Origin of the sequence: Roseateles oligotrophus (assembly GCF_014204525.1) — a bacterium.
Classification (GTDB): domain Bacteria; phylum Pseudomonadota; class Gammaproteobacteria; order Burkholderiales; family Burkholderiaceae_C; genus Paucibacter_A; species Paucibacter_A oligotrophus_A.
The window spans coordinates 94,326-151,996 of the sequence record NZ_JACHLP010000005.1 but is presented as its reverse complement, the minus strand read 5'-3'; the positions used below and the strand labels follow the sequence as shown (position 1 = coordinate 151,996).

Genomic DNA, 57,671 nt, shown 5'->3' with positions numbered 1-57,671 from the left:
CAGATAGGTGGAATGGGGATCCTCGGCGATGCGGTTGCGGATCAAGGCATCGTCATCGTCCAGCGAGAAGAACACGATGCGCTCCCGCGTGGTCATCGCGCTCTCCACCCGGCGGGTGTCCAGTTCGAACACGTTTTCAATCATCTGCTGCTCGGCATCGGCCACCACACCAGCCAGATTGCCGGCCTCGGCCAGGGCCAGGATGTCGGCATGGGTGATGCTGTTGTCGCGCGTGGCGGGCAGGCCCAGCAGACGGATCAAGGCCTCGCTGATCTTGCTGAACGTCCAGGACAGGGGTTTGAGCAAGGCACACAGCAAAAGCATGGGGCCGATCAAGGCCAGGGCCACCCGCTCGGGCTCGTTCATAGACAGGCGCTTGGGCACCAGGTCGGCCAGCACGATGAAGAGCGCCGTGATGCTGACGAAGGACAGGGCAAAACCCAGGCTCTGTGACTGCTCGGGGCCCAGGAAATAGGACAGAGCCGCCGAGAAATGGGGCGTCAAAGCGCCCTCACCCACAATGCCGCCCAGGATGGCCACGGTGTTGACACCGATCTGCACCACGGTGAAGTAATGGCCGGGCTGTTCCTGGACCTCCAGCACGCGCTCGGCTCGGCCATCGCCTTCATCGGCCATCTGCCTGAGCTTGAGGCGGCGCGAAGCCGCCACCGACAGCTCGGCCATGGAGAAAAACGCGCTGCCCGCAATCAGCAGGGCAATCAGAACAAGGCTGGAAGTCATGCCCCCAAGTGTAGGGGCGGGCCCGCTCAGCTGAACAAGCGCCGCGCCGCCAGCGACCCCGCCGCCAGATCCCGCGAGGCCAGGGCCCGGTACAAGGTGCCCAGCTCCTGCCCGATCGAAGCAAAGGCCTGCAAGGGCAAGACCTGACCCCGGTCGTCGCAGACGTCGGCGTCGATATCGCGCGCCAGGCCGCGCGCGGCCTCCTGCCAGGAGGCAAAGGGCTCCAGCGCCTCGGGCGTTTGCGGCACATCCAGCGACAAGGCCAGTTCACGCAGAGACGATTGCTGCGGGTTCTCGGCCAGGGCGGCCTGGGCCTCGAAGCCCAGCGTCAGGATGGGCGGCGCGCCCTCCTCGGCCGAGGCCATCACCAGCCGACCCGGCATGGCTCCCGGCACAAAGCCGTGGCGCAAGGCCATCTGCTGCACATAACCCAGGGTCCAGGCCGCATTGCGCGCACGCAGCACCACGGCCAGTTGGGCATCGTGGTCGCCGGCGAAATGGTCCAGCTCACGGGCCCGCGCCACCACGTCCAGCATGTCGGGGAACTGCACAAAGGCGCCTATGCCCTCGGCAAAGGCCTGCAGCTTCTGCACAAATTCCGAGTACTCGATCTCGTTCATCGCGCCGCTGCGGTTGGCCATCTGCACGCCCGACTGGAACTCGCCGTAGCGCTGGCCGGCCATGGGCAGCTCCCACTCGCCGGTGCTGGCATTCAGGCCTTCGATATGGAAGGGCTTGGTACCGGCGCGGCGGCTGCCCGGCAGGTGAGAGAGCGCCATCTCGCCGCTGATCGGCGCCTCCAGCGTCAGCGTGGCGATGGCGTCGATCAAGGCGTCGATGCGGGCCGAGGGCTTGCGCATGGGCCGCGCGATCACCGGCACCGTCTCGTCGTGGCCGGCGGCCGGGTCGCCCAGGCCGCTGTCCAGGCCGGCGCGCTCGGCGGCCGGATGCAGGCCGGGCTCCTGCCTTGGCTGCCCGTCCATCAAGGGTTCCAGCTGCTCGGCCCGGCGCGGGCCGGCCTTGCGGGCGGTCCAGGCGCCATGGGCCACGACGGCCACCAGCACCAGGCCGCCGAGTATGGCCAGCAAGGTGGTCAGATTCATCGTCATACCGCCTCCGCCATCGCCAAGGCCTTTTCCATGTCCACCGCCACGATGCGCGACACGCCCTGCTCCTGCATGGTCACCCCAATCAGTTGTTCAGCCATTTCCATTGCGATCTTGTTGTGCGAGATGAAGAGGAATTGCGTGCCACTGCTCATCTCGGCCACCAGCTTGGCATAACGCTCGGTATTGGCGTCATCCAAGGGCGCGTCCACCTCGTCCAGCAGGCAGAAAGGCGCGGGGTTGAGCTGGAAGATGGCAAACACCAGCGCAATCGCGGTCAGCGCCTTTTCACCGCCCGAGAGCAGGTGGATGGTGCTGTTCTTCTTGCCCGGCGGCTGGGCCATCACCTGCACCCCGGCGTCCAGGATCTCGTCCCCCGTCATCACCAGCCGGGCCTGGCCGCCGCCGAACAGGGTCGGGAACATGCGGCCGAAGTGGTGGTTGACCTGATCAAAAGTGGCGCTGAGCAGATCGCGGGTTTCCAGGTCGATCTTGTGGATCGCATCCTCCAGCGTCTTCATCGCGCTCATCAGGTCGGCGCACTGCGAGTCCAGAAAGGTCTTGCGCTCACGCGCCGCCGTCAGCTCGTCCAGGGCGGCCAGATTGACGGCGCCCAGGGCCGCGATCTCGCGGTTGATGCGGTCGATCTCGCCCTGCAGGCCGTAGAGCTTGACCTGGCCCGCTTCCACCGTCTGGGCCAAATGCTCCAGATCGACGGCGGCCGCCACCAGCTGCTCCATATACTGCGCGCCGCCCAGCTGAGCCGCCTGCTCCTCCAGCTGCAGCTTGGTGATGCGCTCGCGCAGCGGGTCCAGGCTGCGCTCGAAGCTCAGGCGCTGCTCATCATGCTGGCGCAGGCGCAGGCTCAGATCGTCATAGCCGCTGCGCACGGCCGCCAAGGCCTGCTCGCGCTCCATCTTCAGGGCCAGCGCGTCCTGCAGGCCGGCCTGGGCGGCCGCATCGTTGAGCGTGCCCAGCTCGCGCTGCAGACTCTCGGCCGAGGCCGCATTGGTCTTTTGCTGCTCCACCGCGGTTTCGATCGAGCGCTGCAACTCGCCGCGCCGCGAGGCCAGGGAGCGGGCGCTGAACTGCGCCTCCTGGGCCCGGCGCTCCAGCGCGCGCAGCTGCTCGCGGGCCTCGGCCAGCTTGCGCTCGGCGGTGATCACGCCGTCGTCCAGCTCGGCATGGCGCTCCTGCGTCGTGGCCAATTGCATGTCCAGCTCTTCGAAGCGGGCCTCGCCGGTGACGCGCCGCTCCTGCAGCTCCTCCATCTGGGCGTCGATCTCGAACAGCTCGTCCTCCAGCTGCATGCGCCGCGAACTGGCGGCCTCGGCCTGTTGCGAGAGGCGCAGCAGCTCCACATGCAGCTGATGGGCACGGTTCTGCGCCTCACCCGCCTCGCGGCGCAGGATCAGCAAGCGTTGCGAACCTTCGGTGTAAGCGGCTTCGGCCCGCACCAGGGCGCTCTTGGCCTCTTCGGCGATCAGCACCTGGGCACGCAGCTCCAGCACCAGGTGCTCGATCTCCTGCGCCCGCGCCAGCATGCCGGCCTGCTCGGAGTCCGGCGCATAAAAGCTGACGGCGAACTGGCCGACCGCATGGCCGGCCGCCGTCATGATCAGCTCGCCATGCGCCAGTTTGTCGCGCTGGGCCAAGGCCTCGTCCAGGCTGGCCGCGGTGTAAATGCCTTCCAGCCAGTCATTCAACAAGGCCTTCAGACCGGCATCGTCCAGGCGCAGCAGCTCGCTCAGCCTGGGCAGGGTCTGGTGGGTGTTGCTGATGGCGGCCGTGGGTGGCGAGTAAAACGCCAGGCGGGCCGGCGGCGCGTCCTGCGCGAAGGCGCGCACCGTCTCCAGCCGCCCCACTTGCAACGCGCCCATGCGCTCGCGCAGGGCCGCTTCCAGGGCGTTTTCCCAGCCCGCTTGGATATGCAGTTGGGTCCACAGGCCGGCCAGCCCGTCCAGGCCATGCTTGGCCAGCCAGGGCTTGAGCTTGCCCTCGGTCTGCACCTTTTCCTGCAGGGCGCGCAAGGCGTCCAGCCGGGCCACCAATTCGCTCTGCCGGCCTTGCTGCTGATTGGCGTCTTGCTGGGCGCTGCGGCGCGTCTCGTCCAGGGCCGGCACCAGTTCCTGCAGCTCATGCAGGCGGGCATCGGCCGTATCGCGGGCCTCGTCCGCCGCCTCGCTCTGGCGCCTGAGTTCGGCCAGACGCTCCGCATCGGGCGCGGCCAGGCCCTGCCTCTCGGTCGCCAGGCGTTCGCGCCGGCCGCGCAGCTGGCGCGACTGTTCCTCGATATTGCGGCTCTCAGCCGCCAGCACCTGGATCTGCTGCTGCACCTGCACCACGGCCGTGCGCTGCTCATTGGCCTTGGCCTGGGCGGCGCGCAGCGCGTCTTCGCTATTGGGCAGATTGGCCTGCTGCTCCTCGGCCTGGGCGGCCAGGATCTCGCTTTGCTCCTCGGCCGTGGCGATCTGTTCGGCAATGGTCTCCAGCTCGTCCTGGGCCTGCTGGGAGCGCTCCAGCCATTGATTCGTCTGCAACTGCAGCTCGATCAGGCGGGCTTCCACCCGCTGGCGGCCTTCGACCACATAGCGGATGCGCTCCTCCAGCCGGCTGACCTCCAGCTGGGCCTCGGCATAACGGCCTTGTGAAGCGTGCAGCTCGTCGCCGGCCGCGTAATGGGCCTGGCGCACCGTTTCCAGCTCGGCCTCGACATGGCGCAGCTCGGCCACCCGCGCCTCCAGAGCGTTGACGGCTTCCAGATGCTCGCTCTTGACCCGGCCCTGCTCCGAGGTGGCGTCGCGGTGCTTGAGGAACCAGAGCTGATGCAGCTTGAGCGTGCCGCTGTCCTGCAGGCCCCGGTAGCTGGCCGCGACCTCGGCCTGCTTTTCCAGCTTGTCGAGGTTGTTGTTCAGCTCGCGCAGGATGTCGTCGACCCGGGTCAGGTTCTCGCGCGTGTCCTTGAGCCGGTTCTCGGTCTCGCGGCGGCGTTCCTTGTATTTGGAGACGCCGGCTGCCTCCTCCAGAAACATGCGCATCTCCTCCGGCTTGGACTCGATGATGCGGCTGATGGTGCCCTGGCCAATGATGGCGTAGGCGCGCGGCCCCAGACCGGTGCCCAGAAACACGTCCTGCACATCGCGGCGGCGCACCGGCTGGTTGTTGATGAAGTAGCTGCTGGTGCCGTCGCGGGTCAGCACCCGCTTGACGGCGATCTCGGTGAACTGGTTCCACTGGCCGCCGGCGCGGCCGTCCTCATTGGCAAACACCAGCTCCACGCTGGAGCGGCTGGCCGGCTTGCGATTGCCCGAGCCGTTGAAGATCACGTCCTGCATGGACTCGCCGCGCAGCTCCGAGGCCTTGCTCTCCCCCAGCACCCAACGCACGGCGTCCATGATGTTGGATTTGCCGCAGCCGTTCGGCCCGACCACGCCGACCAACTGGCCCGGGAGCTGAAACACCGTCGGATCGGCAAAGGACTTGAAGCCCGAGAGCTTGATCGAGTTCAGACGCATGGGCGCGGGTTCTTGGTGATCCTGCTGACGACAAAAAGAGGTGGCTAGCGCATGCTAAGCCCTTGATTTACCGAAACAAATACGCCTTTTCGGGGCATTTTGTCGGGGCTGGATGATACCATCGGGGCCTCTCTCTTCATTTTTTGCAGCGGCTCTTGCGGGCCGCTGCGCGACGCAGCGACTCATGGCCACGAAAAACAGCAGCGGCAGCAAGCCGGCAAACTCCTTCTCAGCCCCCCAAACCGGCAAGACCACGGCCAAGGCAGCGGCGAGCAAGCCCAGCAAGAAGACCGCCGCCACGCCCAAGATGCGCGAGATGCCGCCCAACCCGCCCTCGCGCCCCAGCAAGGAGCTGCACGTCTTCCCTAACCCCGCACCCGAGCGCGACTACGTGATCCAGTTCCAGGTGCCCGAGTTCACCTGCCACTGCCCGCTGACCGGCCAGCCCGACTTCGCCCACTTCACCATCGACATGATTGCCGACAAGCATTGCGTCGAGCTGAAGAGCCTGAAGATGTATTTCTGGAGCTACCGCGACGAAGGCGCCTTCCACGAGAAGGTCACCAACACGATTCTGGAGGACATCGTCAAGGTCACCCAACCACGCTTCATCCGCATCACTGCCAAGTGGTATGTGCGCGGCGGCATCTACACCAATGTGGTGGTCGAGCACCAGAAAAAGGGCTGGAAGCCGGCGCCCCGCGTGGACCTGCCCAGCCACAGCTTCGAGTCTGGCCTGCTGCGCTGATTTGATTCGACCTCGCCCCTGCGGCCCCTGAATCGGGGCCGCTTGTTCCTATCCCAGCTCCATCCATGACCACGGTGTCCACCCCCAGCAACCCCCTGCTTGCCCGGCTCCAGCCCTACCCTTTTGAGCGCCTGCGCGCACTCAACAAAGGCATCGTGCCCAATCCGGCCTTGCGCCCCATCAGCCTGGGGATAGGCGAGCCCAAGCATCCGGCGCCGAAGTTGATCGAAGACGCGCTGCTGGCCAATTTGCGCGGCCTGTCGGCCTACCCGGCCACCGCCGGTGAGCCCGCGCTGCGCGAAGCCATCTGCGCCTGGATTGCCCGCCGCTACGGCTTGCAACTGGACGCCGCCACCCAGGTGCTGCCGGTCAATGGCTCGCGCGAGGCCTTGTTTGCCCTGGCGCAGACGCTGATCGACCCGACGCGGCCGGGTGCCACCGTGGTCTGCCCCAATCCCTTCTACCAAATCTACGAAGGTGCGGCCCTGCTGGCCGGCGCCGAGACGGCTTTTGCCAATAGCGATCCGGCCCGCAACTTTGCGGCCGACTGGTCGCAGATAGCCGCCGCCACCTGGGCCCGCACCCAGTTGCTCTACGTCTGCTCGCCCGGCAATCCCACCGGCGCGGTGATGCCGCTGGAGGAATGGCAAACCTTGTTCGCGCTGAGCGACAAATACGGCTTTGTGATCGCCTCGGACGAGTGCTATTCGGAAATCTATTTCCGCGAGCAGGCACCGCTGGGCGGGCTGGAGGCCGCCGCGCGCCTGGGCCGCAGCGACTTCCGCAATCTGATCGCCTTCACCAGCCTGTCCAAGCGCAGCAATGTGCCGGGCCTGCGCTCGGGCTTTGTGGCCGGCGATGCGGCCATCCTGAAGAACTTCCTGCTCTATCGCACCTACCACGGCAGCGCCATGAACCCGATGGTGCAGGCGGCCAGCATCGCGGCCTGGAACGACGAGGCCCATGTGATCGCCAACCGCGAGCAGTACCGCACCAAGTTTGCCCAGGTCACGCCACTGCTGAGCCCGCACTTGGGCCTGGCCCTGCCGGACGCCGGCTTCTACCTCTGGGCCGCCGTGCCCGGAGGCGAGGACATCGCCTTCGCCCAGGGCCTGCTGGCTCAATACAATGTCGCCGTCCTGCCCGGTAGCCTGCTGGCGCGCGAGGCCCATGGAGTCAACCCGGGCGCCGGCCGCATCCGCCTGGCCCTGGTGGCCGAAACGGCCGAATGCCTGGAGGCGGCCGAACGCATCGCCGCCTACACCCAATCCCTCTGACCCTGAATCCCACACCATGACCCAACAACTGCAATCCATCATCGACCTGGCTTGGGAGAACCGCGCCGCCATCAACGCCGGCAATTCGCCCGAAGTGCGCGAGGCCGTGGAGCATGTGATCAATGAGCTGGACGCCGGCCGCCTGCGCGTCGCCGAGCGCCAGGCCGTGGGCCAGTGGACCGTGCACCAGTGGGTCAAGAAGGCCGTGCTGCTGTCCTTCCGCCTGAATGACAACAAGCTGATGGGCGAAGGCGATCTGAGCTTCTTCGACAAGGTGCCGACCAAGTACGGCAACTTGAGCGAAGAGGCCATCCGCGCCATGGGCGTGCGCGTGGTGCCGCCGGCCGTGGCGCGCCGCGGCAGCTTCCAGGCCAAGAACGTGATCCTGATGCCCTCCTACGTGAACATCGGCGCCTATGTGGACGAAGGCGCGATGGTGGACACCTGGGCCACCGTCGGCTCCTGCGCCCAGATCGGCAAGAACGTGCACCTGAGCGGCGGCGTCGGCATTGGCGGCGTGCTGGAGCCGCTGCAGGCCAACCCCACCATCATCGAGGACAACTGCTTCATCGGCGCCCGCTCTGAGGTGGTGGAGGGCGTGATCGTGGAGGAGAACTCGGTCATCTCCATGGGCGTCTACATCGGCCAGAGCACCAAGATCTACGACCGCGCCACCGGCGAGGTGACGTATGGCCGCATCCCCTCGGGCTCGGTGGTGGTGAGCGGCAATCTGCCCAGCGCCGACGGCAAGTACAGCCTGTACTGCGCGGTCATCGTCAAGCGCGTGGACGCACAAACCCGCGCCAAGACCAGCATCAACGAGCTGCTGCGCGCCTGAGGCGGTTTTCAGCGGCAGCGGCGGGCAAATAAAAATATGCGCGAGGAGCAAGCATGAGCGGAAACATGGAGCGCATCCTGCGCCTGATGGCGGACAAGGGCGCGTCCGACGTTTATCTGTCGGCCAATATGCCGGTGCTGATCCGCCTGAACGGGCAGATCGTGCAGCTGTCCGACCAGCTCTTGCAGCCCTCGCAACCTCGTCAGTTGATTGCCGAGGTGTTGTCCGCCGAGCATATGGCCGAGCTGGAACAGACCGGCGAACTGAATATGGCCGTGTCCATCAGCAAGGTGGGCAGCTTCCGGCTCTCGGGCTTTCGCCAGCGCGGCACGATTGCCGGCGTGTTCCGCCACATCCCGCATGTGATCCCCTCGCTGGAGCAGCTCAATCTGCCGCCGGTGCTGGGCCGGCTGGTGAAGGAAAAGCGCGGCCTGGTCCTGATGGTGGGCGCCACCGGCACCGGCAAGAGCACTACTCTGGCCGCCATGCTGGAGGAGCGCAATCTGAATATGGCGGGCCATATCCTGACCATCGAAGACCCGCTGGAATACCTGTTCTCCAACAAGCGCTCGGTGGTCAACCAACGCGAGGTCGGGCGCGACACCGCCTCGCTGCAGGTGGCGCTGAAGAACGCGCTGCGTCAGTCGCCCGACTGCATCCTGATCGGCGAGATCCGCGACCGCGAAACCATGACGGCGGCGATTTCCTACGCGCTGTCCGGCCATCTGGTGCTAGCCACCTTGCATGGCAATAACAGTTATCACGCGCTGAACCGCATCCTGTCCTTCTACACGCCGGAGTCCCGCCCGGCGCTGCTGAACGACCTGGCCGCCGGGCTCAAGTCCATCGTCTCGCAACGCCTGGTCAAGGCGACGGCGGGCGGCCGCATCCCGGTGATCGAGATCCTGCTCAACACCAAGCTGATTGCCGAGTTCATCGAGCAAGGCGATTTCGCCTCGGTCAAGGAGGCGATGGAGAAGTCCATCGCCGAAGGCTCGCAGACCTATGAAGAACATTTCGCCCGCCTGATCAAGGACGGCACCATCACCCGCGAAGAAGGCCTGGCCTTCGCCGATTCGCCCACCAATCTCCTGTGGCGCTTGCAGAACGACGGCCCCGCCCAAGGCCGCAGCGGCGCCAGCCCAAGCAGCAAGAAAGAAGAAGCGGCCAGCGACGAGGCCAGCTTCACCGAGATCACGCTGGACGTGCGCCACGACTGAGCGAGCCATGAGCCAAACCCTTGCCCTGCTGGAAGCGCTGATCGCGCGCCCCTCCGTCACCCCGCTGGACGCCGGCTGCCAGGCCCTGATCGGCGAGCGCCTGGCCGCCCTCGGCTTTGAGCTGCGCGCCATGGACAGCGGCCCCGACTCTTTTCGGGTGCAGAACCTCTGGGCCATCAAGCCCGGCAGCCTGGGCACCGACAGCCCCGTGTTGCTGTTCGCCGGCCACACCGATGTGGTGCCGCCCGGCCGCCTGGACGCCTGGACCTCCGACCCCTTTGTGCCCAGCTACCGCGAGGGCCGCATCTACGGCCGCGGTGCCGCCGATATGAAGGGTTCGCTGGCCGCCATGGTGGTGGCGGTGGAGGAGTTTGTGCAGGCCCACCCGGACCATGCCGGCAGCATCGCCTTCCTGCTGACCAGCGACGAGGAAGGCCCCTCGGTCGACGGCAGCAAGGTCTGCTGCGAGATCCTCAAGGCCGAGGGCCAGCGCCTGGACTTCTGCATCGTCGGCGAGCCCACCTCGGTGGAGAAGGTCGGCGATATGGTCAAGAACGGCCGCCGTGGCACGCTCAGCGGCAAGCTGCGCGTCAAGGGCGTGCAAGGCCATGTGGCCTACCCGCAGCTGGCCCGCAACCCGGTGCACCAGGCGGCCGCCGCCATCGCCGAGTTGGTGGCCACGCACTGGGACGATGGCAACGCCTATTTCCCGGCCACCACCTTCCAGATCTCCAATATCAACGCCGGCACCGGCGCCACCAACGTCATCCCCGGCGAGATGCTGCTGGACTTCAATTTCCGCTTCTGCACCGAGTCCACGCCCGAGGGCCTGAAGGCCAAGGTACAGGCCTTGCTGGCCCGCCATGGCCTGGAATACGCGCTGGACTGGACCCTGGGCGGCGAGCCCTTTCTGACCCCGATCGGCAGCTTGAGCGAGGCGGTTGGCGCCGCCATCCTGGCCGAGACCGGCCTGCAGACCCAGCTCTCGACCACGGGCGGTACCTCGGACGGCCGCTTCATCGCCAAGATCTGCCCCCAGGTCGTGGAGCTGGGCCCCATCAATGCCAGCATCCACAAGATCGACGAGTACCTGCCCGTGGACAGCCTCGAACCCCTGAAGAATATCTACCGACGCACGCTGGAGAACCTGCTGAAGTGAAACTGCCCCTCGCCCAATCTCGCCCCGCTGAACGCAGGCGAGCCTGGTCGGTCCCCCGTGGGGACGAGGCCACATGCGGCATTGAGCCGCAAGCGGCCTCCGACGGGCCGGCTTGGGAACGGCCCGGCGCTCGGCCCGAACACTGCCGTTTCATGCCTCGTGAGTGACGAGTTAGCACCATGGACATTTGATATGAAACTGATCTCCTGCATCGAGATGCACGCCGCCCGCCTGACCGAGGCGGGCGTTTCTTTTGGGCATGGCACGACCAATGCCTTCGACGAAGCCGCCTGGCTGGTGTTGTGGCGCTGTGAGCTGCCGCTGGACAGCCTGGACGAGAACGCCGAGGAGGAGCTGGACGCCGAGACCCTGGCCGACGTCGCCGCCCTGATCGAAGAGCGCATCGCCACCCGCAAGCCCGCCGCCTATCTGACCCAGGAGGCCTGGCTGCAAGGCGTGCCCTTCTACGTGGACGAGCGCGTCATCGTGCCGCGCAGCTTCATCGCCGAGCTGATCGCCGATGCCAGCATCGACGCCTGGCTCAGCGACGAGACGCAAGACGTGCTGGACCTGTGCACCGGCAACGGCAGCCTGGCCGTGCTGGCCGCCCTGGCCTGGCCCGAGGTGACGGTGGACGCCATCGACCTCAGCGCCGACGCCCTGGCCGTCGCCCGCATCAATGTGGACACCCATGGCCTGCCCGACCGCATCACCCTGCTGCAGGGTGACGGCCTGGCGCCCGCCGTGGGCCGGGTCTACGACCTGATTCTGTGCAACCCGCCTTACGTCAACAGCCAGTCCATGGCCGCCCTGCCGGCCGAGTACCGGGCCGAGCCCGCGCTGGCCCTGGCCGGTGGCCACGACGGCATGGACTTCGTCCGCCATCTGCTCGAACAAGCGCCCGAGCACCTGACGGAGCATGGCGTGCTGGTGCTGGAAATCGGCAACGAACGCGAATTTTTTGAAGCGGCATTCCCGCAGCTGGAAGTGGCCTGGATGGAGACCTCGGCCGGCGAGGATGTCGTATTGCTTGTCACCCGTGAAGCCTTGTTGAAAGACGCTTTGAAGAACACCACGAAGGCGCAGGATCAATGATCACGCTGCGCAATATCACGCTGCGCCGCGGCGCCAAGATCGTTCTGGACGATGCCTCCGTCACCCTGCAGCCGGGCGAGAAAATCGGCCTGGTGGGACGCAACGGCGCCGGCAAGTCCAGCCTCTTCGCCCTGCTGACCGACAGGCTGCAGAGCGATAAGGGCGAGGTCGACATCCCGCGCCAATGGGCGGTGGGCGAGGTCGCGCAGAACATGCCCGAGACTGCAGAATCCGCCACCGACTTCGTGCTGGCGGGCGATGTGCGCCTGATGGCCGCGCGCAAGGCCTTGGAAGACGCCGAGGTCCTTGAGGACGGCCACGCCATGGCCGATGCCCACGCGCTGCTGATGGACGCCGGCGCCTTCGACGCCAAGCCGCGCGCCCAAGCCCTGCTGATGGGCCTGGGCTTCAAGGGCGAGCAGGTCGAGGCGCCGGTCAACAGCTTCTCCGGCGGCTGGCGCATGCGCTTGCAACTGGCCCGCGCGCTGATGTGCCCGGCCGAGCTGATGCTGCTGGACGAGCCCACCAACCACCTGGACCTGGACGCCCTGGTCTGGCTGGAGGCCTGGCTGCAGCGCTACGACGGCACGCTGATCATCATCAGCCACGACCGCGAATTCCTCGACGCCATCACCAAGGTAACGCTACACCTGGACGAAGCCAAGCTGCATCGCTACGGCGGCAACTACACGGCGTTTGAAGCCATGCGCGCCGAGCGCATGGAGCAGCAGCAGGCGGCCTTTGGCAAGCAGCAGGAACGCATCGCCCATCTGCAGAAATTCATCGACCGCTTCAAGGCCAAGGCCAGCAAGGCCAAGCAGGCACAAAGCCGGGTCAAGGCGCTGGAGCGCATGGAAAAGCTGGCGCCCGTGCTGGCCAGCGCGGATTTCAATTTCGAGTTCCGCGAGCCGCTCAATCTGCCCAACCCCATGCTGATGTTCGACGAGGTGGCCTGCGGCTACGAAGTCGATGGGGTGGAGAACATCATCGTGCGCGGCATCAACCGCTCGGTGCTGGCGGGCCAGCGCATCGGCATCCTGGGCGCCAACGGCCAGGGCAAGTCCACCGTGGTCAAGACGGTGGCACGCATGCACCGCGCCCTGGGCGGCAAGATCACCGAGGGCAAGGGCCTGACCATCGGCTATTTCGCCCAGCAGGAAATGGATGTCTTGCGGCCCGACGAAGGCCCGCTCTCGCATATGGTGCGCCTGGCCAAGGAATGCAGCCCGAATGCGCGCGAGCAGGAGTTGCGCGACTTCCTGGGCCAGTTCCGCTTTGTCGGCGATATGGTCAACCAGCAGGTCGGCAGTCTCTCGGGCGGAGAAAAGGCTCGCCTGGTGCTGGCCATGCTGGTCTGGCAGCGCCCCAACCTCTTGCTGCTGGACGAACCCACCAACCACCTGGACCTGAACACCCGCGAGGCGCTGTCGATGGCGCTGAACGAGTTTGAAGGCACGGTGATGCTGGTCAGCCATGACCGGGCGTTATTGCGCGAGGTCTGCGACGAGTTCTGGCTGGTCAGCAAGGGTGAGGTCGCACCCTTCGACGGCGACCTGGACGACTACCAGCGCTGGTTGCTGGATCAGTCCAAAGAGGCGGCCAAGGCGGCCAAAGACGCCGCCAAGCAAGCGGCCAAGAATGGCGGCAAGGCCGGCGCGGCCATGGCCAGCACAACGCCAGCCCCTGTTGCCGCCGCGGCCCCGGCCGCCAAGCCCGCCGTGCGCGAGGACCGCAAGCTCAGCGGCCAGGCACGCCAGAAGCTGGCGGAGCAGACCAAGCCGCTGCGCCGCGAGATGGAGGGCATTGACGCCAAGCTGAACAAGCTGGCCGATGAGCGCAGCAACATCGAGGCCGAGCTGGCTTCGGGCAAGGCCTCGCCGACCCAGATCGCCGATCTGGGCAAGCGCCTGAAAGGCATTCACGATGAGCTGGAGGCCGCCGAACTGCGCTGGCTGGAACTGAGCGCCGAGGTGGACGCGATCTACGCGGCCGGCTGAACCGAACCCGCAAGGGGCCGCCACTCGGCCGCCAAGACGAAAAAGAGGCCTGCTCCATGCAGGCCTCTTTTTCTTTGCCGGCAGGTGGCGCCAGCGCGTATCGAGCAATACCCATTTAAATTGTGCGCAATTGAATTGCGATCTATATTTATGTCCATGCCAAGCCGCCAAACCAGATCGAAAGACCAAGCCCGGCCCAGCCCTGAGCAGGACTGGCTTCTGCTGGACCAGCAGCTGTGTTTTGCACTCTACGCCAGCTCACTGGCCATGACCAAGCGCTACAAACCGCTGCTGGCGCCCCTGGGCCTGACCTATCCCCAGTATCTGGTGATGCTGGCGCTGTGGGAGTGCGATGGCGCCAGCGTCTCGACCCTGGGCCAGCGCTTGCAACTGGACTCCGGCACCTTGACGCCCTTGCTCAAACGGCTGGAGAGCAACGGCCTGATCCAGCGCCGCCGCTCCAGCGAAGACGAGCGCCGCGTCGAAATTTTTCTACAGCCCGAGGGCCGCAGCCTGAAACGCCGCGCCAAACCCATTCCCGCTCAGCTGGCCTGTGCCAGCGCCTGCTCGCTGCAGGAATTGAGCGAGCTGACCCAGCGCCTGCACCGTCTGCGGAGCGAGTTGCAGGCCAGCGATACCGGCCGCTGATTTCCCTTCCCTCCCCCGCAATCCCAGATTGCATACACGCCAGCCGAAAGGACGATCCACCATGGCACTCGACAAAGTTCTCTACACCGCCACCGCAACCGCCACCGGCGGCCGCCAAGGCACGGCCTCATCCAGCGACGGCGCCCTCAAGATCGAGCTGAGCACCCCGCGCGAGCTGGGCGGCGCGGGCGGCCCCGGCACCAACCCGGAACAGCTGTTCGCGGCCGGCTACTCCGCCTGTTTCATTGGCGCCATGAAGGCCGTGGCCGCCGGCCAGAAGCTGAGCCTGCCGGCCGATGTATCCATCAGCTCGGACGTGGGCATTGGCCCCATCACCGGCGGCTTCGGCATCCAGGTGGCCATGCGCATCAGCCTGCCCGGCATGGAGCGCGCCGCCGCCGAGGCCTTGATCGCCGCAGCCCATCAGGTCTGCCCCTACTCGAATGCCACGCGCGGCAATATCGATGTCAGCCTGACGCTGGTCTGATCGAAGAGAACGCTCACCCCTTGAATATGGGGGAGGCCGCGCCATGTCACGGCGCGGTCATGCGGAAAAAGGAAGCTCCGGTTTTTGCCCTGCCTTCATCCCGAAGCATGGCCGAACCTGGAGCTTTTTTCCCATGCTGCGTCCCCGTCTCCTGCCGACTCTGATCGCCACCGTTTTCGCTTCCGCAATGCCCCAGGCTTTTGCGGCCGTGGAGTTGATTGCCATGGGTTCGCTGTCCGGCGCTGCCACCGATAAATCCGGCCTCGGCTATCAGCTTGAAAACGGCACGGCCGCCAATCTGCTGGGCGGCATGGGTTCGGGCCTGGCCTGGGCCGGCGGCAACACCTTTCTGGCCTTGCCCGACCGCGGCCCCAATGCCCTCGCCTTCAATCCCCTGGTCGACGACACCAGCTCCTATATTCCCCGCTTTCACACGGTGACGATGGAGCTGAAGGCCAATAGCGCCGGCGCCGGCCTGCCCTTTGTGCTGACGCCCACCTTGCAGTCCAGCACCCTGCTCTACAACAGCACGGCGCTGAACTACGGCAGCGGCGCCCTGGGCACCGGCACCGTGGCCGGCAAGAGCTACAGCCTGGGCAATGGCGCACCCATCGTCAACACCGCGGACAAGTTCTACTTCAGCGGCCGTTCGGACAACTTTGCACCGGGCAGCTCCAGCAACGCACTCAACGCACGCCTGGACCCGGAGGCCATCCGCGTCTCCAACGACGGCAAAAGCGTCTTCATCAGCGATGAATACGGCCCCTACATCTATCAATTCGACCGCGCCAGCGGCCAGCGTACAAGGGTATTCGAGCTGCCCGCCAGCTTCGCCATCAATCATCTGAGCGCACAAGGCACCGTTGAAATTGCCAGTAATGCAGGCAGCGGCCGCATCACCAACAAGGGCATGGAAGGCCTGGCCATCACGCCCGACGGCAAGACCCTGGTCGGCTTTATGCAAAGCCCCCTGGCCCAGGACGGCGGCGACGGCGGCCGCTACAACCGCATCGTCAAGATCGATATCGCCAGCGGCGCCACCAGCCAGTACGCCTACGACAACCAGATCGGCGGCAAGAACTTCAATAGCAGCGAAATCCTCGCCCTGAACGAGCACCAGTTCCTGGTTCTGGAACGTGATGGCAAGGGCTTGGGTGCCGACAACAGCGCCGCCACCAAGCAGCTGCGCCTGGTCGACCTGAACGGCGCCACCGAGGTGTCGGGCATTGCCGATCTGCGCAAGCAAAGCGGCGTGGCGCTGAAGACCACGCAGTTTCTGGACATCCGCGCCATGCTCAATGCGGCCGGAATCAGCGATGCCAACATCCCCGCCAAGCTCGAAGGCATCGCTTTCGGCGCCGATGTGATGGTGAACGGCGTGCTCAAGCACACCTTGTACCTGGCCAATGACAACGACTTCCTGGGCGCCATTACGCCCGCCGGTGGCGGCACCGCCAGCCAGTACAACAACCAGTTCTACGTCTTCAGCTACGAGGGCAGCGATTTTGTGCCGCAAGCCATCGCCGCCAGCGTGCCGGAACCCAGCAGCCATGCCCTGATGCTGGCCGGTCTCGCCCTATTGATCGGCCTGGGCGCACACGGCCGCCAACAGCCAGGCCGCTGATCGGAACAAGCCCGGGCCTCAGGCCCTGGCCTCGCTCAAGAGCTGCAAGATCAGTTCAACGCGCGCCTTCACTGGGCTCAGCGCGCCGGCGCTGGGCAAGGCCTCGCCCGAAGCCGTGACCGGGCCGGCATCGCAGCGGGTGCTGCGCAAGACGCGCACCCCCTGAGCCTGCGCCTCCCGCAAGGCCGCTTCCAGCTTCTGCGAGAGGCTGCCATTGCCGGTGCCCGCCACGACCAAGCCGGCCGGCCTATCGCCGCCCGCCTGGGCCAGCAGGGCCCGCACCAGGCGGCCATCAGCGGCCACATGGTTGAACAAAATCTCGACGCGCGGCCAATCCTCCACCGCCTGCGCCAGAATCTCCAAACCCAGGCCGGGCCGAGCCGGACCCAAGCCCGCCACCCAGCGCAGCAAGCCCTCCTCGACCAGACCCAATCGAGCGCCGTCGCTGGAGACAAAAGCATCCACCCGGTAGCTATGCGCCTTGCGTACCTGCTCGGCCGCATGAATCACGCCGGCAAACACCAGCAAGACACCCGTGGCCTGGGCGTCTTGCGCGACCGCCACCGCGTCCAGCAAATTCTGCGGTCCATCGGTCTGCAAGGCGGTTGCCGGGCGCATCGCGGCGGTCAAGACCACGGGCTTTTTGGGCGCGAGCACACGCTGCAAAAAATAGGCCGTCTCTTCCAAAGTATCCGTGCCATGCGTGATCACGAGGCCGGCCACGTCCTCACGCGCCAACTGAGCCGCCACACGCTGCGCCAACAGCTTCCAGGTGGCGAAATCCATGTCCTTGCTGTCCAACTGGGCGACCTGCTCGCACTCGAGGGCAACGGCCGCCAATGCCGGCACCGCAGCCACCAGCTGCGCCACCCCAAGCTGGGCGGCTTGGTAGCCGACGTTATCGCCCGGGTCGGCCGCGGTGCCTGCAATCGTGCCACCCGTGCCCAAAATCACCACCCGCTTGGCTTTCGCATCATGTATGTCCACAGAACTTCTTTCTAATTTCATAAGAGTTTTGCAATTTTTGTTCAGCTGGATGAAAATACAGCTACTGGATATATATTCAGGCAACCCTGCAGAGGAAGCCCGTGGACGACAGCCCCAAACTCACCCCCCGCCAGCAACAGATTCTCGATCTGGTGCGCAAGGCCATCGAGCGCACCGGCGCTCCACCCACCCGGGCAGAAATCGCCGCCGAACTTGGTTTCCGCTCCGCCAATGCCGCCGAGGAACATCTTCAGGCCCTGGCCCGCAAGGGCGCCATCGAATTGGTGGGAGGCACTTCGCGCGGCATCCGCCTGAAGTCTGGCACATTGCGTGCGCTCCACGAAGCGCGCGAGGCCCGTGATGCGCAAGAGATGCAAAATTCAGCCCGCGGACGCAAGACGCAAAGCAGCGCCGAGCAATTTTCCCTGCCCCTGGCCAGTTTGGCGCAGCTAAGCCTGCCCCTGGTGGGACGTGTAGCCGCGGGCCACCCGATTCTGGCTCAAGAGCATATCGAGCAAAGTTATACGGTGGACCCCAGCTTTTTTGCTCGCAAGCCCGACTTCCTTTTGAAAGTCAGCGGCATGAGCATGAAAGATGTGGGCATCATGGACGGCGACCTTTTGGCCGTGCAAAAAACCACCGAGGCCAAGAACGGGCAGATCGTGGTGGCCCGCCTGGGCGATGAAGTGACGGTCAAGCGCTTTAAACGAGGGCGACTGGGCATCGAACTGATCCCGGAAAACTCGGATTTCGAGGTCATTCAGGTCCGCAATGGCGACGAGAGCTTTGCGATTGAAGGTCTGGCGGTCGGCTTGATCCGCAAACAAATGTTCAGCTGAGCCTGGAAAAATTGAAAAAGCCCCCGTACCAGCAATGGCCGGGGGCTTTCTTTCGGCTCAAGCCGGTCAATGCCGAGGCACGGTAGCGGGCGCAATCCGAACACAGGCCAATACCCATAAATATTGTTCGGGATCGCAGGCTAAACAACTCCGAGATACTCGCCGAAACCGATGGCGCGCGGCGCATTCACTTGCAACCCGAGAATCCAGCTGGTGCGATAACCAGGTATCGGAGCGCCCCAGTCAATGCTGAATTGAGTATGCCCAAGACAAAGAGCTCGCGCCAGAATGGGTTAATTCAAGCAGCAGACTCCAGAATAGATTCTGAACATAGATTCAAACAAGCAAAGAAAAAGCCTCGACAACTTTCGCTATCGAGGCTTTCAAATGCTGGCGGAGTGGACGGGACTCGAACCCGCGACCCCCGGCGTGACAGGCCGGTATTCTAACCAACTGAACTACCACTCCAGATGCGCAAGCCTAAGCTCACAACATCGATAAGTTATTGCAGCTACTCGCGCAGCTGCCAAGCCTTATCAAACTTGGCGTCCCCTAGGGGATTCGAACCCCTGTAGTCACCGTGAAAGGGTGGTGTCCTAGGCCTCTAGACGAAGGGGACTAAACCTTCTTATTCCCTGAACCGCGCGCCACACTCAATTTCAACCAGCCCGGCCGGCTGAAATCTTGGTGGAGGTAAGCGGGATCGAACCGCTGACCTCTTGCATGCCATGCAAGCGCTCTCCCAGCTGAGCTATACCCCCGAATCATTGCTGACCGCGGAACCGCGCCGTTCAAGTCAAATTTCATTAATTCAAACCGAAGTTATTAAGCTTCAATTTAAACTATCTTTGTATTATACAGCATTTTATTGCTGCACAAAACTATTTGTTGGCGGAGTGGACGGGACTCGAACCCGCGACCCCCGGCGTGACAGGCCGGTATTCTAACCAACTGAACTACCACTCCAGATAACAAGATGTCATTATAACATCAAATTATCGATAAGTTTGCAATTATCTTTAGATAATTACCAAGCCTTATCAAACTTGGCGTCCCCTAGGGGATTCGAACCCCTGTAGTCACCGTGAAAGGGTGGTGTCCTAGGCCTCTAGACGAAGGGGACTAAACCTTCTTTTCTTATTCTACAGCAATTATACACAAGTATTTTCGCTATATCCTGAACAGTGCGCCATTCAGAGTTTTAATTATATACCACTAAAACTCTTGGTGGAGGTAAGCGGGATCGAACCGCTGACCTCTTGCATGCCATGCAAGCGCTCTCCCAGCTGAGCTATACCCCCGAACCTTGTGCACCAGCTTTGCCTTGGTATCCGGGCCCTGCATTGCTGCCTGGCCTTTCTACCTCGCTTTGCTGCTGCGATTCAAACGTCGCGCTGTTCAAGCAAGACATAGAGTGTACAACGTTTTTTAGATACTGCGCAAGCGTTTGATGACAATTTCTTTATCAAACAGTTCCAGCACCGCATCCACGCTGGGCGTTTGTACCCGGCCACACACCAAAGCGCGCACGGGCATGGCCAGCTGAGGCATCTTCAGGCCATGCGCAGCGATGGTTTCCTTGATGGCGGCGGAGATGGCGGCCTTGTTCCATTCGATCGCGCTCAGCTTGTCGGCCAGGGTCGCCAGAGCCGGCTTGACGCTGTCCGTGACATGGGCAGCCAGATCGTCGGCGCTGGGCTGCACCTCCGCAAAATACATCAGCAGCCAATCGGCCAGGGCCTGGGTGGTCGAGCAACGGTCCTTGAACAAGGCGGCCATGGGCTTGAGCCGGGCGCTATCCGCTTGAATATCGCGCTTGGCCAGCTGCACCTTGACCAGTTCGGCCAGGCGGCCGTCGTCGGCCAGCTTCATATAGTGGCTATTGACCCACTCCAGCTTGGCGGGATCCCACTGGGCCGGGCTCTTATTGCAATGCGTGCCGTCGAACCAGGCAATCAGTTGCTCGCGCGAGTAAAGCTCCTCGTCCCCATGGCTCCAGCCCAGACGGGAGAGGTAGTTCAGCATGGCCTCGGGCAGATAGCCCTTGTCTTCATAATTGGTCACGCTGACGGCACCGCGGCGCTTGGACAGCTTCAGGCCATCGTCGCCCAGGATGACGGGGAAGTGGCCGAACTGCGGCAGGGGCGCGCCCAGGGCATTGAAGATATTGATCTGCCAGGGCGTGTTGTTGACATGCTCGTCGCCGCGGAAGACGTGGCTGATCTTCATATCCCAGTCGTCCACCACCACGCAGAAGTTGTAGGTAGGCACGCCATCGGGGCGGACGATGATGAGGTCATCGATCTCACGGTTATTGATGGTGATGGGGCCCTTGACCAGATCGTTCCAGGTGACATCGCCCTCGGGCGGGTTCTTGAAGCGAATCACCGGGTTCACACCGGCAGGCACGGGCGGCAAGACCTTGCCCGGCTCGGGGCGCCAACGACCGTCGTAACCGGTCTTCTCACCACGGGCACGTTGGCCCTCGCGCATGGCGTCCAGCTCCTCGGGCGAGCAGTAGCAACGGTAGGCCGTGCCTTCGGCCAGCATCTGATCGACCACCTGCTGATAGCGATCCAGGCGCTGCATCTGGTAGATCGGGCCCTCGTCATAGTCCAGGCCCAGCCACTTCATCGAGGCGATGATCTGGTCCACCGAGTCCTGGGTGGAGCGGGCCACATCGGTGTCCTCGATGCGCAGTACGAACTGGCCGCCGTAGTGGCGGGCATAGGCCCAGGAGAACAGCGCCGTGCGCGCCGTACCCAGATGCAAAAAGCCGGTGGGCGAAGGTGCGATGCGTGTGCGAATAGGGTTAGTCTGGCTCATTTCGAATGCTTCAAGGTAGAGAGGCCGCGCAGCAGGTCATCGCTGATGTCGTCCACATGTTCCAGGCCCACGGCCAGGCGGATCAGGCCCTGGCCGATGCCGGCGGCCTGGCGCTGGGCTTCGCTCAGGCGGCCATGCGAGGTGGTGGCAGGATGGGTGATGATGGACTTGGTGTCGCCCAGATTGGTGGCCACGCTCAGGACACGGGTGCTGTCGATCAGATGGAAGGCGGCGGCACGCGCCGCTTCGGGCGTGTCGCCGCGCAGCTCAAAGGCCACCACGGCACCGCCCTGCCCGCCTTGCTGGCGCATCGCCAATTCATGCTGGGGGTGGGAGGCCAGCGCGGGGTAGAAAACTCGCGCCACCGCCGGCTGGCGCTCCAGCCACTGCGCCACCGCTAAGGCGTTCTCGCTATGGGCTTTCATGCGCAGGGCGAGTGTCTCCAGGCCTTTCAACACCACCCAGGCGTTGAAGGGTGCCAAGGTCATGCCAGCCGTCCGTATCACCGGGCCGAACACGTCCTTGATCAGGCGCTCGGGCCCGCACAGCGCGCCGGCCATCACGCGGCCCTGGCCGTCCAGGTACTTGGTGCCGGAATGCATCACCAGATCGGCGCCCAGCTCGGCCGGCCGCTGCAGGGCGGGCGAGCAAAAGCTGTTGTCCACCACCAGCAGGGCACCGGCGCCATGGGCCAAGTCGGCCAGGGCGCGGATGTCGCAGATCTCGGTCAGCGGATTGGTCGGCGTCTCGGCGAAGAAGAGCCGGGTGTTGGGCTTGATGGCGGCGCGCCACTCGGCCAGATCGGTCTGCGAGACAAAGCTGGTCTCGACGCCAAACTTGCCGAACTCCTTGGCGAACAGATTGAGGGTGGAGCCAAACACCGAGCGCGAGCAGACCACATGGTCGCCCGCCTTCAGCAAGCCCATGATCAGCAGCAGGATGGCGCTCATGCCGGTGGCCGTGGCAACGGCCGCCTCCGTGCCCTCCATGGCCGCCAGCCGCGCCTCGAAGCTGCGCACCGTGGGGTTGCTGGTGCGGGCGTAGGTGAAGTCTTCCGAGCTGGCGAAGCGCTCGGCCGAGGTCTGCGCATCGGGCTGCACAAAGCCGCTGGTCAGGAACAAGGCCTCGGAATTCTCGCCATGCTGGCTGGGTGCCAGGGCCGTGCGCACGGCCAGGGTCTCGGGGCGCAGGCCGGCGGGCAACTGGGCGCGCGCGAGGCGGCGCTGCTCATCCGTCATCTCGCTCATGCTCAGGGCTCCTGGCGGCTTTGCAAGGCCAGGCGGCTGCGTGCCGGGCCATCTTCCTCGTCGCCCTGGCTCAGGCGCTGAGCCTCCATCTTGGCAAAGTCCTCGGCCGTCACATCGCCGGTGATGTAGTCGCCGTCGAAGCAGGAGGCCTCAAAGCCTTTCAGCGCCGGCTGCAGGGCGGCGACCACGCGCTTCATCGCATCCACATCCTGGTAGATCAAGGCGTCGGCGCCGATGAACTGGCGAATTTCTTCAATGCTGCGGTTATGCGCCACCAGCTCCTCGCTGGTCGGCATGTCGATGCCGTAGACATTGCGGAAGCGCACCGGCGGCGCGGCCGAGGCCAGATAGACCTTGCGGGCGCCGGCCTCACGCGCCATCTGCACGATCTCCTTGGAGGTGGTGCCGCGCACGATGGAGTCGTCCACCAGCAGCACATTGCGGCCCTTGAATTCCAGGCCGATGGCATTGAGCTTCTGGCGTACCGACTTCTTGCGCGCGCCCTGGCCCGGCATGATGAAGGTGCGGCCGACGTAGCGGTTCTTCACAAAGCCCTCGCGATAGGGCTTGCCGATGCGGTGCGCCAGCTGCATGGCCGAGGGGCGGCTGGATTCGGGGATGGGGATGACCACATCGATATCGCTGGGCGGCATGGTGGAGACCAGGCGCTGGGCCAGGGTCTCGCCCATATTCAGGCGCGCCTGGTAGACCGAGATGCCGTCCATCACCGAGTCCGGCCGGGCTAGGTAGACGAACTCGAACATGCAGGGGTTGAGCGTCGGGTTCTCGGCGCATTGCTGGCTGTGCATCTGGCCGTTCATATCGATGAACAAGGCCTCGCCGGGCGCCACATCGCGAATCAGCTGATGGCCCGTGCCCTCCAGGGCCACGCTCTCGCTGGCCACCATGATCTCGCCATCGGCCGCCTGGCCAAAGCACAAGGGGCGGATGCCATAGGGGTCGCGGAAGGCCAGCAGACCATGGCCGGCGATCAGGCAGATCACGGCATACGAGCCCTTGATGCGCTTGTGCACGGCGCGCACGGCCTTGAACACCTCGTCCGGCGTCAGGGGCAGATCGCGCGCGGCCAGCTCCAGCTCATGAGCCAGCACATTGAGCAGCACTTCCGAATCGCTCTCGGTATTGATGTGGCGGCGGTCGACGTTGAACAGCTCGCTCTTCAGGCCCTGGGCATTGGTCAGATTGCCGTTGTGCACCAGCACCATGCCGAAGGGGGCGTTGACGTAGAAGGGCTGGGCCTCTTCCTCGTTATAGGCATTGCCGGCCGTCGGGTAGCGCACCTGGCCCAGGCCTATGCTGCCCGGCAGCGCGCGCATATTGCGGGTGCGGAACACGTCCCGCACCATGCCGCGCGCCTTGTGCATAAAGCACTTATTGCCTTGCATGGTGACGATGCCGGCCGCGTCCTGGCCGCGATGTTGCAAGAGCAGGAGCGCGTCATAGATCAGCTGATTGACGGGGGAGCGGGAGATCACGCCGACGATGCCACACATGGCTATTCCTTCATTTCAACAGACACCCCAAGCTGCCAGGCAGCCGCCCTTGTGGGGCGCAGACACGCGATGCCGGGGACGTCCGGCACCACGCCTGTGAGGTTAAAAAAACACAGAAGACACGAGAAGGGCTTGAGCCTGGGCTCAAGCCGGAATCAGTTTCATGACCGGCTCCGGCAAAGCCGGGCGCAGCCATTGCAAAACCGTCTGGCCATGCGGGACCAGCTGCGACTGACGCCAGGCAGGTGACTGCACAAAAGGCGTCATGCCCAGCACGGTCACCACCGCCACGCAAATCAGCAAGCCGCGCAAAAGCCCAAAGCCCGCACCGCCCAGACGATCGACAAAACTCAGCGGCGTGGCATGAATCAGTGCGCGCAGCAGCTTGGCACTCAATCCCCACACCAGCAAAACCAGCAAGAAGGCCAGACCCAGGCTCAGCATATGAGCCAGGCTCTCGCCCAAACGTTCCAACGGCAGCCAAGGCTGAATCAGCGGCGCCACATAAGGCATGGCGAAATAAGCCACCAGCCAGCCCAGCACCGACAAGACCTCAAACACCAGGCCGCGCCACAAGCCGACCAGCACCGACAAGGCCAGCACGCCCAGCATGACCAGATCCAGCCAAACCATCTCAGACCCCCGCCCTCTGGCGCCGCGGGCCGCGCGTCCGGTTTGCAAAAATCACAGCGTCAGCACCGCCGTCGACAAACCCGTGGCCCGCACCTTGGCGGCCGCCTTGTCGGCCTCCTCGCGGCTGGCGAAGGGGCCGACGCGGACGCGGATACGCGGGCCGCCCGCTGTATTGACTTCCTGGGTATAGGTTTTGAGGCCCAATTTTTCCACCTTGAGGCGAGCCTCGTGAGCGGCCTTGCTGTCGGCATAGGCGCCCACCTGCAAGATCACCCGGCCGCCTGCCGCCGGCTCGGCCGGCTTGGCCGCGGCCTTGCCTTCCAGCAAGGCCTGCACACGGGCAGCCTCTTGGGCATGGGCCTTGGCGGCAGCGGCTTTTTCGGCGGCCTTTTCTGCCGCCCTCTCGGCCGACTTGTCCGCAGGCTTCTCGACATGCTTCTCGGCCACCTTTTCCACCGTCTTCTCGGCGGGCTTGGCCTGGGGCTTGTCGGCCGGTTTCTCGACCGCCTTTTCGACGGCTTTCTCGACAATTCTTTCAGCCGGCTTTTCGCTGGGCTTGGGCGTCAAGGCCTGGGCGGCGGCAAGCGCCGTGGTGGCCGCCGCGGCGGCGACCACGCTGCTTGAACCGCTGGCCACTCTCGCAGCTGCCTCGGCCACGATGGGCTCGGACGCAGGCTCGTTCACCACCGCCGTGGGCGCCGGGAAGCTGAGCTGCCCTGAAACGGGGGCACGCAAGGCCGGGCTACCCTCTTTATTGGGAATCGCGATGGGCAGATCGATGGGGATGGGACGAGGCTGGGTCTCAAACACCAGCGGGAAGCCGATCACGCCCAGGCCCACCAGCACGGCCGCACCGATCAAGCGGCGGCGGGCCCGCACGCGCAGCTGCTGCACCGCATCGGCCGAGTCCGCAACCGGCTTGGCGGCGGGTGCCGCGGAGCGCTGGGACAGGCGTTTGAAAAATGACAGCAAACCCATGGCAGTTGTTAGGCGTGATCGCCGCGTTGTTCGGCCTCGTCAGCCGGGTAGAAAGCAGGCCAGCTCCGGCCCGCTGTTCGCTCAAAAAACAAAGCCAGGCCGGGGCGGGAAAAGGTCTTGCGATTGATGCTTTCGGGCCCTGCTCGGGAACTCAATGCGCCTGCAAACGGGGCACACCGTTCTTGAGCACTCCACCCACGGTGAAGAAGGATCCGAAGACCAGAATTCTATCAGCGGGGTCTGCCGCGGCCGCCGCTGCGGCCAGGGCCGCCTGCGGGTCCGCGTGGGTCTGCAGGAGCAAAGGCGCGGGCGTCTTCAACTGGCCCTGCTCACGCAGCGATTCAAACTGCTGACGCAAAGCCTCGGCGGACGCGGCACGCGGGATGGGCAGATCGCAGAAATGCCAGGCATCGACCAAGGGCGCCATGCGCTGGAAGATGGCGGCCAGGTCCTTGTCGGCCATGGCGCCGAACACCACATGGGTGCGCGGGAAGAAACCCATCTGGTCCAGATTCTGCGCCAGCGCGGCCACCGCATGCGGGTTGTGCGCCACATCCAGCACCAGGGCCGGCTGGCCCGCCAGCACCTGGAAGCGACCCGGCAACTCCACCAGGGCCAGGCCGCTGCGTACGGCCTGGGCGCTGATGGGCAGGCGCTCGTACAAGGCCTCGAACACGGCCAGCACACCGGCCGCATTGAGCAACTGGTTCACGCCGCGCAGGGCCGGATAGGCCAGGCCGCTGAAACGCTTGCTGCGACCCGTCCACTGCCATTGCTGGCGATCGCCGCTGTAGCTGAAATCGCGACCCAGCTGGCGCAGATCGGCGCCCAACTCGGCCGCACGCGCGGCCAGGCTGTCCGGCGGCACGGGGTCGCTGACGACCACGGTCCGCCCTGCCCGCATGATGCCGGCCTTTTCACGCCCCACGGACTCGCGGTCCGGGCCCAGATACTCGGTGTGATCAAGATCGATGCTGGTGATGACGGCGCAGTCCGCATCGATAGCGTTGACCGCATCCAGGCGGCCGCCCAGGCCCACTTCGAGGATCACCAGATCCAGCGGCTCGGCCGCCAGACGCAGCATGATGGCCAGGGTGGTGAACTCGAAATAAGACAGGGTCAGCTCGCCGCGCGCAGCCTCGACGGCCTCGAAGAAAGGCAGCAGGGATTCGGCCGCCACCGGCGCGCCGCCAACCCGGCAGCGCTCCTGGAAATGCACCAGATGCGGCTTGATATAAAGCCCGACCCGGTAGCCGGCCTGCAGAGCGATGGACTCCAGCATGGCGCAGGTCGAGCCCTTGCCATTGGTGCCCGCCACCATCACCACCGGCGTCTCGAACTTCAGACCCAGACGGTCGCGCAGTTCAACAACCCGGGCCAAGGTCATGTCTATGGTCTTGGGGTGCAGGCGCTCGCAGTGGGCAAGCCAATCATCAAGTGTGCGCGACATGGGTCAAAAAGTTGTGCAGAAACAAGGACGGCCAGACCTTGTGGGCCTGGCCGTGGGACTGATAAGTTAGCAGCGGACTCAGGCCACCGCGTCCGAGCTTTGGCGCTGCAGCATGGCCAGTTGGCGGGCGATGGTCTCGCGCAGTTGGCGGCGATCCACAATCATGTCGACGGCGCCCTTCTCCATCAGGAACTCGGCGCGCTGGAAGCCGGCGGGCAGCTTCTCACGCACGGTGTTCTCGATCACGCGCGGGCCGGCAAAGCCGATCAAGGCCTTGGGCTCGGCAATCACCACATCGCCAACAAAGGCAAAGCTGGCCGACACGCCACCCATGGTGGGGTCGGTCAGCACGCTGATATAAGGCAGTTTGGCCTTGGCCAGGCGGGTCAGGGCCGCATTGGTCTTGGCCATCTGCATCAGGCTCAGCAAGCCCTCCTGCATGCGGGCGCCGCCGGTGGCGGTGAAGCAGATGAAGGGCGTCTTCTGCTCGATGGCGGTTTCCACGCCGCGCACAAAACGCTCACCCACGACGGAGCCCATGGAGCCGCCCATAAAGCTGAACTCGAAGCAGGCCGCCACCACGGGCACGGTCATCACCGCGCCGCCGAAGACCACCAGGGCATCGGTCTCGCCGGTGTGCTCCAGGGCTTCCTTCAGACGGTCGGGGTACTTCTTGCTGTCCTTGAACTTCAAGGCGTCCACCGGCAAGACTTCCTGGCCGATCTCGTAGCGGCCTTCGCCGTCCAGGAAGGCGTTCAGGCGCTCGCGCGCACCGATGCGGTGGTGGTGGCTGCACTTGGGGCAGACATTGACGTTCTGCTCCAGATCGGTCTTGTAAAGAACGGTCTCGCAAGACGGGCATTTGATCCACAAACCCTCGGGCACCATGCGGCGCTCGTTGGGATCGGTTTGCTGCATCTTGGGCGGCAGTAGTTTTTCAAGCCAACTCACAAGCAGACTCCTCTCAATATGTCTCTGACTGAATGCTCACACGGAGGCTCAGGCATCCAGCGCGGCACGAATCTCACGGATGAATTGCGCAGCCGTGTTGGCGACATTATCGCGCGGCTGGGTCTCCAGCAGCTCAACAAGACGTGAACCGATCACCACGGCGTCCGAATGGTCGGCCACGGCGCGTGCGGTGGCCGCGTCGCGGATGCCAAAGCCCACACCCACCGGCACGGCAACATGGCGGCGGATGCGCGGAATCATCTCGGCCACGGCCGCGGTATTCAAATGCCCGGCCCCGGTCACACCCTTGAGCGAGACGTAGTAGACATAGCCGCGCGCCACCTTGCCGACCCGCGCCATGCGCTCATCGGTCGACGTAGGGGCCAGCAGGAAGATCGGATCCATGTCCTGGGCATGCAGCAGGCCGGCGAAGGCCTCACATTCCTCGGGCGGGTAGTCCACCACCAGCACACCGTCCACACCGGCGGCCTTGGCATCGGCGACAAAACGGGCCTGGCCGTAACGCTCGATCGGATTGGCATAACCCATCAAGACCACGGGCGTGGTGTTGTCGCTGTCACGGAAGCGCCGCACATCGGCCAAGACCTGGCGCATGCCGATGCCGGCCTTGAGGGCACGCTCGGCGGCGCGCTGTATCACCGGGCCGTCGGCCATGGGGTCGGAGAAAGGCACGCCCAACTCGATCACATCGGCGCCGGCCCGGGCCATGGCCAGCATCAGCTCGACCGTGACATCGGGATAGGGATCGCCGGTGTGGACGAAGGGGATCAAGGCCTTGCGGCCTTGGGCGGCCAGGCGTTCAAACGTGGCTTGGATGCGGCTCATGCTGCGGCTCCCGGAATGGCCAGGTCGGCAACCGTGCCGATGTCTTTGTCCCCTCGCCCCGAGAGATTGACCAGCAGATGCTGATCGGGTCGCAGCGTAGGCGCCAGCTTGATCGCATAGGCCAGGGCATGGCTGGATTCCAGGGCGGGAATGATGCCCTCGGTGCGGCACAGGCGGTGGAAGGCGCTCAAGGCCTCGTCGTCCGTCACCGACACATACTCGGCCCGGCCGCTGTCCTTCAGATAGGCATGCTCGGGGCCGACGCCGGGGTAGTCCAGGCCGGCGGAGATGGAATGGGTCTCGATGATCTGACCGTTTTCGTCCTGCAGCAGATAGGTGCGGTTGCCGTGCAAAACACCGGGGCTGCCCTGGGTCAGGGTGGCGGAATGCTTGTCGGTGTCCAGGCCCAGGCCAGCCGCCTCCACGCCGATCAGGCGCACATCGGCATGGTCGATATAGGGGTAGAAGATGCCGATGGCATTGCTGCCGCCGCCCACGCAGGCGATCACGGCATCGGGCTGGCGGCCCGTCATCTCGGGCATCTGCAGCAGGCATTCATCGCCGATGACGCGCTGGAAGTCGCGCACCATCATCGGGTAGGGATGCGGGCCGGCCACGGTGCCGATGATGTAAAAGGTGGATTCCACATGCGTCACCCAGTCGCGCATGGCTTCGTTGAGCGCATCCTTCAAGGTCTTGGAGCCCGACTCCACCGGCACCACGCGGGCGCCCAGCAGATTCATGCGATAGACATTGGGCGCCTGGCGCTTGACGTCCTCGCTGCCCATATAGACCACGCACTCCATGCCGTAGCGGGCGCAGATGGTGGCCGTGGCCACGCCATGCTGGCCGGCGCCGGTCTCGGCAATCACCCGCTTCTTGCCCATGCGCTTGGCCAGCAAGGCCTGACCAATGGTGTTGTTGACCTTGTGGGCGCCGGTGTGATTCAGGTCCTCGCGCTTCAAGAAGATTTGCGCACCGCCCAGCTCGCGGCTCAGGCGGTCGGCGTGGTAGATGGGGCTGGGGCGGCCGACGAAATGGGCCAGTTCTTTTTTGTATTCGGCGATGAAGTCCGGGTCCTGGCTGTAGTGGGCATAAGCCTCTTTGAGCTCGTCCAAGGCGTGGACCAGGGTCTCCGCGACAAAGCTGCCGCCATAGGTCTGGCCCTTGATGGGGCCGAAATGCCCGCGGGCATCGGGTTGATCGTAGCGATTCATGGGATCTCTTCTTTCTCTTCAGGCTGGCAGTTCTGGCTGGGCATCGGCTTGGCGCACGGCCGCACAGAACTGGCGAATCAGAACGGCGCTCTTCAGGCCCTTGGCCTCTTCCACGCCGGAACTCACGTCAACGGCCGTCGGCCGTACCTGAAGAATCCCGGTCAGCACATTTCCGGCATGCAACCCACCAGACAAAACGACTGGAGAGGGCACGTTTTTTGGAATGAGTGACCAATCGAAGACCTTTCCGCCGCCACCATAACCCTCGACATGGGCGTCGAGCAGAATGGCTTGGGCACTTGAATACTGTGCGGCGAAGTTTAGCAAATCAAAACCCTCACCCATGCGAGCCGCACGCAGATAGGGCCGCCCTGCCCGCTCGCATTCGGCCGGCGTCTCGTCGCCATGGAATTGCAAAAGCATATTCGGCAGGGCCTGCAAGGCGGCGTCCAGTTCCGCCGCGCTGGCATTGACGAACAAACCCACCGGCGTGACGAAGGGCGGCAGCAAACGCGCCAACTCGGCGGCACGCGCCGGGCTTACGTAGCGCGGGCTCTTGGGGTAGAAGACAAAACCGATCGCGTCGGCGCCGGCCTGCACGGCGGCCAGCACATCGGCCTCGCGGGTCAGGCCACAAATCTTGATGCGGGTACGACTCATGGTTTCAGGGCAGCCAGTCCATGGCTGCGGTATGTTCGGGAATGGCGAACTTGGGCTCGTAATACGGGCCTTTGAAATAAAGCCCGTCCGCCGGGAAGGTGGGCGCGGCCTGGGCGCGATTGCGCGCGGCCAGCACCTCGGCCAGCCAATCCAGCGTTTGCGTGCCGTTGCCCACGGCGATCAGGCAGCCCATGATGTTGCGCACCATATGGTGCAGAAAAGCCGAGGCGTCAAAGTCGAAACGCCAGTAGGCGCCGCGGCGCGTGATCGCTATGGCACGCAAGGTCTTGATCGGCGATTTGGCCTGGCACTGGGCGGCCCGGAAGGCGCTGAAATCATGCTCGCCGATCAGCAGACTGGCGGCGGCCCGCATGGCCTCCAGGTCCAGGGGGCGGAACACCCAGCCCACGCCGCCGGCCTCGATGGCCGGGCGCACGACCGACTCCAGCACCAGAAAGGTGTAACGCCGCCCCTGAGCGGAAAAGCGGGCATGGAACTCATCGCCGGGAAAGGCGCACCACTGGATCGCCACATCGGGCGGCAGATAGCGATTGGTTCCGCGCACCCAGGAGGCGGCCTCGCGCTGGATCTCGGTATCGAAATGCACCACCTGGTTGAGCCCGTGCACGCCGGTGTCGGTGCGGCCGGCGCATACCGTGCGCAGCGGCTGGGCGGCGAACTGGCTCAGGGCCAGCTCCAGCACGTCCTGCACGGTCCGGCCATCCGTTTGGCTCTGCCAGCCGTGATAGCCCTGGCCGCGGTAGCTCACTCCCAGCGCGATGCGCATGCGCTGCCCTCCTCTTTGCGATTGCCGTCACTCATCGTCGCCTGGTCCCAAATGAAAAAAGGCGCTCGTGCATCGAGCGCCTTTTGCAGTGCTGATCGCCGCGATTATCGCAACTCGTCCAGCATGGCTTGCGCCTTGTCACGCAGGGCGCCACCGGACTTGGCGATCAACTCCTGCAGCACCTCGCGAGCCCCTTCGGTGTCGCCGATCTGGCGGAATTCGTCGGCCAGCTCCAGCTGACGCATCAGCGGGTCGCCCTCGTCATCGGCCAGAGCATCCTGGGCCTGGGCCAGATGATCGACCGGCGCCTGCAGCTCGGCCGCGGCCTGCTGGTTCAGCATGCCCTCGAACTCCAGCGGCAAATCGCCATCAAAGGCCGAGGACTCGGCGGCAGGGATGGGCTCCGGCGCATGCGCCAGCGTTTCGGGGCCGTGGCTGTCGGGCAGGGAGAGGTCGATGGAGGACAGATCAAAGTCCAGGGCGCCACCCTGCTCCGGCGCCGGCTTGTCAGCCGCGTCCAGGGGCAGATCCAGGTCGAATTCCAGATCGCCCGAGCTGTCGGGCGTCACCCGGGCCGCGGGAGCTTCGGGTTCGGACAGATCAAAGTCCATGGACAGCGGCGCTTGCTCCACACTGGTGGCCATGGCTTGGGTGGCCTGCATGGCAAGGGGCGAGGCCGGGGCCGGTGTGGGCGCACCCAGATCCAGATCGAGGTCCAGATCGAAGCCACTGGCCGGGCCGGTGTCAGCCACCGGACGGCTCAAGGCCTCGGTGGGATGGGTGCCGGTGCTCGCCGTGTAGGGCAAGGTGCTGGCATTCATGGGCTCGGGCCGCTCTTCATGGCTGCCATCCAGCTGCGTAGGCGCACCGCCCGGCTGGTAGAGCGGATTGTCCGGATCGATCTGGCGGCCCAGCTCCTGAGCCTTGGCCCAGTCCTCGCCCGCGCCCTGGGTTTCGGCAAACAGCTGGATGGCCAACTGCTCAAAGCCCTTGGTGTCGCGGCGCTTGGCGTAGACCTCCAGCAACTTGAGGCGGATGGCCAGGCGCTCGGGGTTGGCACGCAGCGCTTCCTTGAGGATTTCCTCGGCCTGCAGATCGCGGCCATAGGCCAGATAGACATCAGCCTCGGCCACCGGATCCACATCGCCGATGGCGTCCAGCTGACTCAGGGAGTAATTCATCGATGAGCCGACACCGGCCGACTCCCGCGTGTCCACTCTTGCGCCGCCGGTAGCACCGAAGAAGGAGTCGGGCTGCACACGGCTTTCATGGAAGCCGGTGTCGGGCTTGCTGGCGTCCTTGCGACCGCGCAAGCGATAAAGACCCAGAGCGCCCAGGGCGGCAATCAAGGCACCACCCAGGGGCAGCAGCAAGGAGTTGTCCAGCAACTGGTCGATCAGGCCGGGCTCGGCCACCGGTGTTTCAGGCGGGGGGGCGAGCGCAGCGCTGGCGGCCGAAGCGGCCGGTTTGGCCGCGCTGGCCGCCGCGACACGGCTTGCGGCCGATGCTGGGGCCGAAGGCGCTTGGGCCGCCGGCAAAGCCAGGGCGGGCGCTGTCGTGGGCGAGGCGTCCACGGCGGGTTTGGCGGCCGCTGTTGCCGTGGCAGGGACTGCCGATGCGGCAGGCTTGGCCGCGCTGGAAAGCTTCTTCAACTCCTCCACATTGCGGCTCAACTCGGCCACCCGGGCGGCCGCGTCCTTCTGCTCGGTTTCCTTGGAGGCCTTGGCCACCTTGGCCGCCGCGGCATCGGCCGCGCTGGCGGCCTTGCTGAGCGTCAACTTGTCGGGCGCGGTATTGGCGGCGGGCTTTTTATCCTCCACCGCGGTCTGCACCTGGCCCTTGGCCTGGCGTTCATTGTGTTCTTGCTTGAGCGTGGGTGCGGCCGCACCCAGGCGCTGGCGGTAGGCGCTGAAATCCGTGCTCTGCGCGCGTATCACCTGGCGCGCCTCGGCGGGCGTCAGGCCGGCCAGGCTGTCGCCAGCCGGCACCTGCAAAACGGCACCGGACTTCAGGCGATTCATATTGCCGTCGACAAAGGCGTCCGGATTATTGCGATAGAGGCCGACCAGCATCTGGTCCAGGGAGACACCGGCGGGCTGAGTCTTGACCGCGATGCGGTAAAGCACATCTCCGGGCTTGACCTTGTATTCGCTGGCGGCCGGTGCTTTTTCGGCCGCGGCCGGAGCCGGACGGGCAGGCTTCGGCGCGGTTTCAACGCGCGGCTTGGGCTCGGCCTTGCTGCGGGACGCAGCCTCGCTGGACGCGGCCACCGGCGCCAGCGGCGCGGGCGCGGGCGCCTGGGCGAACACGGGCGAGGCAATCGTAGCGGGCGCCGGGCTGGCCGGGCGGCTGGCGGCCGGCGGATCGAACAACAAGGTGTACTCACGCACCAGACGACCGCTGGCCCAGGTCAGCTCCAGAATCACATCGACAAAAGGCTCTTGCACCGCACGGTCGCTGCTGACGCGCAGATAAGACTTGCCATCGCGCCGGGTGACCTGCACCTGGGTGCCGGCCAAGACGCTGTTGTATTCCACACCGGTGGCCCGATAAGCATCGGGCGGTGCCACGCGAACCTTGAGGCTGCCGGCTTCTTCGGCCGTGAGGCTGGTGATATCGATCTCGGCCTTGAGCGTTTCACCCAGGGCCGACTGAACCGTCAAACGCCCCAGACCCAGGGCGGCAGCACCGGTGCTGGCCAGCAGCAGCGCGGCAGCGGCGATATGAGAAAGGGCGAAACGCCCGAAACATGGCCCCAAGGGCGCGGCCAATGAGCCAATTGAGCGGCCCGGGCCCGAATTCCCTAACACCTCAGGCATTGCGCTGGTACTTTTTTTCAAGGCGTCCCCCAAAGCAACAAAGCGGAACCCCAAGGGTTACCGCCCGTTTCATTGATCAATTCTCGGTTATCAACAGCGCTCACAAGCCCCTCCCGGTGCGCATACTGCATTCGTCGTGCAGCTGAAATTCTCAACTGCGGCAAGCATATACGCAACGAAGCTCAGGTAAAGCCGCATAAGCACTCTTGACGCCAAGCAGATTGAACACCGCCCACCCGGATGTCGCAATTGGACAACGGCCACCCAAACGCACATGGCGCAAGGCCGAGTCAGGACCCGGTCTTGCGCCACCCAGGCTTTCGGCCGATCAGTTCGCCAACAGAACGCGCAACATGCGGCGCAGCGGTTCGGCCGCGCCCCACAGCAACTGGTCACCGATGGTGAAGGCGCCCACATACTCGGGGCCCATGGCCAGCTTGCGGATGCGACCCACCGGGATGCCCATGGTGCCGGTGACGGCCACCGGGGTCAGATCCTTGATGGTGGCTTCGCGGGTATTGGGCACGACGCGCACCCACTCGTTGTCGGCCGCGATCATGGCCTCGATATCGGCCAGGGGCACGTCCGTCTTCAGCTTGAATGTCAGCGCCTGGCTGTGGCAGCGCATGGCGCCCACGCGCACGCAGAAACCGTCCACCGGAATAGCGCTGGAGCCAAAGCCCTCGCCCAGACCGAGGATCTTGTTGGTCTCGGCCATGCCTTTCCACTCTTCCTTGGACTGACCATTGCCCAGGTCCTTGTCGATCCAGGGGATCAGCGAGCCGCCCAGGGGCACGCCGAAATTGGCCGTTTCGGCCGCGCTCAGGCCACGCTGGGTGGCGGCGATCTGGCGGTCGATCTCGAGGATGGCGCTCTTGGGGTCGTCCAGCAGGCCGCGCACCGAGGCGTTCAGCGTGCCGTACTGGGTCAGCAGCTCACGCATATGCTGGGCGCCGCCGCCGCTGGCGGCCTGGTAGGTCTGGGTGCTCATCCACTCGACCAGGCCGGCCTTGTAGAGCGCGCCCACGCCCATCAGCATGCAGGAGACGGTGCAGTTGCCGCCCACCCAGTTCTTGCCGCCCTTGGCCAAGGCATCCTTGATCACGGGCATATTGACCGGATCCAGGATGATGACGGCGTCGGATTCCATACGCAGCGTGGAGGCGGCGTCGATCCAGTGGCCCTTCCAGCCGGCGGCGCGCAGCTTGGGGAAGACCTCGCTGGTGTAGTCGCCGCCCTGGGCGGTGATGATGATCTCGCAGCGCTTGAGCTGCTCGATGTCATACGCGCTTTGCAGCTTGCTTTCGTTCTTGGCCTGGGCCGGGGCGGCGCCGCCGGCGTTCGAGGTGCTGAAGAACAGCGGCTCGATCAAGTCAAAGTCTTTTTCCGCCGTCATGCGGTCCATCAGGACCGAACCGACCATGCCGCGCCAGCCCACCAATCCAACAAGTGTCGTCATCGCTTTTTACCTCTATCGCCCTAAAAAAGAAAAGTCTGCGGACTTCTTTCTTCCCCGGCCTGTGTCGCCGGGGGTGTAGGGGCGAGACAAACCGGAGCTGAACTAGCCCTTAATGGTTTTGGTCATGGTGGTGGTGGCCTTCAAAACCGAAACCACCGCATCACCCATCTCGCGCGTGCCCACCTTCTGGGTGCCCTCGCTCCAAATGTCTGGCGTGCGCAGACCTTGGGCCAATACAGCGGCAACAGCCGACTCGATACGAGCGGCAGCTTGGGGCTGGTTGAGGGAGAATTTGAGCATCATGGCAGCGGAGAGGATTGTAGCCAAAGGATTGGCGATCCCCTTGCCCGCGATATCGGGTGCGCTGCCATGGCTGGGCTCGTACAGGCCTTTGTTGTGCTTGTCCAACGAGGCCGAGGGCAGCATGCCGATGGAGCCGGTCAGCATGGCCGCCGCATCCGAAAGAATGTCGCCGAACATATTGCCCGTCACCATCACGTCAAAGCGCTTGGGCGCCTTGACCAGTTGCATGGCGGCGTTGTCCACATACATATGGTCCAGCTCCACGTCCGGGTATTCGGCGTGAACCTCGATCATCACGTCCTTCCAGAACTGGAAGGTCTCCAGCACATTGGCCTTGTCCACGCTGGTGACGCGGCCGCCGCGCTTGCGGGCGGCCTGGAAGGCGACATGCGCGATGCGCTCTATCTCCGGGCGCGAGTAGCGCATGGTGTCGAAAGCCTCTTCGCTTCCGGGGAAATGCCCGTCCACCGCCGTGCGGCGGCCGCGCGGCTGGCCGAAGTAGATGTCGCCGGTGAGCTCGCGGATGATGAGAATGTCCAGGCCCGCCACCAACTCGGGCTTGAGGCTGGAGGCGTGCGTCAGCTCCGGGTAGCAGATGGCGGGGCGGAAGTTGGCGAACAGGCCCAGCTCCTTGCGCAAGCCCAGAATGGCTTGCTCGGGGCGCAGGGGGCGATCCAGCTTGTCATACTTCCAGTCGCCCACGGCGCCGAACAAAATGGCGTCGGCGTCCTTGGCCAGCTGCAGCGTCGAGTCGGGCAAGGGGTGGCCCGAAGCCTCGTAGGCCGCGCCGCCCACCGGCGCCTGCTCCAGCTCCAGCGGCAGGTCCAGCACCTGCAAAACCTTGACCGCCTCGGCGACGATCTCGGTGCCAATGCCGTCACCCGGCAGAACTGCGATTTTCATGGCTTGATTTCCTTGTTTTAGCCGGCGAGGCGATGGTTCAACCAGGGCTTGGCGGCGATGCGCTCGGCCTCGTAACTGCGGATCTTGTCGGCATAGCGCAGGGTCAGGCCGATATCGTCATAGCCGCCCAGCAAGCAGTATTTGCGAAAGGCCTGCACCTCAAAAGGCAGCTCGGTGCCATCCGGCTTGACAACCACCTGACGCTCCAGATCCACGGTCAATTGATAAGCCGGGAAGGCATGCACCTCGTCGAACAGACGCGCCACCTGGGCCTCCGGCAGGACGATGGGCAGGATGCCGTTCTTGAAGCAGTTGTTGAAAAAGATGTCGGCAAAGCTGGGCGCGATCAGGGCACGGAAGCCGTACTGCGCCAGCGCCCAAGGCGCGTGCTCGCGGCTGGAGCCGCAGCCGAAATTGCTGCGCGCCAACAGCACCGAGGCGCCCTGGTAGCGCGGCTGGTTCAGCACAAAATCCGGGTTAGGCCGGCGGCTGGCCGGATCCTGGCCGGGCTCGCCGGCGTCCAGATAGCGCCATTCATCGAAGAGATTGGGGCCGAAGCCCGAGCGCTTGATCGACTTCAGGAATTGTTTGGGAATGATCGCGTCGGTGTCGACGTTCTCGCGGTCCATGGGCGCGACAAGGCCCTTGAGCACGGTAAATTTTTCCATCGCATTCTCCTTGGGGGGCGGGGCCGCCCCCGGTCATTTCTTCTTCGTGCTGTCTTCGATCTTCTCGCCCACTTTTTGCAAGTCGCGACCAAAACCGTTGACGGTATTGCAACCCACCAAGGGCGCCAGCAAGGCCAGGCCCAGCACGCACAGCAGCAGCTTTTTCTTCATGCTTTGACTCCTCAGACGAGACGGCGCACGTCGACGAAATGCCCTTGCATGGCCGCCGCCGCCGCCATCGCGGGGCTGACCAGATGGGTGCGGCCGCCGGCGCCCTGACGGCCTTCGAAATTGCGGTTGCTGGTGGAGGCGCAGCGCTCGCCCGGCTCCAGGCGGTCGGCATTCATGGCCAGGCACATGGAGCAACCCGGCTCGCGCCACTCGAAGCCCGCGCCCTTGAAGATCAGATCCAGGCCTTCGGCTTCTGCTTGCGCCTTGACCAGACCTGAGCCCGGCACCACCAGGGCCAGCTTGACATTGGCGGCCAGGCGGCCGCCGATGCGGCGCACCACGCTTGCGGCCTCGCGCATGTCCTCGATGCGGCTATTGGTGCAGGACCCGATGAAGACCTTGTCGATGTGGATATCGGCCAGCGCCTTATTGGGCTCCAGGGCCATGTATTGCAGGGCACGCTCGATGGCGCCGCGCTTGACATCGTCTTTTTCCTTGTCGGGGTCGGGCACGCGCTCGTCGATGGCCAGCACCATCTCGGGCGAGGTGCCCCAGGTGACCTGGGGGCGAATATCGGCCGCGTTCAACTCGACCACCGCGTCAAACTTGGCGCCTGCGTCGGAATGCAGGCCGCGCCAGTACTGCATGGCCTGCGCCAGTTCCACGCCGGTGGGGGTGAAGGGGCGGCCCAAGACGTAGTTGAGCGTGGTCTCGTCCACCGCGATCAGGCCGGCGCGGGCGCCGGCCTCGATGGCCATATTGCAGACCGTCATGCGCCCTTCCATGCTAAGAGCGCGGATGGCCGAGCCGCCGAACTCGATGGTGTAACCCGTGCCGCCTGCGGTCCCTATCTTGCCGATGATGGCCAGCACGATGTCCTTGGCGCCCACGCCCGGGGCGCATTGGCCTTCCACCTTGATCAGCATGTTTTTGGCCTTCTTGGCCAGCAAGGTCTGGGTGGCCAGCACATGCTCGACCTCGGAGGTGCCGATGCCATGGGCCAGGGCGCCGAAAGCGCCGTGGGTGGAGGTGTGGCTGTCGCCGCAGACCACCGTCATGCCCGGCAAGGTGGCGCCCTGCTCCGGGCCGATGACGTGGACGATGCCCTGGCGCCGGTCGCTCATCTTGAACTGGGTCAGGCCGAAGCGGTCGCAGTTCTGATCCAGGGTGTCGACCTGCAGCTTGGAGATGGGGTCGGCAATACCGCCGCTGCGCTCGGTGGTGGGCACATTGTGGTCGCTGACCGCCAGATTGGCGGAGATGCGCCAGAGCTTGCGGCCGGCCAGGTCCAGGCCCTCGAAGGCTTGTGGGCTGGTGACCTCGTGCAAGAGGTGGCGGTCGATGTAGAGCACGGTCGTGCCGTCCTCTTCCACATGGACGATATGCTCGTCCCAGAGCTTGTCGTAGAGGGTACGTGGGCTAGCGCTCATGCTGGCTTCCTTGCTTTTTCGGTGGGTTCAATGGTCTTGGATTGCGGGCACAAGGCCTCGACAAAGCGTTGCAAGACGGTGGGCAGGCGTTCCTGCCGGGCCACGCCCAGGCAGTAATCGCGCGCGCCCCAGGCCTCGTCCAGGCGCAAGAGGCGGACGGCAAAAATACGGGAGAAGCGCTCGGCCGGCCCCTCGGGCAGCACGGCCACGCCCAGGCCGGCCTCGACCAACTGGGCGATGGCGTCAAAGCCGCGCACCTGCAGGCGGGCGTTCAGCGTGCGGCCACGGGCCAGGGCCTGCTCGCGCATCAACTCCTGGGCGGAGGCGCCGGCATGCAGGCCGATCAGGTCGTAGTCCAGCAAATCGCTGAAAGACACGGCCGAGCGGGCGGCCAGCTCGTGGCCGGCCGGCACCAGCACGGCCAGGCGGGCGTCGCGGTAAAACCAGTGCTGCAGGCGGTTGTCCAGCAAGGGGGGCGTGAACACACCCACATCGGCCCGGCCCTCGGCCACGGCGGCCTGCACCTCGGCGCTGGTCAAATCTTCCAGGCTGATGCGGATTTGCGGATGGGCTTGCGAGAAGGCCGCCAGATCGGCCGGCAGGCATTCGGCAATCGCCCCGCTATTGGCGGCGATGCGCAGATGGCCCTTGATGCCGCGCGCGAACTCCATCACCTCGCTCTCCAGCGCATGCAAGGAGGCGTGCAGGGAGCGGATGTGGCGCACCAGGGCGCGGCAGGCCTCGGTGGGCTCGACGCCGCGGGCGCGGCGCTCAAACAGTTGCACGCCCAGGCGCGACTCCAGATCCGACACCCGCTTGCTGGCTGCCGCCAGGGCCAGATGCTCGCGCGCCGCCCCCTTGGTGATGGAGCGGTTCTGCTCTATCGCCAGGATGAGGTTGAGGGTGGTCAGGTCGAGTCGCACAGGCGAAGGATAACCCTTCGCCGATTAATTGGAACTGCGAGATTTACAAATAAAGCATTCGCTTTTCACGAATCCTCAGCCCAGGGCCGCGATCACCTCGGTCGGTGCCTGCACCAGCTCGATCAGCACGCCCTCCCCGGCAATCGGGAACTCGGCGCTGCTCTTGGGGTGGATGAAGCAGATGTCATAGCCCGCCGCCCCCTTGCGAATGCCGCCGGGCGCGAAGCGCACGCCATGGGCCGTCATCCAGTCCACCGCCGCCGGCAAATCGTCCACCCACAGGCCCACATGGTTGAGCGGCGTGCTGTGCACGGCCGGCTTCTTCTCCGGGTCCAGTGGCTGCATCAGGTCGACCTCGACCTTGTGCGGGCCGCGGCCTACTGTGCAGATGTCCTCATCCACGTTCTCACGCTCCGAGACGAAGTTGCCGGTGACGGTCAGGCCCAGCACATCGACCCAGAGCTTGCGCAGGGCCGTCTTGTCTGGACCGCCGATGGCGATTTGCTGGATGCCGAGGATGCGATAGGGTTTTGGGCTCATGGTTTGCTCCAAGGATTAGAAAACAAGGCTGCGACTCATAGCTTCAAGCGCCCCCACAACCAGCCCGTCTTCACCCCGCTGAGCGTGGCGACGGATTGCTGATGGACAAAAGGCAGGCGCCCGCCCCAGCCAAAAAACCGGTCGCGCAGCCATGGCGCCAGGCGCTGATCGGACTGGAACATGGGCGTCAGCCCGCGGCTGGCCTGGGAATAAAAACGCAGATGGGCGCGGCGCTCATGGCTGTAGCGGGCCAACAGCGCAGGCCAGTCGAGCCGGCCCTGCCCTTGGCTGGCACAAAGCCTTGCCAGCACATGGGCATCGATCAAGGCCAGATTGGCGCCCTGCCCCAGTTGCGGGCTCATGCCATGGCCGCAGTCGCCGATGGCCAGCACCCGGCCCTGATGCCAGCGGGCCATCTGCACATCCGCGTAGCGCGCCTGGCGCAGCTGGGCCGGGTCCTGCAAGCCGGCCAAGAGGGGCTCGCACAGCGGCAGCAGATCCACCATCTCCCGCTTGAGTCGCTCCAGACCTTGCGCGCCGGCAGCCGCATGCCAAGCCTGCACCTCGGCCAGGGGCAGGCTCCAGAACAGATTGATGCCGGGCGCTGCCTCCGGCGCGTCGCCAAAATTTCGGCCGACGGGCATCAGACCCAGCATCTGCCGGGCGCCGCGAAAGCGCTGGCGCAGATCCAGCTCTGGAAATTGCGCCGGCCTGGGCAGCACCGTCCACAAGGCGCCGTAGGGGAAGACGCGGGCGCTCTGCTTGAGCTGCAGCTGCTCCCGCAGCCTGGAGAAGCTGCCATTGGCCAGCAGCAAGGCGGCATAGCTGCCCAGCGGCTGGCCGTCCGCAAACAAGCGCACCTCGTCGGCCTGCTGCTCGAACCGGCTGGGCGCCACGCCGCAATGCCAAGCCACGCCGCTGGCGCGCACCGCCTGCCACAAGACGCCCATCAAAGCCCCCCGCTGCAGCCCAAGGCCATAGGCCTGGGGCGAGAAGCGGCGGTAACTCATGTCCAGCACAGTGCGGCCGCTGGGGGTGTCGCCAAACAAACGGTCGACTTGCGCGCCCAGGCCCAGCAGCGGCTCCAGCAGGCCCAGGCCTTGCAAGACCTGCTGCCCCGTCGGCTGCAAAAGCAGGCCCGCGCCTATGGGCTGGGGCTCGGCCACCGCCTCGAACAGGTCGACGTCCAAGCCCAATCGACTCAGGCTCAGGGCCGCCGCGCAGCCCGCCACGCCCGCACCGACAATCGCGATGCGCTTATTCAAATCGCAGGATGGGCTGATCCACCGACAGGCTTTCGCCCGTCTTGGCCAGCACCTCGGCGATCTTGACGTCGCGTTCGGCGAGCAGGATGTTCTCCATCTTCATCGCCTCGATCACCGCCAGGCGCTCGCCGGCCTGCACGGTCTGGCCGGGCTGGGCCGCGATCTGCACCAGCAGGCCGGGCATGGGCGAGAGCAGGAATTTGCTGGTGTCCGGTGGCGCCTTGTAAGGCATCAAGGCCTGCAGTTCGGCGGCACGGGGCGAGAGCACCGTGACCTCCAGCCCCAAGCCGTTGTGGTTGATGCGATAGGCCAGCGGATTCTTGGCCGTGCCGCGCTCGGCCTGGGCGAAGAAGGGCTTGCCATTGACCGTGCCGCTCAGGCGGATGTCGGCCAGGCGCGAGGTGCATTCGATGCGGTACTCCCGCGCCCCGATGCGGATGGTGGCCTGACCGCTCTGGCCGGCATATTCCGACACATGGACGGCATGGCGCAAGACCTGACCCTTGCCCTGCTGCACCAGGGCGACGTAATCGCTGTCCAGCTGCACCTCGTGGCCCGCCATCTGGCCGCTGATGCCGGCGGCGCGCTCACGCGTCTTGCGGCGCACAAACACCGACAGCGCCACCAGGAAGAGCGGATCCTCGTGCGGCACATCCTCGGCGCGGAAACCCTCGGCGTAATGCTGATTGATAAAGCCGGTATTGAAGTTGCCGGACACAAAGTCCGCGTGCGCCAGCAGGGCCGATTGGAAGGGGATGTTGCTGGAGATGCCGCGGATCACAAAGCCGTTCAGGGCCTCGCGCATGCGGGCAATCGCCTCGGCACGGTCGCGTCCATGCACGATCAGCTTGGCGATCATGGAGTCGTAGAACATCGGGATCTCGCCGCCCTCGTAGACGCCGGTGTCCACCCGCACGCCGCCGAATTGGCCGTGAGCGTAAGCCTCGCCCTGCAGGGTCTCGCGCCCCTGCTCCAGCACGGCCGCGGGCGGCTGGTAGCGCACCAGGCGGCCGGTGGAGGGCAGGAAGTTGCGGAAGGGATCCTCGGCATTGATGCGGCACTCGATGGCCCAGCCCTCGCGCCGGAGGTCTTGCTGCTGGAAGGCCAGGGGCTCGCCGGCGGCCACGCGAATCATCTGCTCCACCAGGTCCAGGCCGGTGATGCATTCCGTCACCGGGTGTTCCACCTGCAGGCGGGTGTTCATCTCCAGAAAGTAAAAGCTCTGGTCCTTGCCGACCACAAACTCCACCGTGCCGGCGCTCTGGTATTTGACGGCTTTGGCCAGGGCCACGGCCTGTTCGCCCATGGCCTGGCGGGTGGCCTCGCTGATGAAGGGCGAAGGCGCTTCTTCGATTACCTTCTGGTGGCGACGCTGGATGGAGCATTCGCGCTCCCACAGATAGAGCACATTGCCTTGCGAGTCGCCCAGCACCTGGATCTCGATATGGCGCGGCTCCTCGACAAACTTCTCCATGAAGACGCGGTCGTCGCCAAAGCTGTTGCGAGCCTCGTTACGGCAGCTGCTGAAACCCTCGAAACATTCCTTGTCATTGAAGGCCACGCGCAAGCCCTTGCCGCCACCGCCGGCGCTGGCCTTGATCATCACCGGATAGCCTATGCCCTGCGCGATCTTGACCGCCTCCTCGGGCGACAGAATCGGCTCGTTATGACCGGGAATGGTGTTGACCTGGGCCGCGCTCGCCAGCTTCTTGGAAGCGATCTTGTCGCCCATGGCCGCGATGGAGTGCGCCTTGGGGCCGATGAAGACCAGACCCTCGGCCTCGACCCGGCGGGCGAACTCCTCGTTCTCGCTCAGGAAGCCGTAGCCGGGGTGGATGGCCTGGGCGCCCGTGCTCTTGGCGGCGGCAATGATTTTGTCGGCCACCAGATAGGACTCGCGCGACGGTGCTGCGCCCAGCAGCACGGCCTCGTCGGCCAGCTCCACATGGCGGGCATCGCGGTCGGCCTCGGAGTAGACGGCCACCGTCTTGATGCCCATCTTCTGCACTGTCTTGATCACCCGGCAGGCGATTTCCCCGCGGTTGGCGATGAGTATCTTGTTAAACATTTTGAGCCTCCGCGGGGAATTCACCTGCACACCCGGCTGCGCCGGTCGTCATGCAATTTGTCGCTTGCGCGACCGCGCCTGCGGCGCGAGCACCCCGGTTCGCGATCAGAATCTTGTCAAACATGACTTGTCTCCAGCTTCAAGATTTCAATTTTTGAATTCACTTGGGCCACACCAGTCGCCCGGCCAGGCATTGCTCGGTCCAGTCGGCCACCCGCCTGTCTATCCAGGCTCGGCTCTCGCCCGTCTTGGGTGCCGGGCCCTGGTAGGCAAAAGCCAGCATCAAGGGCGCACGGCGGGCTTGTTCGCTGCCGTCGCCCAAGCCGTCATTGCGGCGCAGATCGGCCAAGGCTTCGTTGCGAGTTTGGCCGTCTACGCGGTAGAGCAAGACGACAGGCAGGGTCGCCAGATCGAACTCGCAGGCCGCCAGCCGGGGCAGCGCGGCCTCGCCGTAGATGCGCTGGGCGCAAGCCGCAAAGCCCTTGGCGGCCACGGCCTGGCTTTTGGCCTCGGTCCATTCGCTCTTGGCGGGGTCGCTAGCCTCGCCGATCTGCAGCCTGGCCTCGGCCAAGGCCGATTCGAGATCGCCGCCGTCCACCCCATGCTGCTGCGCCGCCTGGTCCAGGGCCTGGCGCGCCGCGGCATCACCCAGCACGGCGGGCGCGATCAGCAGGGACTGCTCCAGCGGCAAGGCATGGATGGCCACACAGGGCTTGGCCCGCGAGGGACTGGGCGCTGCCGGGCTGAATTGCGGTGGCTGCGCCCGGGCCTGCACATGGGTCAGCGCGCCCAGGGCGCTCAGACCCAACACAAGCGCGGGCTTGATCCAAGACTTGGGGTGCATGGAAACAGGCCTCACAGCGGCACGTTGCCGTGTTTGCGCCAGGGGTTTTCCAGCTTTTTGTCCTTCAGCATGGCCAGGCTGCGGCAGATGCGCTTGCGGGTCTCGTGCGGCTGGATCACATCGTCGATAAAGCCGCGAGCGCCGGCCACAAAGGGGTTGGCGAAGCGGGCTTTGTACTCGGCCTCCTTGGCGGCCAGCTTGGCCGGGTCGCCCTTGTCCTCGCGGAAGATGATTTCCACCGCTCCCTTGGCCCCCATCACGGCGATTTCGGCGTTAGGCCAGGCGAAGTTGACGTCGCCGCGCAGATGCTTGGAGCTCATCACGTCGTAGGCGCCGCCATAGGCCTTGCGGGTGATGACGGTGACCTTGGGCACGGTGCACTCGGCATAGGCGTAGAGCAGCTTGGCGCCATGCTTGATGATGCCGCCGTATTCCTGGCTGGTGCCGGGCATGAAGCCGGGCACGTCGACGAAGGTGATAACGGGGATGTTGAAGGCATCGCAGAAGCGCACAAAGCGCGCGGCCTTGATGGAGCTCTTGATGTCCAGGCAGCCCGCCAGCACCAGGGGCTGGTTGGCGACGATGCCCACCGTCTGGCCCTCCATGCGGGCAAAGCCGGTGATGATGTTCCTGGCGTACTCGGGCTGCAGCTCGAAGAAGTCGCCGTCGTCCACCACCTTCAACAACAGCTCCTTCATGTCGTAGGGCTTGTTGGCGTTGTCGGGCACCAGGGTGTCCAGCGAATAGTCCAGTCGGCCGGCCGGGTCGCCACCGTTGAAGCCGGGGCGGCAAGGGGCTTTCTCGCGGTTGTTCAGCGGCAGGTAGTTGAAGAAGCGGCGCAGCATCAGGATGGCTTCGACATCGTTGTCAAAGGCCAGATCGGCCACACCGCTCTTGGCCGTGTGGGTGGCAGCGCCGCCCAGCTCCTCGGCCGTCACCTCCTCGTGGGTGACGGTCTTCACCACCTCGGGACCGGTGACGAACATATAGCTGCTGTCCTTGACCATGAAGATGAAGTCCGTCATGGCCGGTGAGTAGACCGCGCCGCCGGCGCAGGGGCCCATGATCATGCTGATCTGCGGGATCACGCCCGAGGCCATCACATTGCGCTGGAACACGTCGGCATAACCGCCCAGCGAAGCGACACCCTCCTGGATGCGCGCACCGCCCGAATCGTTCAAGCCTATGACCGGAGCGCCGACCTTCATGGCCTGGTCCATCACCTTGCAGATCTTCTCGGCGTGCGACTCGCTGAGCGCCCCGCCGAAGACGGTGAAGTCCTGGCTGAAGCTGAAGGCCAGGCGGCCGTTGATCATGCCGTAGCCGGTCACCACGCCGTCGCCAGGGATCTTGTTGTCGGCCATGCCGAAGTCCACGCAGCGGTGCTCGACAAACATATCCCACTCTTCAAACGTGCCCTCGTCGAACAGCAGCTCCAGGCGCTCGCGGGCCGTCAGCTTGCCCTTGGCATGCTGGGCGGCGATGCGTTTCTCGCCGCCGCCCAGGCGCGCCTTGGCGCGCTTTTCTTCCAGCTGTTGTTGGATGTCATGCATGCTTGTCTCCAGAGTTTCTTTGAGCAAAAAGTGAGAGCAGTCGGCGCGCCGCGGTGGAGGCGGCGAGCTGGCCTTGCAGCACCTGGTCCATCGTAGGGCCCAGGGCCTGCCGTACCGCCGCATCGGCGGCAAATTCCTGTTTCAGCCCGGCCTGTATGCGATCCCACATCCAGGCCGTGGCCTGCTGGCGGCGCTTCTCGGCAAAGCGGCCATTGGCCCGGCCCAAGTCGCGGAACTCGCTGACCGCCGCCCAGAAACCGTCCAGGCCTTGGGCCTTCAGCGCGCTGAGTTGCAGCACGCGGGGATGCCACTGGGCCTGTGCCTCCTCATGGCCATGAAAGCCCAGCAGCCGCAGGCTGGACGTGATCTGGGCCTGCGCCCGGGTCGCAGCGTTCACATCCAGATCGGCCTTGTTGATGGCGACCAGATCGGCCAGCTCCATCACGCCTTTTTTGATGGCCTGCAAATCGTCGCCCGCATTGGGCAGTTGCAAGAGCACATACATATCCGTCATGCCGGCCACGGCGGTCTCGCTCTGGCCCACACCGACGGTTTCGACGATGACGATGTCATGGCCCGCCGCCTCGCAGACCAGCATGGCCTCGCGCGTTTTCTCGGCCACGCCACCCAGGGTGCCGCTGCTGGGGCTGGGGCGGATATAGGCGCGCTCGTCCATGGAGAGTTGCTCCATACGGGTCTTGTCACCCAGGATGGAGCCGCCCGAGACGCTGCTGGACGGGTCCACCGCCAGCACCGCCACGCGGTGGCCGCGCGCGATCAGGTAGAGGCCCAGAGCCTCGATAAAGGTGCTCTTGCCCACACCCGGCACACCGGAGATGCCCAGGCGCAAGGAGCGGCCGCTCAGCGGCAGGAGCTCGGTCAGCAAATCGTCGGCCGCCAGGCGGTGGTCGGGCCGGGTCGATTCCAGCAAGGTGATGGCCTTGGCCATGGCGCGGCGCTTGAGCGCGGCATCCGCCGATTGGAGCGCCAGGAACAAATTCATGCTCGCTGCTCCATGGCGGGGCTCCAACGGTATTCGTTATCAAACTCCCGCTGCTCCACCAGCCTGAATCCATGGCGCTGATAAAAATCGTTAGCCCGGCTGAGCTTGAGCGCAGCCAGGGTGATGTCGCAGCCGCTCGCGCGGGCTTGCTGCTTGATGCGATCCATCACCCAACTGCCGGCACCCTGGCTCTGCGAGCCGGGCTGCAGATAGAGATGGACCAGGCGCAAGACCTGGCCCTCGCTACGCGGCTTGAGGGTGAAAAAGCCGACTCTGCCGTCCTGCTCGGTGACGATGTGCTGCATGAAAGCGGGCTCGAAACCCTCCTGGAAACGCAGCCGCGCCCTCTCGGGGTCGAAGCGGCCGATGCGCTCCAGGCTCTCCTGCACGGCGGCGATGCGCAGGGCCAGCATGGGCTCAAAATCCTGCGCGATGACGGCCTCAAGTTTCCACATGGGTTCGGGTCTCAAAGAATCTCGAACGCTCGCCCGTCGGGCAGGCGGTAACGCGTGAAATCGGCGACATCCAGCGTCAGCACGGCCGTCACGCCGCTTTCCTGCGCCAGCCAGTACAGCGAGGCATCGGCCAGGTTCATCTCACGCTTGTGCAATTCGCTATAGCGTTGCATCCAGGGCAGCATGTCTTGCAGATGCGCTTGATCAAAGGGGTAGACCTGCACCGCGCCCTGGGCCACCCAGTCCAGCATGGCCAGGCGATGGCGCCCCGCCAGCAGATGGCTGGCCTCCACCACGCAGGGCCAGGTGGTGTAGAGCCGCAAGTCCAACTCGGGGTCAAACACCATCCCGTAATAGTGGTCGTGGGCGGGCTCGCGAGGATCGAACAAGGCGATCAGCGGACCGGCATCAAGCAGGGCAATGCGCATCAGCGGCCGGCCTTTTTCATGCTTTTGCCGGGCTTGGCCTTGGCAGTTGGCGGGCGGGCGGGCGCCAAGGGCTGGGCGGCCAGCCAATCGGCCGTGCTTTGCTCGTGTTTGGCACGCAGCCTGGCCTTCAGGGCCGAGTCGCCAAGCGGCTCGGTAGGCACCGGGTAATCGGCATATTTTTCCTGCACTGCCAGGTAGAGCCGGTGGGCGTCCTTGCGGCCCAGGGCGCGTTCGACCGCGTCGATGATGAATTGCGACTTGGTCACGCCCTGCCGCTTGGCGGCTTGCTCTAGCTCTTTTTCAAGCAAGGGATCCATGCGAACAGAAACAGCCATTTTTCGCTCCGTGGGTTGTATTACAAAAATACTGTAACACTTGGCGGAATTTTCAGGCCATTTCCAAAGCCTGGCGGATCTGCTCCAGCACATCCTTGGCGCTGGCCGGGATGGGGGTGCCGGGGCCGTAAATGCCTTTGACGCCGGACTCGTACAGAAACTCATAGTCCTGGGCCGGGATCACACCGCCGACGAAGACAATGATGTCCTCCGCCCCCTGGGCCTTCAGCGCCGCGATGATGGCCGGCACCAGGGTCTTGTGGCCGGCCGCCAGCGTGGAGATGCCGACCGCATGCACATCGTTCTCGATCGCCTGGCGGGCGCATTCCTCGGGGGTCTGGAACAGCGGGCCGATGTCCACATCAAAGCCCAGATCGGCATAGGCCGTGGCCACCACCTTGGCGCCGCGGTCATGGCCGTCCTGGCCCAGCTTGGCCACCATCACGCGCGGGCGGCGCCCCTGGGCCGCGGCGAAATCGCGGATCTCTTGCTGCAGCTTGGCCCAGCCTTCGGCGGAATCGTAGGCGGCGGCATAGACGCCGCTGACCTTTTGCGTATCGGCGCGGTGGCGGCCAAAAGCCACTTCCAGCGCATCGCTGATCTCGCCCACGGTTGCGCGCAAGCGGGTGGCCTGAATGGCCAGATCGAGCAGATTGCCCTGGCCGGACTTGCCCGCCTCGGTCAAGGCCGCCAGGGCCGCCTGCACCGCTGCACCGTCACGCGTGGCGCGGATCTGCTTCAGGCGGGCGATCTGGCCCTCACGCACCTTGACGTTATCCACGTCCAGAATCTCGATCGGGTCTTCCTTGGCCAGCTTGTATTTGTTGACGCCGACGATCACGTCCTTGCCCGAGTCGATGCGGGCCTGCTTCTCGGCCGCGCTGGCCTCGATCTTGAGCTTGGCCCAGCCGGAATCGACCGCCTTGACCATGCCGCCCATGGCCTCCACCTCCTCGATGATGGCCCAGGCCTTGTCGGCCATGTCTTGCGTGAGCGACTCCATCATGTAGCTGCCGGCCCAGGGGTCGATCACATTCGTGATGTGGGTCTCTTCCTGGATGATGAGCTGGGTGTTGCGGGCGATGCGGGATGAGAACTCGGTGGGCAGGGCAATCGCCTCGTCCAGCGAATTGGTGTGCAGCGATTGCGTGCCGCCGAAGACGGCGGCCATGGCCTCGATGGTGGTTCTAACCACATTGTTATAGGGATCCTGCTCGGTCAGCGACCAGCCCGAGGTCTGGCTGTGCGTGCGCAGCATCAGGCTCTTGGGATTCTTGGCGTCGAAGCCCTTCATGATGCGGCACCAGAGCAGGCGGGCGGCCCGCATCTTGGCGATCTCCAGATAGAAGTTCATGCCCACGGCCCAGAAAAAGCTCAGGCGCCCGGCGAACTCATCCACATCCATGCCCTTGGCGATGGCGGTCTTCACATACTCCTTGCCATCGGCCAGGGTGAAGGCCAGCTCCAGCGCCTGGTTGGCGCCGGCCTCTTGCATGTGATAGCCCGAGATCGAGATCGAGTTGAACTTGGGCATGTGCTGCGCCGTGTACTCGATGATGTCGCCGATGATCTTCATCGACGGCTCGGGCGGGTAGATATAGGTGTTGCGGACCATGAACTCCTTGAGGATGTCGTTCTGGATGGTGCCGCTCAATTTGTCTTGCGAGACGCCCTGCTCCTCCGCCGCCACCACATAGCCGGCCAAGACCGGCAGCACGGCGCCATTCATCGTCATGGACACCGACACCTTGTCCAGCGGAATCTCGTTGAAAAGGATCTTCATATCCTCCACCGAGTCGATCGCCACGCCGGCCTTGCCCACATCGCCGGTGACGCGCGGGTGGTCGCTGTCATAACCGCGGTGGGTGGCCAGATCGAAAGCCACCGACACGCCCTGCCCGCCCGCGGCCAAGGCCTTGCGGTAGAAGGCATTGCTGTCCTCAGCGGTCGAGAAGCCCGCGTACTGGCGAATCGTCCAGGGCCGCACCGCATACATGGTGGCTTGCGGGCCGCGCAGATAGGGCGCAAAACCGGGCAAGGTGTCGGCATGGGGCAGATGCGCGGTATCGGCCGCGGTGTAAAGCGGCTTGACGATCAGGCCTTCGGGCGTGTGCCAATCCAGGGCCGATACATCCCCGCCCGGCGCCGACTTGGCGGCCGCCTTTTGCCATTGCTCAAGACTCACCGAGGGGAACTCGGCCACAGCCTTGGCCGGGGACGCTGGAGATGCGGGGATATTGGAATCAGACATGAAAGGCTCCGGTCGCCCGGCAAATACCGCCGAGCTATCATTCATAATTATAAATTCAATAATGACGTCACTCTGACACACCCCGGACAAGCCGTTCCGCCCGACACCCCGATGAGCAGCCCCGCCGCCAAAGCCAGCCTCGCCCCCCGCGCGCTTTACCAAGAAGTCGCGGAACGCCTGCGCATGCAGATCTTCAATCGCGAACTGGAGCCGGGCAGCTGGATCGACGAGCTAAAGATCTGCCAGGAACTGGGCATCAGCCGCACGCCCTTGCGCGAGGCCCTCAAGGTGCTGGCCGCCGAAGGCCTGGTAACGATGAAGGTCAGGCGCGGTGCCTATGTGACCGAGATGTCCGAGCAAGATGTGCGCGAAGCCTATCAACTGCTGGCCCTGCTGGAAAGCGACGCCGCCGCCCGGGTCTGCCACTTGGCCAGCGAGGCGCAGCTACAGGAATTGCAGGCTTTGCACCGTGATCTGGAAGCGCAAACCGACGAGCACGCCGCTTTTTTTGCCGCCAACGAACGTTTTCATCTGCGCCTGCTGGAGATCGAAGGCAATCGCTGGCGCCAGCAAATCGTCACCGATCTGCGCCGGGTGATGAAACTCAATCGCCATCACTCGCTGTTCAAGCTAGGGCGTTTGCAGGAATCACTCGGCGAGCACCGAACTTTGATGCAAGCCATTAGCGCGCGCCAATCCGATGAGGTTGAGCGTTTGATGCGGGCGCATTTCGAGAATGGCTTGGCGGCGGCAAGCCCTGGCAAATGATCAAGCCGGCACCGCCCTCACCACATACTGCAGCGGCAAGGCATCGCGCTCGGCGCCATCGGGGTCGCGGCCCTGGGCCATGGCCATGGCACGGATGGCGGGCAGCACCTTGTCGCGGCCGGGCTCGTTGAAGATGCGCGGCACACCGGCCTCAATGCGCCAGCCGGCGGCCTGGAACAGCTCGAACAAGGTCACACGGGTGAACCAGCGCAGGTGGGTGCGATCCAGCAATCCCGTGCCTTCATAACGGAACTCGCCCACGGCCAGGCGCGCCTGTATGCTCCAGTGCTGCACATTGGGCACGCTGGCCACGATACAGGCATGGGCAGGTGCAATCTTGCGGATGCGGCTGAGCACGCGCCAGGGGTCGCGCAGATGCTCCAGCACATCACCAAAGATCCAGCAGTCGCGGTCGGCGTAGTCGCGGTAGAGCGATTCATCGGCGCCCTCGATGTCCAGGCTGACCATGCCGTCGCAATGGCGGGCCGCCATCTCGGCGGCCAAAGGGTCCAGTTCCAGCCCCAGATAGTGGGCCGCGGGCCGGGTCGTCTTGAAGGCATGGGCCAGGGAGCCGGTGCTGCAGCCCACCTCGATCAAGGTCTTGGCCTGGGCGGGGATCAAGGCCAGCAGGTCGGGGTTAAAGCCCTGGGCCGGCGCGGACTGAGGCTTTTGCGCCTGGCGGGCCTGCACCTCGGCCATCCACTCTTCGAGGTGGTAGCCGCCGGTGGCGCTGCTGGTGCCCTTGCCGAAGTGGTCGATATAGACCTTGCGCGTACCCATCAGCACATCGTTCATGGCCCAATCCACCTTGCGCAGCAAGCCTGATTGGCCCGCATCGTGCAAGGCCAGCATGGGCGCCACCATGGGCGCACCATGCTTGACGGGACGCGGCCATTGCTGCATGACCTCGATATTGCACAGCATGCAGGGCGGGTGCAGATAGGGCACGGCACCGTAGCCGTAGGCGATGTCAAAACCCTCGCGGTTCACATGGGCCACGCCGCCGGCGCCATAGTCGCCGGGGCGCAAGGCCTCGTCCAGCGACTCGATGAAGCCGGCCTGCAGCACAGCAACGTCGGTGTCCATGAACAAGACCCGGCCCTGCAGACCCAGATGGTCGATGGCCCAGGCCATGCCCGGGCCATGGTGGATGTTGTAGCCCATGGCATGCAGCTCCACCCGCTCGAACTGGGCCACGACCTCGCGGATGCGCGGCAGATGCTGCTCGTCCGAACCGTCCACCACATGAACGGTGTTGGGATAGAAGCGCCGCAGCGAGCCGAGCAGGCCTTGCAGCAACTCAGGCGCGTTGTAGGAAACGGTGACGATAGGGATTTGGTGGATGCTCATGGCAGGCTTGGCTTAGGAATTGGGGGTTTGTCCAAGAACAACAGCGGGGTTACCCATCACCACCGAGTTGGGCGGGGCCTCAAAACCGGGGCGCAGCACGGCGCCCGCCCCCACCACACAGCCCGCACCGAGCTTGACGCCCTTGAGCAGGGTGACGCGCGAGCCGATAAAGACCTGGTTGCCGATCTCGACCGCGGCCGGCCGCGGGTCGGGCTGGCGGCGCCGCTCAAGCACAAGGTCATGCGAGTTGCTGTCCATCACATGCAGCTCGGGGCCAATCAGGCAGTCGGCGCCGAAGCGGATGCTGGCGCCTTCGGAGATCAGCACACAGCGGTTGTTGAACACCGTGCCGGGGCCGACCTCGATCAGGGAGTCGGGCGTGCGCGCCTCCACATAGCTGGCCCCATAGCTGCCCGGCGAACGCGGCACGCCGAACACGGCGGTGGCCGCCACCCGGATGCGGCCCTGACCCTTGAAATGCGTGGGCGTCAACAGATTGAGCAGACGCCGCGCACCCGCCACTTCGACGATTTCCAGGCGCTGGCGCTCCGAGACATGGAAGAAATACTGCACCAGCAGCATGCGGGTCCAGGCGTCCAGATCGAGCGGATTGCTGCGTGAGATCAGGCCCAGCAAACGTTCATAACGTCTTTGCATTTCAGTTGTCCATTCTGTGTTCACGGCACCCGCGACGCATGAAACTGAGTATTGCGGGCCGAGCGCTGGGCCGCTCCCGAGCCGGCCCGCGCTGGCGATGTGCTTGGCGGTCGATCCGCCAAGCATCGCCGTCCCCTCGGGGGACCGACCAGGCTCGCCCGCGTCCAGCGGGGCGAGATTGGGCGAGGGGCAGTTTCATCTCAGAAGCCCTGCTCGCGAAGGTAGTGGGCCCAGGCCTGCTCGAACGCCTGCACCGCCTGCGCGTCGCCCTCGGCCATGCGCGCCAGGATGACACAAAAGGGCTGCATATCGGCCTGACTGGCATAACGCTGCAGCAACGCGGGTGCGATGCCGGCATAGCATTGGCGCGCCTGTTCCTTGTTAAGTTTGCCGATACGCTCGCCGCCCACGGCCAGGGCCACATAACCCAGGTGCGCCGCCTTCATGAATTTGCCGAACAACTGAGACGAATTATTGTCGCCACCGGTACGGAAATAACCCAGGCGGTCTTGGATATAGGCCACCGGCGCCTGCGTGCTGGCGGCCAGGAAATAACCCAGATCCCACAGCCCCGCATAAGACACATCGGCGAAGCGGGGCTCAAACAGAAGCGGCAGGGTTTCGGCCCGCATCACGCAATTGGAAAACTCGCCCAGCCAGTTGGTACACAGAGGCACGGTGCTCATGAACAGCACCTCATCGCTGAGCGAGAGCATGCGCTCGCGCGAGGCCGCCACACCTGCCGGCAGGGGTTGCACGCCGATGGGCTGGCCTTGTTCATTGGCCGTCCAGCGCCCGCTGATGCTGCAGGAGAAGCGGCCCGAGGCATGGGCTTGCAGATGGCGCTCGTAGAAGTCCGGGAACATCACGTCGTCGTCCAGCAACAGGTGGACCAGCTCGGAGCCCCCGCCCCACAGTCGCGCCAGATGTTTGAAGTTCTCATACGCCCCTTTGCGCGGGCCGGCATAAACCTCGATGGGCAGTTGCTGGCGCACCGCGCGCAAGGCCTCGCTGTCGAGCAAGGCGGTGTAGGCGCCGTCAGGGCTGTCGTCCGAGAACACGATGCGGTTGCTGGGCCGCGTCTGGCGCTGCAAGGAAACCAGCAACTCGACGATGTACTTGGTTTTGTAGGCCGGGATGAGAGTGGTGATTTTCATGCGTGCGGGCGCTGCTGCCGATTGGGCTCGTGAAGGGATTAGAGGGCTTGCCGCAATGGCTCAAGCGATGAATAGGCCTCACTAACTCAAGTTTTTGCCGGGATTGCCGAACAGGGCCCGCCCTAGCATCCCCACAACTTGCCTTCGGCACTGTGCCCCGCAGCCTGACTGCCACGGGAATTGTGCCAATGCAATCTCAAGTTACGGGCTGGTGGGCCGAAATCCCGACAGAACCGACAACTACGTTTTCCATGCAACTTGCCCATCGCGCGGTCGCAATAGCTGCTCCTCAGGGATCGCTCTTACATCGCGTATTGCCCAGGCAAGCCCAACATCACCACGGCTTGGGCCTGAGTGACCGAGCAATCCAACAGTGAGTCAAACATGGCATCTCTCATCACCAATCTGCCCAGCCAACAAATCGCCTTGCTGTCCACCGCCACCCTGGCGGGGCTGACCACCGAGGACTGGGCCGCATTCAACTCGGACCAGATTGCCGCCCTGAGCACCTCGCAGGTCGCCAGCCTGGGCACGTTTGCCATTCACTCACTGTCCAGCCAGCAACTCTCATTCTTCGAGACCAATGATTTGCGCGCGCTCAGCACGACCGCCCTGCGCGCGCTCGACACCGACCAGCTCGGCGCCCTCAGCTCCGACCAGATCGGCAGCCTGCGCACCCAGCAGATCGCGGCCCTGACCACCGCCCAGGTGCGCGGCCTCGCCAGCGATGACCTCAACGCCCTGGGCACCGACCAGTTCAAGGCCCTCACGACGGCCCAGATCGCCGCCCTGACGAGCACCCAGGTCAACACCTTGGAAAGCGACGACCTGCGCAGCCTCTCCAGCAGCCAGGTGCGTGCCCTGGGCTCCGAGCAGATTGCCGCGCTCTCCACCGACAATATCCAGGCCCTGCGCAGCGAGCAGGTGGCCACCCTCGGCACCGCGCAGATCAGGGGTTTGACCACCGACCAGATGGCAGCCATGCAGACCGAGGATGTGCGCGCCCTGGGCAGCGCACAGATCCAGAGCCTCTCCAGCAACCAGCTCGGCGCGATGGGCTCCGACCAATTCGCCGGCCTGACGACCAGCCAGGTCGCCGCCCTCAGCACCAGCCAGATTCGCAGCCTCAGCAGCGAGGACCTCAACGCCCTGGGAACCGACCAGTTCAAGGCCCTCTCCACGGCCCAGGTTGGCGCGCTCAGCACCATCCAGGTTTCGACACTGGAAAGCGACGATCTGCGCACCCTGGGCACGGCCCAGATACGCGCACTGGGCTCCGAGCACATCGCCGCCCTCAGCACCGACAACGTCCAGGCCTTGCGCAGCGAACAGCTGGGCGCCCTGACCACCGCCCAACCCAAGGGCCTGACGACCGACCAGATGGTGGCCTTGCAGACCGATGATCTGCGCGCCCTGGGCACGGCCCAGATCGCCGGCCTCTCCAGCAATCAGCTGGGCGCGCTGGGCTCCGACCAGTTCGCCGCCCTGACGACCACCCAGGTCGCCGCGCTCACCACGGCCCAGATCCGCAGCCTCAGCAGCGAGGATCTCAACGCCCTGGGCACCGACCAGTTCAAGGCCTTGAACTCGGCCCAGATCGGCGCGCTCGCGAGCGCCCAGGCTGCCACCTTGGAAAGCGATGACTTGCGGGCCCTGGGCACCCTGCAGATCCGCTCGCTGAACTCGGACCACATCGCCGCCCTCAGCACCGACAACGTCCAGGCCCTGCGCTCCGAGCAGGTCGGCGCCCTCACGACCGCCCAGATCAAGGGCCTGAGCACCGACCAGATGGTGGCCTTGCAGACCGATGATCTGCGCGCCCTGGGCACAGCCCAGGTCGCCGGCCTCTCCAGCAACCAGCTGGGCGCCATGGGTTCCGACCAATTCGCCGCCCTGCGCACCGAGCAGGCCGCCGCGCTGACGACCGCCCAGCTGCGCAGCCTCGCCAGCGAGGATCTCAACGCCCTGGGCACGGCCCAGTTCAAGGCCCTCTCCACGGCCCAGATCGCTGCCCTCGGCACGGCCCAGCTCGCCACGCTGGAAAGCGACGACCTGCGCACCCTCAGCACGGCCCAGTTGCGCGCCCTGGGTTCGGACCAGATCGCCGCCCTCTCCACCGACAATATCCAGGCCCTGCGCACGGAGCAGGCCGGTGCCCTCTCGACGGCCCAGCTCAAAGGCCTGAGCACCGACCAGATGGTGGCCCTGGATACCGACGATTTGCGCGCCCTCGGCAGCGCCCAGCTCAATAGCCTCTCCAGCAACCAGCTCGGCGCCCTGGGCTCGGCACAGTTCGCCGCCCTGACGACGAGCCAAGTGTCCACCCTCAGCACGGCCCAGCTGCGCAGCCTCGCCAGCGACGACCTCAATGCCCTGGGCACCGACCAGTTCAAGGCCCTGTCCACGGCCCAGATCGCTGCCCTCGGCAGCGCCCAGGTGGCCACGCTGGAAAGCGACGATGTGCGCGCCCTCGCCAGCCAACAGATCCGCGCCCTGGGCAGCGACCAAGTGGCCGCCCTCAGCACCGACAATATCCAGGCCTTGAAGAGCGAGCAGTTCGCCGCCCTGGCCAGCGCCCAGCTCAAAGGCCTGACGACCGACCAGATGGTGGCCTTGCAAACCGATGATCTGCGCGCCCTGGGCACGGCCCAGATCGCCGGCCTCTCCAGCAACCAGCTGGGCGCCATGGGCTCCGACCAGTTCGCCGCCCTGACGACAACGCAAGTCGCCGCGCTCACCACGAGCCAGGTCCGCAGCCTCGCCAGCGACGACCTCAATGCCCTGGGCACCGACCAGTTCAAGACCCTGGGCACGGCCCAGATCGCCGCGCTGAGCACGGCCCAGGTCGCCACGCTGGAAAGCGACGACCTGCGCACCCTGGGCAGCAACCAGATCCGCACCCTGGGCTCCGAGCACATCGCCGCCCTGACG

Annotated in this window: 47 protein-coding genes, 6 tRNA genes and 1 pseudogene (1 of these 54 only partly in view); 13 read left to right on the top strand and 41 right to left on the bottom strand. The window is 65.0% G+C overall.

The genetic code is table 11. The annotated features are described in order from the left end of the window. The 3 genes in view from HNP55_RS13205 to smc are tightly spaced (at most 26 nt apart) and all read right to left on the bottom strand, a layout consistent with a single transcriptional unit that may run on beyond the window. On the bottom strand, positions 1-741 hold the 5' portion of the coding sequence (locus HNP55_RS13205) for a hemolysin family protein (RefSeq protein ID WP_184300026.1). The gene continues 570 nt to the left of window position 1, outside the view; the window shows 741 of its 1,311 coding nt (coding positions 1-741); it begins with the start codon at positions 739-741; the stop codon falls past the left edge of the window. Between the two features lie 26 nt (positions 742-767). Then, complete coding sequence (locus HNP55_RS13200) at positions 768-1,850, bottom strand: cell division protein ZipA C-terminal FtsZ-binding domain-containing protein (protein WP_348648701.1); 1,083 nt, start codon at positions 1,848-1,850, stop codon at positions 768-770. Then, positions 1,847-5,362 (bottom strand): chromosome segregation protein SMC, encoded by a 3,516-nt coding sequence (gene smc / locus HNP55_RS13195; protein WP_184300024.1) that lies wholly within the window; start codon positions 5,360-5,362, stop codon positions 1,847-1,849. Before smc ends, HNP55_RS13200 begins: the two co-directional genes overlap by 4 nt. 316 nt (positions 5,363-5,678) lie before the next feature. Here smc and queF point away from each other — a divergent pair, with 316 nt between their 5' ends. The 10 genes from queF (at position 5,679) to HNP55_RS13145 (ending at position 16,455) form a co-directional block, all read left to right on the top strand. Then, the gene (gene queF / locus HNP55_RS13190; RefSeq protein WP_184300699.1) at positions 5,679-6,110 is read left to right on the top strand and encodes a preQ(1) synthase; all 432 of its coding nucleotides are present in this window, start codon (positions 5,679-5,681) and stop codon (positions 6,108-6,110) included. A gap of 65 nt (positions 6,111-6,175) precedes the next feature. Next, positions 6,176-7,387 carry a succinyldiaminopimelate transaminase gene (gene dapC, locus HNP55_RS13185; RefSeq protein WP_184300022.1) on the top strand — a complete coding sequence of 404 codons (1,212 nt, stop codon included), beginning with the start codon at positions 6,176-6,178 and terminating at the stop codon, positions 7,385-7,387. Between the two features lie 16 nt (positions 7,388-7,403). Continuing rightward, the gene (gene dapD / locus HNP55_RS13180) at positions 7,404-8,225 is read left to right on the top strand and encodes a 2,3,4,5-tetrahydropyridine-2,6-dicarboxylate N-succinyltransferase (RefSeq protein ID WP_184300020.1); all 822 of its coding nucleotides are present in this window, start codon (positions 7,404-7,406) and stop codon (positions 8,223-8,225) included. 53 nt (positions 8,226-8,278) lie between these two features. Next, positions 8,279-9,445, top strand: coding sequence for a PilT/PilU family type 4a pilus ATPase (locus HNP55_RS13175; protein WP_184300018.1), 1,167 nt, complete (start codon positions 8,279-8,281; stop codon positions 9,443-9,445). A gap of 7 nt (positions 9,446-9,452) precedes the next feature. Then, the gene (gene dapE / locus HNP55_RS13170; protein WP_184300016.1) at positions 9,453-10,604 is read left to right on the top strand and encodes a succinyl-diaminopimelate desuccinylase; all 1,152 of its coding nucleotides are present in this window, start codon (positions 9,453-9,455) and stop codon (positions 10,602-10,604) included. Positions 10,605-10,796: 192 nt separating this feature from the next. After that, a complete protein-coding gene (gene prmB, locus HNP55_RS13165; protein ID WP_184300014.1) occupies positions 10,797-11,699 on the top strand; it encodes a 50S ribosomal protein L3 N(5)-glutamine methyltransferase in 903 nt (300 codons plus the stop codon). Further along, positions 11,696-13,696, top strand: a complete 2,001-nt coding sequence (locus HNP55_RS13160) for an ABC-F family ATP-binding cassette domain-containing protein (RefSeq protein WP_184300012.1) — start codon at positions 11,696-11,698, stop codon at positions 13,694-13,696. The genes prmB and HNP55_RS13160 overlap by 4 nt, the downstream gene beginning before the upstream one ends. 156 nt (positions 13,697-13,852) lie before the next feature. Next, positions 13,853-14,344, top strand: a complete 492-nt coding sequence (locus HNP55_RS13155; protein ID WP_184300010.1) for a MarR family winged helix-turn-helix transcriptional regulator — start codon at positions 13,853-13,855, stop codon at positions 14,342-14,344. Positions 14,345-14,405: 61 nt separating this feature from the next. Next, positions 14,406-14,831, top strand: a complete 426-nt coding sequence (locus HNP55_RS13150) for an organic hydroperoxide resistance protein (protein WP_184300008.1) — start codon at positions 14,406-14,408, stop codon at positions 14,829-14,831. Positions 14,832-14,964: 133 nt separating this feature from the next. After that, positions 14,965-16,455 carry an esterase-like activity of phytase family protein gene (locus HNP55_RS13145; protein ID WP_184300006.1) on the top strand — a complete coding sequence of 497 codons (1,491 nt, stop codon included), beginning with the start codon at positions 14,965-14,967 and terminating at the stop codon, positions 16,453-16,455. 18 nt (positions 16,456-16,473) lie between these two features. Here the strand turns inward: HNP55_RS13145 and HNP55_RS13140 are convergent, their stop codons facing one another. Continuing rightward, positions 16,474-17,442: an asparaginase gene (locus HNP55_RS13140; RefSeq protein WP_348648700.1), complete on the bottom strand. Its 969-nt coding sequence runs from the start codon at positions 17,440-17,442 to the stop codon at positions 16,474-16,476. Between the two features lie 101 nt (positions 17,443-17,543). Between HNP55_RS13140 and lexA the strand changes: the two genes are divergently transcribed. Continuing rightward, positions 17,544-18,281: a transcriptional repressor LexA gene (gene lexA, locus HNP55_RS13135; protein WP_184300002.1), complete on the top strand. Its 738-nt coding sequence runs from the start codon at positions 17,544-17,546 to the stop codon at positions 18,279-18,281. A gap of 391 nt (positions 18,282-18,672) precedes the next feature. On the opposite strand, the gene HNP55_RS13130 is transcribed toward lexA, so the two are convergent. From HNP55_RS13130 to scpA, 34 genes are all read right to left on the bottom strand, one after another. Then, a tRNA-Asp gene (locus HNP55_RS13130) sits at positions 18,673-18,749 on the bottom strand. 75 nt (positions 18,750-18,824) lie between these two features. Further along, a tRNA-Glu gene (locus tag HNP55_RS13125) sits at positions 18,825-18,900 on the bottom strand. 66 nt (positions 18,901-18,966) lie between these two features. Beyond that, positions 18,967-19,042 (bottom strand) — tRNA-Ala (locus HNP55_RS13120). A gap of 128 nt (positions 19,043-19,170) precedes the next feature. Next, positions 19,171-19,247, bottom strand: a tRNA-Asp gene (locus HNP55_RS13115). An 81-nt stretch (positions 19,248-19,328) separates the two neighbouring features. After that, positions 19,329-19,404, bottom strand: a tRNA-Glu gene (locus HNP55_RS13110). Between the two features lie 102 nt (positions 19,405-19,506). Continuing rightward, positions 19,507-19,582, bottom strand: a tRNA-Ala gene (locus HNP55_RS13105). Positions 19,583-19,709: 127 nt separating this feature from the next. Further along, positions 19,710-21,107, bottom strand: a complete 1,398-nt coding sequence (gltX, locus tag HNP55_RS13100; RefSeq protein WP_184300000.1) for a glutamate--tRNA ligase — start codon at positions 21,105-21,107, stop codon at positions 19,710-19,712. Further along, positions 21,104-22,345 carry an O-succinylhomoserine sulfhydrylase gene (locus HNP55_RS13095; RefSeq protein ID WP_184300696.1) on the bottom strand — a complete coding sequence of 414 codons (1,242 nt, stop codon included), beginning with the start codon at positions 22,343-22,345 and terminating at the stop codon, positions 21,104-21,106. The genes gltX and HNP55_RS13095 overlap by 4 nt, the downstream gene beginning before the upstream one ends. An 11-nt stretch (positions 22,346-22,356) precedes the next feature. Further along, on the bottom strand, positions 22,357-23,868 hold the full coding sequence (gene purF / locus HNP55_RS13090) for an amidophosphoribosyltransferase (RefSeq protein WP_184299997.1): 1,512 nt from the start codon (positions 23,866-23,868) through the stop codon (positions 22,357-22,359). A gap of 144 nt (positions 23,869-24,012) precedes the next feature. Further along, positions 24,013-24,501 (bottom strand): CvpA family protein, encoded by a 489-nt coding sequence (locus tag HNP55_RS13085; protein ID WP_184299995.1) that lies wholly within the window; start codon positions 24,499-24,501, stop codon positions 24,013-24,015. Positions 24,502-24,552: 51 nt separating this feature from the next. After that, on the bottom strand, positions 24,553-25,479 hold the full coding sequence (locus tag HNP55_RS13080; protein WP_184299993.1) for an SPOR domain-containing protein: 927 nt from the start codon (positions 25,477-25,479) through the stop codon (positions 24,553-24,555). A 151-nt stretch (positions 25,480-25,630) separates the two neighbouring features. Continuing rightward, positions 25,631-26,929 (bottom strand): bifunctional tetrahydrofolate synthase/dihydrofolate synthase, encoded by a 1,299-nt coding sequence (gene folC, locus HNP55_RS13075; RefSeq protein WP_184299991.1) that lies wholly within the window; start codon positions 26,927-26,929, stop codon positions 25,631-25,633. Between the two features lie 78 nt (positions 26,930-27,007). Beyond that, the gene (accD, locus tag HNP55_RS13070; protein ID WP_184299989.1) at positions 27,008-27,880 is read right to left on the bottom strand and encodes an acetyl-CoA carboxylase, carboxyltransferase subunit beta; all 873 of its coding nucleotides are present in this window, start codon (positions 27,878-27,880) and stop codon (positions 27,008-27,010) included. Positions 27,881-27,928: 48 nt separating this feature from the next. Beyond that, on the bottom strand, positions 27,929-28,726 hold the full coding sequence (gene trpA / locus HNP55_RS13065) for a tryptophan synthase subunit alpha (protein ID WP_184299986.1): 798 nt from the start codon (positions 28,724-28,726) through the stop codon (positions 27,929-27,931). Then, positions 28,723-29,943 carry a tryptophan synthase subunit beta gene (trpB, locus tag HNP55_RS13060; protein WP_184299984.1) on the bottom strand — a complete coding sequence of 407 codons (1,221 nt, stop codon included), beginning with the start codon at positions 29,941-29,943 and terminating at the stop codon, positions 28,723-28,725. The genes trpA and trpB overlap by 4 nt, the downstream gene beginning before the upstream one ends. A gap of 18 nt (positions 29,944-29,961) precedes the next feature. Then, positions 29,962-30,603 carry a phosphoribosylanthranilate isomerase gene (locus HNP55_RS13055; protein WP_184299982.1) on the bottom strand — a complete coding sequence of 214 codons (642 nt, stop codon included), beginning with the start codon at positions 30,601-30,603 and terminating at the stop codon, positions 29,962-29,964. Positions 30,604-30,607: 4 nt separating this feature from the next. Next, a complete protein-coding gene (gene truA / locus HNP55_RS13050; RefSeq protein ID WP_184299980.1) occupies positions 30,608-31,390 on the bottom strand; it encodes a tRNA pseudouridine(38-40) synthase TruA in 783 nt (260 codons plus the stop codon). Positions 31,391-31,494: 104 nt separating this feature from the next. Continuing rightward, positions 31,495-34,149 (bottom strand): FimV/HubP family polar landmark protein, encoded by a 2,655-nt coding sequence (locus HNP55_RS13045; protein WP_246448394.1) that lies wholly within the window; start codon positions 34,147-34,149, stop codon positions 31,495-31,497. A gap of 388 nt (positions 34,150-34,537) precedes the next feature. Further along, positions 34,538-35,668, bottom strand: a complete 1,131-nt coding sequence (gene asd, locus HNP55_RS13040; RefSeq protein WP_184299975.1) for an aspartate-semialdehyde dehydrogenase — start codon at positions 35,666-35,668, stop codon at positions 34,538-34,540. Between the two features lie 102 nt (positions 35,669-35,770). After that, positions 35,771-36,874 (bottom strand): 3-isopropylmalate dehydrogenase, encoded by a 1,104-nt coding sequence (leuB, locus tag HNP55_RS13035; protein ID WP_184299974.1) that lies wholly within the window; start codon positions 36,872-36,874, stop codon positions 35,771-35,773. Between the two features lie 17 nt (positions 36,875-36,891). Then, positions 36,892-37,542, bottom strand: coding sequence for a 3-isopropylmalate dehydratase small subunit (leuD, locus tag HNP55_RS13030; RefSeq protein ID WP_184299972.1), 651 nt, complete (start codon positions 37,540-37,542; stop codon positions 36,892-36,894). A gap of 33 nt (positions 37,543-37,575) precedes the next feature. Continuing rightward, the gene (locus HNP55_RS13025) at positions 37,576-37,713 is read right to left on the bottom strand and encodes an entericidin A/B family lipoprotein (protein WP_184299970.1); all 138 of its coding nucleotides are present in this window, start codon (positions 37,711-37,713) and stop codon (positions 37,576-37,578) included. 11 nt (positions 37,714-37,724) lie between these two features. After that, a complete protein-coding gene (gene leuC, locus HNP55_RS13020; protein ID WP_184299968.1) occupies positions 37,725-39,143 on the bottom strand; it encodes a 3-isopropylmalate dehydratase large subunit in 1,419 nt (472 codons plus the stop codon). After that, positions 39,140-40,066: a LysR substrate-binding domain-containing protein gene (locus HNP55_RS13015; protein WP_184299966.1), complete on the bottom strand. Its 927-nt coding sequence runs from the start codon at positions 40,064-40,066 to the stop codon at positions 39,140-39,142. The genes leuC and HNP55_RS13015 overlap by 4 nt, the downstream gene beginning before the upstream one ends. A gap of 75 nt (positions 40,067-40,141) precedes the next feature. Beyond that, positions 40,142-40,606 carry a VOC family protein gene (locus tag HNP55_RS13010; RefSeq protein ID WP_184299964.1) on the bottom strand — a complete coding sequence of 155 codons (465 nt, stop codon included), beginning with the start codon at positions 40,604-40,606 and terminating at the stop codon, positions 40,142-40,144. Positions 40,607-40,641: 35 nt separating this feature from the next. After that, positions 40,642-41,871 (bottom strand): FAD-dependent oxidoreductase, encoded by a 1,230-nt coding sequence (locus HNP55_RS13005; RefSeq protein ID WP_184299962.1) that lies wholly within the window; start codon positions 41,869-41,871, stop codon positions 40,642-40,644. Next, positions 41,864-43,939 carry an acetyl/propionyl/methylcrotonyl-CoA carboxylase subunit alpha gene (locus HNP55_RS13000; protein ID WP_184299960.1) on the bottom strand — a complete coding sequence of 692 codons (2,076 nt, stop codon included), beginning with the start codon at positions 43,937-43,939 and terminating at the stop codon, positions 41,864-41,866. The genes HNP55_RS13005 and HNP55_RS13000 overlap by 8 nt, the downstream gene beginning before the upstream one ends. A 160-nt stretch (positions 43,940-44,099) precedes the next feature. Continuing rightward, a complete protein-coding gene (locus tag HNP55_RS12995; RefSeq protein ID WP_184299958.1) occupies positions 44,100-44,783 on the bottom strand; it encodes a hypothetical protein in 684 nt (227 codons plus the stop codon). Between the two features lie 11 nt (positions 44,784-44,794). Further along, positions 44,795-46,336: an acyl-CoA carboxylase subunit beta gene (locus HNP55_RS12990; protein ID WP_184299956.1), complete on the bottom strand. Its 1,542-nt coding sequence runs from the start codon at positions 46,334-46,336 to the stop codon at positions 44,795-44,797. After that, on the bottom strand, positions 46,329-47,339 hold the full coding sequence (meaB, locus tag HNP55_RS12985) for a methylmalonyl Co-A mutase-associated GTPase MeaB (RefSeq protein ID WP_184299954.1): 1,011 nt from the start codon (positions 47,337-47,339) through the stop codon (positions 46,329-46,331). The genes HNP55_RS12990 and meaB overlap by 8 nt, the downstream gene beginning before the upstream one ends. Further along, positions 47,336-47,794 (bottom strand): GNAT family N-acetyltransferase, encoded by a 459-nt coding sequence (locus HNP55_RS12980; protein ID WP_246448393.1) that lies wholly within the window; start codon positions 47,792-47,794, stop codon positions 47,336-47,338. The genes meaB and HNP55_RS12980 overlap by 4 nt, the downstream gene beginning before the upstream one ends. Positions 47,795-47,805: 11 nt before the next feature. Next, entirely contained in the window at positions 47,806-48,222 is a 417-nt protein-coding gene (locus HNP55_RS12975; RefSeq protein ID WP_184299952.1) for a type II toxin-antitoxin system VapC family toxin, read from the bottom strand. After that, entirely contained in the window at positions 48,222-48,557 is a 336-nt protein-coding gene (locus tag HNP55_RS12970) for a CopG family transcriptional regulator (protein WP_184299950.1), read from the bottom strand. The genes HNP55_RS12975 and HNP55_RS12970 overlap by 1 nt, the downstream gene beginning before the upstream one ends. Before the next feature lie 52 nt (positions 48,558-48,609). Continuing rightward, positions 48,610-50,808 (bottom strand): methylmalonyl-CoA mutase, encoded by a 2,199-nt coding sequence (gene scpA / locus HNP55_RS12965; protein WP_184299948.1) that lies wholly within the window; start codon positions 50,806-50,808, stop codon positions 48,610-48,612. Between the two features lie 111 nt (positions 50,809-50,919). Here scpA and HNP55_RS12960 point away from each other — a divergent pair, with 111 nt between their 5' ends. Beyond that, positions 50,920-51,576 carry a GntR family transcriptional regulator gene (locus HNP55_RS12960; protein WP_184299946.1) on the top strand — a complete coding sequence of 219 codons (657 nt, stop codon included), beginning with the start codon at positions 50,920-50,922 and terminating at the stop codon, positions 51,574-51,576. Here HNP55_RS12960 and HNP55_RS12955 read toward each other — a convergent pair whose 3' ends face one another. The 3 genes from HNP55_RS12955 to HNP55_RS12945 form a co-directional block, all read right to left on the bottom strand. Then, positions 51,577-52,926, bottom strand: a complete 1,350-nt coding sequence (locus HNP55_RS12955) for a methyltransferase domain-containing protein (RefSeq protein ID WP_184299944.1) — start codon at positions 52,924-52,926, stop codon at positions 51,577-51,579. A gap of 12 nt (positions 52,927-52,938) precedes the next feature. Next, entirely contained in the window at positions 52,939-53,583 is a 645-nt protein-coding gene (locus tag HNP55_RS12950) for an acyltransferase (RefSeq protein WP_184299941.1), read from the bottom strand. A 200-nt stretch (positions 53,584-53,783) separates the two neighbouring features. Further along, on the bottom strand, positions 53,784-54,740 hold the full coding sequence (locus HNP55_RS12945) for a glycosyltransferase family 2 protein (RefSeq protein WP_184299939.1): 957 nt from the start codon (positions 54,738-54,740) through the stop codon (positions 53,784-53,786). 384 nt (positions 54,741-55,124) lie between these two features. Here HNP55_RS12945 and HNP55_RS24685 point away from each other — a divergent pair. After that, positions 55,125-57,671, top strand: a pseudogene (locus HNP55_RS24685) (hypothetical protein); the annotation flags it as partial.

Coding starts and splice junctions, on each gene's coding strand:
- trpB (WP_184299984.1), bottom strand. CDS start 29,943: ATGAATCGCTACGATCAACCCGATGCCCGCGGGCATTTCGGCCCCATC.
- folC (WP_184299991.1), bottom strand. CDS start 26,929: ATGTCGCGCACACTTGATGATTGGCTTGCCCACTGCGAGCGCCTGCAC.
- HNP55_RS13145 (WP_184300006.1), top strand. CDS start 14,965: ATGCTGCGTCCCCGTCTCCTGCCGACTCTGATCGCCACCGTTTTCGCT.
- HNP55_RS13095 (WP_184300696.1), bottom strand. CDS start 22,345: ATGACGGATGAGCAGCGCCGCCTCGCGCGCGCCCAGTTGCCCGCCGGC.
- HNP55_RS13085 (WP_184299995.1), bottom strand. CDS start 24,501: ATGGTTTGGCTGGATCTGGTCATGCTGGGCGTGCTGGCCTTGTCGGTG.
- HNP55_RS12995 (WP_184299958.1), bottom strand. CDS start 44,783: ATGCACCCCAAGTCTTGGATCAAGCCCGCGCTTGTGTTGGGTCTGAGC.
- prmB (WP_184300014.1), top strand. CDS start 10,797: ATGAAACTGATCTCCTGCATCGAGATGCACGCCGCCCGCCTGACCGAG.
- scpA (WP_184299948.1), bottom strand. CDS start 50,808: ATGTCTGATTCCAATATCCCCGCATCTCCAGCGTCCCCGGCCAAGGCT.
- trpA (WP_184299986.1), bottom strand. CDS start 28,726: ATGAGCCGCATCCAAGCCACGTTTGAACGCCTGGCCGCCCAAGGCCGC.
- HNP55_RS12990 (WP_184299956.1), bottom strand. CDS start 46,336: ATGCATGACATCCAACAACAGCTGGAAGAAAAGCGCGCCAAGGCGCGC.
- HNP55_RS12975 (WP_184299952.1), bottom strand. CDS start 48,222: ATGCGCATTGCCCTGCTTGATGCCGGTCCGCTGATCGCCTTGTTCGAT.
- HNP55_RS13200 (WP_348648701.1), bottom strand. CDS start 1,850: ATGACGATGAATCTGACCACCTTGCTGGCCATACTCGGCGGCCTGGTG.
- dapD (WP_184300020.1), top strand. CDS start 7,404: ATGACCCAACAACTGCAATCCATCATCGACCTGGCTTGGGAGAACCGC.
- truA (WP_184299980.1), bottom strand. CDS start 31,390: ATGCGCATCGCGCTGGGAGTGAGCTACCGCGGCCAGGGCTATCACGGC.
- HNP55_RS13175 (WP_184300018.1), top strand. CDS start 8,279: ATGAGCGGAAACATGGAGCGCATCCTGCGCCTGATGGCGGACAAGGGC.
- HNP55_RS12970 (WP_184299950.1), bottom strand. CDS start 48,557: ATGGCTGTTTCTGTTCGCATGGATCCCTTGCTTGAAAAAGAGCTAGAG.
- HNP55_RS13155 (WP_184300010.1), top strand. CDS start 13,853: ATGCCAAGCCGCCAAACCAGATCGAAAGACCAAGCCCGGCCCAGCCCT.
- dapE (WP_184300016.1), top strand. CDS start 9,453: ATGAGCCAAACCCTTGCCCTGCTGGAAGCGCTGATCGCGCGCCCCTCC.
- gltX (WP_184300000.1), bottom strand. CDS start 21,107: ATGAGCCAGACTAACCCTATTCGCACACGCATCGCACCTTCGCCCACC.
- leuC (WP_184299968.1), bottom strand. CDS start 39,143: ATGAGCGCTAGCCCACGTACCCTCTACGACAAGCTCTGGGACGAGCAT.
- smc (WP_184300024.1), bottom strand. CDS start 5,362: ATGCGTCTGAACTCGATCAAGCTCTCGGGCTTCAAGTCCTTTGCCGAT.
- HNP55_RS13010 (WP_184299964.1), bottom strand. CDS start 40,606: ATGAGCCCAAAACCCTATCGCATCCTCGGCATCCAGCAAATCGCCATC.
- HNP55_RS13055 (WP_184299982.1), bottom strand. CDS start 30,603: ATGAGTCGTACCCGCATCAAGATTTGTGGCCTGACCCGCGAGGCCGAT.
- HNP55_RS13150 (WP_184300008.1), top strand. CDS start 14,406: ATGGCACTCGACAAAGTTCTCTACACCGCCACCGCAACCGCCACCGGC.
- leuD (WP_184299972.1), bottom strand. CDS start 37,542: ATGGAAAAATTTACCGTGCTCAAGGGCCTTGTCGCGCCCATGGACCGC.
- asd (WP_184299975.1), bottom strand. CDS start 35,668: ATGACGACACTTGTTGGATTGGTGGGCTGGCGCGGCATGGTCGGTTCG.
- HNP55_RS12960 (WP_184299946.1), top strand. CDS start 50,920: ATGAGCAGCCCCGCCGCCAAAGCCAGCCTCGCCCCCCGCGCGCTTTAC.
- dapC (WP_184300022.1), top strand. CDS start 6,176: ATGACCACGGTGTCCACCCCCAGCAACCCCCTGCTTGCCCGGCTCCAG.
- HNP55_RS12955 (WP_184299944.1), bottom strand. CDS start 52,926: ATGAGCATCCACCAAATCCCTATCGTCACCGTTTCCTACAACGCGCCT.
- purF (WP_184299997.1), bottom strand. CDS start 23,868: ATGTGTGGCATCGTCGGCGTGATCTCCCGCTCCCCCGTCAATCAGCTG.
- HNP55_RS13025 (WP_184299970.1), bottom strand. CDS start 37,713: ATGAAGAAAAAGCTGCTGCTGTGCGTGCTGGGCCTGGCCTTGCTGGCG.
- leuB (WP_184299974.1), bottom strand. CDS start 36,874: ATGAAAATCGCAGTTCTGCCGGGTGACGGCATTGGCACCGAGATCGTC.
- HNP55_RS12950 (WP_184299941.1), bottom strand. CDS start 53,583: ATGCAAAGACGTTATGAACGTTTGCTGGGCCTGATCTCACGCAGCAAT.
- HNP55_RS13000 (WP_184299960.1), bottom strand. CDS start 43,939: ATGTTTAACAAGATACTCATCGCCAACCGCGGGGAAATCGCCTGCCGG.
- meaB (WP_184299954.1), bottom strand. CDS start 47,339: ATGAATTTGTTCCTGGCGCTCCAATCGGCGGATGCCGCGCTCAAGCGC.
- queF (WP_184300699.1), top strand. CDS start 5,679: ATGCCGCCCAACCCGCCCTCGCGCCCCAGCAAGGAGCTGCACGTCTTC.
- HNP55_RS12980 (WP_246448393.1), bottom strand. CDS start 47,794: ATGTGGAAACTTGAGGCCGTCATCGCGCAGGATTTTGAGCCCATGCTG.
- HNP55_RS12945 (WP_184299939.1), bottom strand. CDS start 54,740: ATGAAAATCACCACTCTCATCCCGGCCTACAAAACCAAGTACATCGTC.
- HNP55_RS13080 (WP_184299993.1), bottom strand. CDS start 25,479: ATGGGTTTGCTGTCATTTTTCAAACGCCTGTCCCAGCGCTCCGCGGCA.
- HNP55_RS13160 (WP_184300012.1), top strand. CDS start 11,696: ATGATCACGCTGCGCAATATCACGCTGCGCCGCGGCGCCAAGATCGTT.